Origin of the sequence: Bradyrhizobium sp. SZCCHNRI3052, assembly GCF_032484895.1 — a bacterium.
Lineage (GTDB): Bacteria > Pseudomonadota > Alphaproteobacteria > Rhizobiales > Xanthobacteraceae > Bradyrhizobium.
Genome location: NZ_JAUETW010000009.1, coordinates 56,153 through 112,884, shown reverse-complemented (window position 1 = coordinate 112,884; position 56,732 = coordinate 56,153). Strand labels below are relative to the sequence as shown.

Genomic DNA, 56,732 nt, shown 5'->3' with positions numbered 1-56,732 from the left:
CGGATAGATCAGCCGCGAGATCTTCCGATGCGCGGCGAGGAAGTCGGCCACCTTCGCCGCCGTCTCGGTCTGCGCGCGCACGCGCACCGCCAGGGTCTCCAGGCCCTTGAGCAGGACCCAGGCGTTGAACGGCGAGATCGACGGGCCGGTCTGGCGCATGAAATTGTGGATGTGCTCGGCGATGAACGCCTCCGACGACAGGATCACACCGCCGAGACAGCGACCTTGGCCGTCGATGTGCTTGGTCGCGGAATACACCACGACGTCAGCGCCGAGCGCGAGCGGGCTCTGCCAGATCGGGGTGGCGAACACGTTGTCGACGATCAGCCGCGCGCCATGGGCGTGCGCGATCTCGGCGATGGCGGGGATGTCCATCACGTCGAGCGTCGGATTGGTCGGGCTCTCCAGGAAGAACGACTTGGTGTTGGGTCTGACCGCCTTCTGCCACTGGGCGAGGTCGAGCCCATCGACCAGGGTCGACTCGATGCCGTAGCGCGGCAAGAGATCCTCGACCACGTAGCGGCACGAGCCGAACAGCGCCTTGGCCGCGACGACGTGGTCGCCGGCACGGAGGGGAGCCAGGATTGCCGTGGTGACCGCGGCCATTCCGGTTGCGGCCGAGCGGCAGGCCTCGGCGCCCTCGAGCTCGATCATGCGGCGCTCGAACATCGCCGTGGTGGGATTGGAGAAGCGCGAATAGATGAAGCCGGGATCCTCGCCCTTGAAGCGCGCCTCGCATTCCTCGGCGGTGGCGTAGACGAACCCTTGGGTGAGATAGAGCGCCTCGGCGGTCTCGCCGAATTCGGAGCGCAAGGTGCCAGAATGCACCAGCCTCGTTTCGGGACGATAGTGGGCGAACGACGCCGGCGCCTTCGCGGGGGACTTCGACATGTGACCTCCATCGTGGCCACCGCCTTGAGCGATGGGCACAAAAAAACCGGCCTGGGACAAAACCTCAAGGCCGGGATCACATTCGTCCCCGGCCTGTTTAGCGACTTATTTAACGTGGCTGCAAGCCGGCCGGCTCAAATCACCACGGGATAAGTCGTGCTCATAGTCGCAACCGGCCTTTCCGTCAAGCCAGCCATCGGATAACCGGTCAAAAGACCCTATATTGGCTCCATAAGCCGCCGTTCCGGCGCCTGCAAAGGATCAGGTCTTGCCGTTTTCGCTCAGCCCCGACGCCCACGGCATCCTCCCCGATCGCATGATCGTGGCGATGACGGAGGCTGGCCTGATCATCCCCGAATATGATTTCGTCGAGAGCCAGATCCAGCCGGCGAGCCTCGATCTGCGGCTCGGCGACATCGCCTATCGCGTGCGTGCGAGCTTCCTGCCCGGGCCGGGCGCGACGGTCGCCGAGCGCATCGACGAGCTCAAGCTGCACGAATTCGCACTTGCCGACGGCGCGGTGCTGGAGACCAACTGCGTCTACATCGTGCCGCTGTTGGAGAGCTTGGCGCTGCCGAAGGACATCGTCGCGGCCGCCAATCCGAAAAGCTCGACCGGGCGGCTCGACGTGTTCACCCGCGTGATCGCCGACGGCACGCGACGCTTCGACATGATCGGCGCGGGCTATCACGGCCCGCTCTATGCCGAGATCAGCCCGAAGACGTTCCCGGTCCTGCTGCGCGAGGGCTCGCGCCTGTCCCAGGTTCGCTTCCGCTATCGCGACGCGGTCCTGTCGGAGGACGAACTGATCGCGCTGCACCAGGCCGAGCGACTGGTGGATCGCGACGATGCCGATCTCACCGGCGGCGTCGCGCTTTCCGTCGACCTGTCCGGCAGCAATGCGAACGGCAATGTCGGCTATCGCGCCAAGCGCCACACCGGCGTCGTCGACGTCGACCGCCGCGCCGGCTATCCGGTCGAGGAGTTCTGGGAGCCGATCAAGGCACGTCCCGACGGCAGCCTCATTCTCGATCCCGGCGAGTTCTACATCCTGGCCTCCAAGGAGGCCGTGCAGGTGCCGCCGGACTACGCCGCGGAGATGGTGCCGTTCGATCCGCTGGTCGGCGAATTCCGCGTCCACTATGCCGGCTTCTTCGATCCCGGCTTCGGCTATGCCGGCGCCGGCGGGCAGGGCTCGCGCGCGGTGCTCGAGGTGCGCTCGCGCGAGGTGCCGTTCATCCTCGAGCACGGCCAGATCGTCGGCCGTCTCGTCTACGAGAAGATGCTGGCGCGGCCGAATGCGATGTATGGCAGCCGCATCGGCTCCAACTACCAGGCCCAGGGCCTGAAGCTCTCCAAGCATTTCCGTCTCTGAGCGCGGCTGCGTCTGCCGCGCACCCCCAATGCGCCTGCCGCACAGGGCGCGCGCCAGCGCCGTGCTAGGAAAGCGAGAGCAACCGAACGATAACACGGCCGCGGCCTGCGCGGCCGAGCGGGGAGCTGAAATGTCCGAGATCGGCCTGGCCGACAATCCGGTCGGCGAGGGGCGTGCATTGCCGCCCCCCGAGAAGCCGATCCGGAATAAGCTCGTCGACGGCCCCATCCTGCGCACCCTGCTGTCGCTGGCCTGGCCCAACATCATCGCGAACACGGCCGGCACCTGCGTCGTCATCGCCGAGACCTCCTATATCGGCCGGCTCGGTATCGAGGCGCTGGCGGCGATGGCGCTGGTGTTTCCGCTGGTGATCCTGACCATGACGATGTCCGGCGGCGCGATGGGCGGCGGCGTGGCCTCGGCGATCGCGCGCGCGCTCGGCGCCGGCGACGCCGAGCGGGCCTCGACGCTCGCCACGCACGCGCTGCTGATCGCGCTATTGTTCGGCGCGACCTTCATGATCGGCATGCTGGCGTTCGGCCCTGCCTTGCTGGAGGTGCTCGGCGGCCGCGGCGCGGTGCTGAGCCATGCCACGGCCTATCTGCAGATCTTCTTCGGCGGCGCGATCCTGCCCTGGCTGATGAACTCGATGGCTGGCATCCTGCGCGGCACCGGCAACATGAAGCTGCCGTCGTTCATGATCCTCAGCTCGGCGCTGCTGCAGATCGTATTGGGCGGCACGCTCAGCCTGGTCCTCGGGCTCGGCATGCGCGGCGTCGCCGCCGGCGCGCTGCTGGCGTTCTGCGTCAGCATCTCGGTGATGGGCTGGTACCTGTTCTCCGGCCGCGCGCGCGTGCGGCCGAAGCTGCGGGGCCTGAAGATCAGCGGCGCGATGTTCGCCGACATTCTCAAGGTCGGCGCCGTCGCCTGCTTCTCGCCGCTGCAATCCGTGCTGTCGATCGCGATCTTCACGCATATGCTGGCGTCGTTCGGCACCGCCGTGCTCGCCGGCTACGGCATCGGCGCGCGGCTCGAGTTCATGATGACCACGGTCGCATTCTCCGTCGGCATGGCCTCGGTGCCGATGGTCGGCATGGCGATCGGTGCGGGGAGAATCGCGCGCGCCCGCCGCATCGCCTGGACGGCGGGACTGGTGTCGTTCGCGTCGGTGGGCGCGCTGTCGACGCTGATCGCGATCGTCCCGCAATTGTGGGTCGACATCTTCACCCAGGACGAGAGCGCGCGCAGCGCGGGCCGGCACTATCTCCAGGTCGCGGCGCCGATGTATGCCTTCATCGGCCTGGCGATCTCGATGTATTTCTCCTCGCAGGGCGCCGCCAGGGTGCTCGGTCCGGTGCTGGCACAGACGGTGCGGCTGGTGTTCATCGCTGCGGGTGGCAGCTATCTGCTGAGCCGTGCCGCGACCGAGGGCGACTTCTTCATGCTGGCGGCGTCCTCGATGGTCCTGCTCGGGGTGCTGACGCTCGCCAGCGTCATGCTCACCCGCTGGGGCCCGAAGCCGGCCGCAGCGCTGGAGCTGCGCCCGGCCGTGCTGACGGCCGGACGCGGCCTTGACTCGCGCGGGCCGCCGCCGGCGCGTATCGGCTGAGCCGCTATCCGCGCAGCCTGCCCAACGTGTCCTGCATCGCGCGCGCGCCGAGCTCCATCTGCTGATCGATATAGGGCGCGATCTCGTGCGGCAGCACGTCGGTGGTCCAGATCACCCGGCAGCGCTCCTCTCCTTCCGGGATGATCTGAAACGACGCACTGTGCTGGCTGATGCGTTCGTTCTTGATGGCATAGACGAGGCGCCGGCGTTGATCGTTGCAGTCGACCAGCTGCTCGCGCACCACGCTGCCGTTGGCGAAGCTGACAATGCGGACGTCGCCGTCGAGCGTGGTGCCGGTGACGAAGCCGGGCGCCACCCTGGTATGAACAGCGCCGAAATCCCGCACTGCGTCCCACACTGCACCCGCCGGGGCTGCGATCGGAATGTCCTTCTGGATGGATGCCATGGCGCCGACCTCACGGACACACGGCTTCGATGTTGTTGCCGTCGGGATCGATCAGGAAGGCGGCGTAGTAGGTCGGACTGTAGTCCGCGCGCGGCCCGGCGCCGCCATTGTCGCTGCCGCCGGCCTTCAGCCCCTCGCTGTGGAATCTGGCGACGGCCGCGTGGTCCTGGGCGCGGAACGCGATATGAGCGGCGCCCTTGCTGGCGCCCTTGTCGACATACAGCCACAGCGCCGGCTCCCCCTTCGGGCCGATGCCCGCCGACGCCTCGTCCTTGGAGCAGAGGATGTGGCCGAGCGGCGCCAGCGCCGATGTGTAGAAGCGGACGCTGGCGTCCAGATTGCCGACCTTGAGGCCGATATGATCGTACATCGATGATCTCCATGCTTCGCATGCGGCTGCCGCACGCGCTGGGATCATCCAATCAATGGCGGCTCAGATGGTCTTGGAGAATCTTGCGCTCGCCGCGCGAGGCCTTGCGAAACTTCGCCGGCGACACGCCGGCAGCGCGCGCGAAGGTGCGGGTGAAATTCGACAGATCGGCAAAGCCCGAATCATAGGCGATGGTGGTGACCGGCGTGTCCTCCTCGCTGAGACGCCGCGCGGCGCGCCGCAAGCGGGAGCGGATCAAATATTGATGCGGCGTCACGCCGATCGTCGCCGCGAACAGCCGCAGGAAATGGAACGGGCTGACGCCGGCTTCGTGCGCCGCAGCCGCCAGGTCGATGTCGCGCTCCGCATTGTCGTCGATCCACAATGCGCTCTCCACCGCGCGCCGGCGATCGCGCAGGCTCGGCGTCGCCGCCCGTTCCTGCCGGCCCGTGGCGGTCGCGACGAAGCGGCTGGCGATGATCTGTCCAACCTCGTCCAGACCGAGGTCCTGCTCGCGCGCGGCGACGGCCTGCGCGAGCTCACCGAGGACCATGAGCTCCGGCAGCGGCGGCATCGCGCCAGCCCGCCAGGCCTGGCTGTCGCAGCCGATCTCGTCGATGAGCGCATCATCGAAGAAGAATGACAGGCATTCGTCGCCGCAGACGTGATCGTGCGTGCACATGAACTCATCGCCGGGGTGGCCCACCAGCAGCGAGCCGGTGACCAGTTCGAAGAAGCGGCCGCGGTGCCGGCAGCCGAAGCTGCCCTTGCGCACATAGGACAGCGAGTAGCCGGCATACTGCTCGACATAGGGACGCTCGCCAGGGACCGCTGCACAGCGGAACTCGGACACGGTGACGTCGCGGCTTTCGAACAGGATGGTGGTGGTCATCCTGTAAATCTAGCGCATTGCGGCGGAAAGAGGAGGGCGTCGTGCGAGATAATATCGCGCGACGCGCGAAGGCGGGCTTACAATGCGCGCGGCCTGTCGATGGCGAGAAACGCGTCGAACAACGTCAGGCCCGCATGAGGCTTTGCGCCTTCGAGCGACAGCAGCCGACGCTTGGAGACGATGCCGCTGTTGGGCGACGGCTTGTCGAGTCCGTTGCCGATGTCACGCACGCGGTGACAGGGAACGATCAGCACGAGGGCATTCCTACTCAGCGCCTGCGCGATCGAATTCAGCGCCTTGGGAACGTGCAGTTGGTCTGCGATCGCGTCGGCGGTGCGCGTCTCGCCGCGCGGAATGGCGCGAATGCAATCATAGACGCGCTGGTTGAAGGGCGTGACGCCGTCGAGGTCGAGCGCAACGTCGGAGAAGTCGACGTCCTGCCCGCGCAGCATGGCCGCGATGCCTTCGATGGCGAGTTCAGTATTCGAACACGGGCGCTGCTCCCGTGCGTCGGGAAACTGGCGAAACAGGCGCCGCCGCGTCTCGATTTCCCGTGCTTCCGGCAATTGTACGCCGGTGATTCCGACATCGCTCCACGCAATGCCGCAACGGCCGAGGGCCGTATCAAAGATCGTATACCCACGCCCCATGACGCCACCCCAACCCCACGCCACATCATATCATCGTCACGATCGCCCGCATCAACTTTGTTTACAAAGTGTTAACAGCGCGGCGTGACCGGGGCGGGTTTGCCCTGATTTGGGTCATGGTTGTCAAGCGTTGCGTTGCGATCCCGCGTCTGCGATCTCTGTCATCGCAACGCGATCGCGGGAGGAGGCGCTGCGCGCGGGCGACGCGCGATCGGCCAAGCCGCTACGGCCGGCTCACCAATGCAGGGCCATCGCCAGCAAAATCAGGATCATGCGCGAGCCACAGTTCGAGCAGGCTCAGGAAGGTCACGGCGATCCCGATGGCGATGCTGACATGCATCGCCGACGTATGCACGAACCCGAGCAGCCAGGGCGCTGCTATCAGCCACACGCCAAGCGCGACCTTCAGCCACTCCTCCCAATCGGCAAACGCAAGAAGGCCGCCGAGCGAGAGCACGATGACGGCAGCCCCCGCCAACTCAGCGTTGATGCGGCCGACGCTGCCGACGAAGCCGAACAGCCAGGGCGCGACGGCTAGGAACAGACCGCAGCCGAGGGTGTAAAGGTCGAGCGCCGACGGACCCGACATCACGGCGAGGGCTTTCGAGGGGGCGGTCTGAGACGCGGGGCTGTGGCTTTGCATGATGTGAGCTCCCAGGACCTTCACGGCGTGGCGAAACAGGGAGAGGCGCCGCTTCCAACGGGCAAAAGCGCGATCGGCCCGATCCGTTCCGGAGCCTGCGGTTGCGGCCGATCACGATCGGGAGATCAGGCCGGTGGTAGAACTCTTGCGTCTGCCCTCCGGGGCCTTGGCGGTCTCGCGGCAACAAGCCGCTTGGCGAAACGCATGGTCTCGGCTAAGCATTGGCGAGCGCGGGCGTAGTTCAATGGTAGAACGGCAGCTTCCCAAGCTGCATACGAGGGTTCGATTCCCTTCGCCCGCTCCAATGCCGCAATGTCCTGCTGCGGTGCCCTGCAAGATCAGCTTTGTACGATAGCCGACGGCCGCGAAGCTGACGGGCGTTTTGCATAGATCGCCTCGATTTCCTTCGCAAAGCTCCGCTCGATCGCCGGACGCTTGTTCTTCAACGTCGGCGTGATCAGGCCTTCCTGCACGGTCCACGGCTCCAAGGTCCAATGCACCGCCTTCGGCGTCGCGTAGGACGGATAGGCCTTCGCGGCTCGCGCAATGTGGCGCAGCAGAGAGGCCGCTTCGGCCTCGGTGCCGCGCTGGCCGTGCGCCGCGAGCCTCGCCTGCTGCTCAGCCCAGCCGTTGGCGTTGAGCACGACGATCGCGGTCAGGAACGGCCGGTTCTCGCCGATCACGATGGCCTGCTCGAACAGCGGATCGGTCAGGATCGCGGTTTCCAGATCGGCGGGCGCAATCTTCTCGCCGGTCGAGGTGACGAGGATGTCCTTGATCCGACCGGTGATGGTGATGCGTCCGCTGTCGATGCGGGCCTGGTCGCCGGTGTGCAGCCAGCCGTCGGCTTCCCTGGTGCGCGCGGTCTCGTCCGGCCGGCGCCAATAGCCGAGCATCACGTTTGGGCCGCGCACCATCAACTCGTCATTGTCGCCGATGCGCACCTCGATGCCCGGCAGGGCGCGGCCGACGGTGCGCGGGTCGTTGTCGTCAGGCGTGTTGACGCTGACGACGGGCGATGTCTCGGTCATGCCGTAGCCCTGCAGCACCTCGAGCCCGAGCGCCAGGAACAGCCGCACCACCGGCTCGGCGATCGGGGCGCCGCCGCTGACGGCGACGTGCAGCCGTCCGCCGAATCGAGCCAGTACCTTGGCGGCGACCAGGCGTTGCAGCAGCGGCCACGCGATACGGTCGAACGCCGAGAGTCTCGTCCCGCGCCCATGCTGCGCATCGAAGCGACGGCCGCCGATCGCGATGGTCAGGTCGAGCAGCACCCGTTCCAGCGGGTTTGCGATCGCGCGGTGATGCATGATGACCGAATAGATGCGCTCATAGATGCGCGGCACGGAGATCAGGATGGTCGGACGGACCTCCACCAGATCTTCGGACAGCTGCTTCACCGAGCGCGCATAGGCGACGCAGGCGCCGATGGCGATCGGGTAGTAGTAGCCCGCGGTGCGCTCGAACGTGTGTGACAGCGGCAGGAACGACAGGAATACGTCGTCGGTATCGGCCGCCAGCCGCTGATGAATGGCCTTGAGGTTGGAAACGACGTTGTCGTGCGACAGCATCACACCCTTGGGCCGGCCCGTCGTGCCCGAGGTGTAGACGATGGCGGCGAGGTCGTGCGGCGCGATGGCGATCCGGGTGCCGGGAGGCGTGGCATCGCCGGGCGCCTTCAACCACGCCTCCAGATCGACGAGGCGCGGATCGCCGGTCGGCGGGGTCGTTTGCCGGTCGGCGCAGACGATCCGTCCCAGGTCGGGCAGGGCCTCGCCGACCGCTGCGATCTCATCCCAGCGTGTGTCCGAATCGACCAGCAGCAGCCGGGCACCGGAATCGGCGAGGATGTAGGCGATGCTGTCGGCATTATCGACGGCATGCATCGGCACCGGCACCAGGCCGAGCGAGAGCGCGGCCTGGTCAATGGCGAGATGCGCGATCCCGTTCGGCATCAGGATGGCGACACGCTCCCCCTGGGCGAAGCCCTCGGCCGCGAGCGCTCGCCGCCATCGCTCGACGACGAGATCGATCTCGCGCCAGCAGAAGCTCGCCCATCGGCCGCTTCCTGCGTCGAAATGTCGGTAGGCCTGCTTGTCCGGGCTCCGTTCGACGCGCCAGCGCCAGAGTTCGGGCAAGGTGGTGATACCGGCCAGCGTGTCGGCCGCCATGGCGTGATCATCGATGGGATTTGAGTGCTGCACGCCCGTCTCCGGCGATCCTGAACTCCGTCGCGAAGCAGAAGCTCTGCAGCGGCGGACCGGGTCCGACGTTGACGTAGCGCAATCACCACGAGACAGATCGTGCGTCTGCGCATGGGAGCCCGGCAATCGCGGCAGGCCGACCCTGCTGTGGGAGGTCGGGCGGATCGGGGCGTCCGTCAGGCGCCCTGCGGGACCTTGTCGAGAAACCCGGTGACGCGCCGGATGCGGCCGTCGGCCAGCTCGACGAAATCCGTGCCCAGGATCGGGGCTTCCGCATTCTCGGGGCCGAGCTCCCAGGAAAAGCGGAGATGATGACCGTGGCCGTCCGCGGAGCCGATCAGGCGAAAGCGGAAGTCGGGAAAGCGCTGCTGCACGCCCGCGACCAGGCCGTCCACGGCATCGCGTCCTTCGCCGCGCATCAGCGGGTCGACATAGAGCGCATCCGCGGTCCAGTGACGTGCGAGCAATGCGCCGCGCTGCGCGGCATCGCGTTCGTTCCACAGCGCGATGTAGCTCTCGGCGATCTCGGTCGGGTTGGTCATTGGTGCTCTCCATGTTGTGAACGATGAGGAGCCCATCATCGCGCCCGGCGCGCAGCGAATCGATTACGTCGAACGTCATCTCATCCGGAATGACAGAACTGTAAGTTGCCGCCCGTTTGCGCGAGGGCTACGCCACGCGCAGAGGCGGTGCGGGGAATGCGTCTCATGATGTCCGACACTTGGGAGTGGATTGCCGTCGCAATCTGTCTTGTGCTGTTCACGGCGGATACCGTGCTCAAGCCGCAGGACAAGCCCAATCGCATGGTGTTCTTCGAGCTGCATCGCGGCGAGAGCCCGACGATGATCGGCATGATGCGCGACGACCTCGTCAAGCTGCCGGGACGCGGCGCCAGCCGCATCCGCGATGCGCTCGCGCGCGGCGAGACGTTAACGGTCTGGCAATATGAATTAAGAAAGATTGAAGACGGCAGCTATCAGGAGGTGCCGGAGCGGCAGATCCAGCTCGGCGCCGCCGATGCGCCGCTCGTCACCTTTGGTGCACGGATTCGGCTGCCCGATAATTAGTTCGGTCCAGACGGCGAAAGCATCGGGAGGCAGATCGTCTCCCCGGCTGCCAGCGCGATATCGGCCCGACCTCGCTCCATCTCCCGATCCAGACGGCGCGGTGCGAGGAGAGACCCTGCCGCGCCCGCTTGCGGCGCGGGGGCTCGGCCGAACGGTCCAACCTTGTGATTGCATCCGTCGCATCTCCGGATTTCGGCCATGCCGTCGGGGCTGGCGGAAGCCCGCACCCGCGATCGTGATCGCACGAGCACCCCTGGGCCGGCGATGAGCGGGCGAGCGTCCCGCCGTCACTGGGCAGCGGGGCGCGTGTCGCGCGGAAGCTCGGCCCCGGGTTTCTCCGGAGTGTCGTTTGTGCCGCCGTGACGCCGCTGCCGCGCCGATGGGCGAATCATGCCGGGCCTCTGCCTTGCTCGTGGCGCCACCGCCATGTTCGGAACCAGCGTTGGTCCATTTTCGGTGGTAGCGACTCATTGGTGCAGCGGGCTTGCAACACTCGCGGTGAATTTGGCTTTCGCAGCTGCGCTCTCCTGGACAAAAACACGATCTCGAAACACGCTGCATTTGCGATTTGGATTTGGCTTTCGCGTTCCGGTTCTGCGGATGGGGTCGTGATTGCAAGGTCCACCGCAGTCCAAGCATCACAAGAAGCGCATCACACGAAGCGTGCCAAAGTCGGTCAGATCGGTTTTCGCCGGGTTGCACTGGGGCTCGACATGAAATTCTGGACGGGATTGCTTGCGGTCGTTCTGTTGCTGTCGGGGGTCGGCGCCAGCCAGGCCGTGGTCCGGATCGCCGATGACCGCGGTGGCCGGATCGGAACCTATGTCGACAAGTACCAGGGCCTGCGATCCTCCGGTGAGTATGTGATCATCGACGGGCTCTGCGCATCGGCCTGCACCATCGTGCTTGGGGCGATCCCGCACGAGAAGATCTGTGTCACCTCGCATGCCAATCTCGGCTTCCACGCCGCCTGGGATTTCGGCGCCAACGGCCGCGCCGTCACCAATCCCGAGGCGACCCAGATGCTGTACTCGATGTACCCTTCGCCGATCCGCCGCTGGATCACCCAGCGCGGCGGCCTGACGCCCCGGATGATCTTCCTGAAGGGCAGGGAGCTGCAGGCAATGTACAAGCCCTGCTATATGGATGCCCAGGCGTCCTCTCCGGCCTCCTCGCACGTCGTGCCCAATGCACCGACCATCTCGCCGGCTGCCGCCAAGGCCTCTGCCTCCCATTGATCACACTGAGGCACTAGTCGCTTCGGGTGATCGCGGCCCGACTGCGGCGCTTGCCTGGACCGGCTGCGGGGCTTATCTGGAGCGAGAGGGGTGGGCCGCTTGGCCGGCTCCGGCCGATGAGTACGCCATCATGCAGCCTCTTTCAGCGCCCCAAGAGATACCGTCCGCATCGCGAGCCCGGCGTCCGGCCTCTGCTCCGGCCCTCGCGGCGGGGATCGCGGCGATCGGGCTCGTCGTCGGCGCCGTGACGATGTGGGTGCAGTACGGGACCGCGGTGTTCTTCGAGACCATCGCGGCCGGCTGGCAGGCCTGCTTCTGAGAGACAGTGAAGGAGCGCGCAATGCCGTCCAATGTCACCCGTCCGCTGGTGATCGTCGGAGCCTTCGCCGCCAGCCTGGTGGTCGGGTTGTCGCTGATGTTCCTTGTCATGGGCGGCGGCCGCAACATCGCGGCGCCGGCCGCGATCGGCGGCCCGTTTCAGTTGACCGACCAGAGCGGTGCCGTCGTCACCGAGAAGAGCCTGGAAGGGCGGCCGACGCTGATCTTCTTCGGCTTTACCCATTGCCCGGACGTCTGTCCGACCTCGCTGTTCGAGATCTCCGAGGTGCTGCGCGCGATGGGCAAGGACGCCGACAGCGTCAACGCCTATTTCGTCTCGGTCGACCCCGAGCGCGACAATCCGGCCGCGATGAAGGACTACCTCTCCAGCTTCGACCCGCATCTCAAGGGCCTAACCGGCGATCCCGAGGTGCTGGCGAAGGTTCTCACCGAGTACCGGGTCTATGCCAAGAAGGTCCCGCTGAAGGACGGCGATTACACCATGGACCACACCGCTTTGGTGTATCTGATGGACCGCAACGGCCGGTTCGTCGCACCGTTCAACCTGAAGCGGACGCCCGAGGAAGCCGCGGCGGATCTCAAGAAATACCTCTGAGCGCGTTAACGCTCCAGCCGGGCGGCCGCCTCCGGGCCGAATCCAGCCTCGAATTTGCGCATGGATGGTCTATAAGGCGCTGACCATCGGGACCGCTGATGCCGACCGTCTTGTCAAAGCCCGTGAAATCCGCGCCTGCGGCCCGCGCCGCCATTGCCGGCGCGCTGCTGTGCTTCGGCCTGGCCGCCGCCGGCTCGGAGGCGCGCGCCCAGGCGCCGGTGAGGCCCGCCGTCGAGGCGGCGCCGCAGGCCGTCCCTGGGTTCTGGGACCCGCGACGCCGGCCGGAGCGGCCCGATCTGTCGCGCCTCACGGTGATTCGGTTCCTGACCGAGACCGACTATCCTCCGTTCAACTTCACCGGCCCGGACGGCAATCCGGCCGGCTTCAACGTCGATCTTGCCAGGGCGATCTGCGACGAGATCAAGGTGACCTGCACCGTCCAGATGCGCCGGTTCGAAACCCTGCTCGACGCGCTGTCCTCGAACCGGGGCGATGCGATCATCGCCTCGATCGCGGTGACGCCGCAGATGCGGGCGCGGGCCGATTTCTCCGATCCGTATTACCGGGCGCCCGCCCGCTTCGTGTCCCGCCGCGACGCCGTCATGACCGAGATCCGCCCCGAATTTCTCGAGGGCAAGAAGATCGGCGCCGTCGCCGGCACCGCGCACGAGGCTTACCTCAAGGCGATGTTCACCGACGCCGAGATCAAGACCTATCCGAACGACGAGGCGCTGCGGCAGGCGCTGCGCCGGGCCGAGGTCGACCTGATCTTCGGCGACGGCATTTCGCTGGCGTTCTGGGTCAATGGCACCGATTCCGGCGATTGCTGCGCCTTTTCCGGTGGACCTTTCGTCGAAAGCCGCTATTTCGGCGAGGGCGTCGGCATCGCCGTGCGCAAGGGCAACGACCTCTTGCGCCAGGCGCTGAACTGGGCGCTGTTCCGGGTCTGGGAAAAAGGCCGCTACACCGACCTGTGGCTGCGCTACTTCTCGATCAGCCCGTTCTAGCGCTTGCCGTCGTTCCGGGGCGCGTCGAAGACGCGAACCCGGAACCTCGAGATTCCAGGTTCGATGCTTCGCATCGCCCCGGAATGACGGGTATCATGACCTCTGTTTTGCACTGACGTCTTCGGAGAAGTCTTTTTCACGATGTCCACGATCGATCTCGTCCCAACCAGCCCGAGCGACCTGCGCGCGCTTGCCGAAAACTCCAACGCCTGGCCGTTCGAGCAGGCGAAGGCGATCGTCAACCGGCTGAAGAAGAATCCGAAGGACGAGGTGCTGTTCGAGACCGGCTACGGTCCGTCCGGCCTGCCGCATATCGGCACCTTCGGCGAGGTCGCGCGCACCACCATGGTGCGCCACGCCTTCCGCGTGCTGACCGAGGACAAGATCAAGACCCGCCTGATCGCCTTCTCCGACGACATGGACGGCCTGCGCAAGGTGCCGGACAACGTGCCGAACAAGGAGATGCTGGCCACCCACCTCGGCAAGCCGCTGTCGCGAATCCCCGACCCGTTCTCCAACGAATATCCCTCGTTCGCCGCGCACAACAATGCGCGGCTGCGCGCCTTCCTCGACCGGTTCGGCTTCGACTACGAGTTTGCCTCGTCGACCGAGTACTACACCTCCGGCAAGTTCGACGCGGCGCTGCTGCGGATGCTGGAGCGGCTCGAGAAGGTGATGGCGATCATGCTGCCGTCCTTGCGCGAGGAGCGCGCGGCGAGCTACTCGCCGTTCCTGCCGATCTGCCCGCGCACCGGCCTCGTGCTGTACGTGCCGATCGTCGAGCACGACGCCAAGGCCGGCACCATCTCCTATGACGATCCCGAAACCAGGGAGCGCATGACCGTTCCGGTCACCGGCGGCCATTGCAAGCTGCAATGGAAGCCGGACTGGGCGATGCGCTGGCATGCGCTGGGCGTCGACTATGAAATGGCCGGCAAGGACCTGATCGACTCGGTGAAGCTGTCGGGCAAGATCTGCGCGGCGCTCGGCGGCACGCCGCCGGAGGGCTTCAACTATGAGCTGTTCCTCGATGAGAAGGGCCAGAAGATCTCGAAGTCGAAGGGCAACGGCCTGACCATCGACGAATGGCTGCACTACGCCTCGCCGGAATCGCTGTCGCTGTTCATGTATCGCGAGCCCAAGGCGGCGAAGCGGCTGTATTTCGACGTCATCCCGCGGATGGTCGACGACTACCAGCAGTTCCTCGAAGGTTTTCCCAAGCAGGACGCCAAGCAGCAGCTCGGCAATCCGGTCTGGCACATCCATTCCGGCAAGCCGCCGAAGGCCGACATGCCCGTCACCTTCCAGCTGCTGCTGACCCTGGTGTCGTCGTCGAACGCGGAGAATGCCGAGACGCTGTGGGGGTTCATCGGCCGCTACCGGCCCGGCGTGACGCCGCAGACCCATCCCAAGCTCGACGCGATGGTCGGCTACGCCATCAACTACTATCGCGACTTCGTGGCGCCGACCAAGACCTTCCGCGAGCCGACCGAGGGTGAGCGCGTGGCGCTGCAGGACCTGCGCGATGCGCTGTCGAACCTGCCGGCTGACGCGACGGCCGAGGACATTCAGAACGTGGTCTACGAGATCGGCCGCCGCGAGCCGTTCCTCGACCACGCCAAGAAGGGCAAGGACGGCCGCCCCGGTGTCTCGCTCGACTGGTTCAACATGCTCTACCAGGTGCTGCTCGGCCAGGAGAAGGGCCCGCGCTTTGGGTCCTTCGTCGCGGTCTACGGCGTCAACAATGCGGTGGCGATGATCGACGGGGCATTGGCACGCAGCGCGTGATTGCCAAGCTCATCGCGCCACCAAAGGTGTCGTCCCGGCCTTGCGCCGGGACCCATAGCCACCGGACACAATTTGGCGGAGGGTCTCCGCCACCTTCCAAAACAATCCAGCTTCCGCGGTATGGGTCCCCGCCTTCGCGGGGACGACAGCGGAGTTTGTGGCGGCCGCTTCAGCTCGAAGCCGCCGGAGCCGAATGAACTACACCCCCTGCAGCACGAAGCGGCGGTCGAGCTTCTGCACCGGGCGCGCGTTCATCGGATACAGCTTGGCGAATTTCGCCACGTCCGCTTCCGCGACCGACACCGGCTCGCTCAACAGCAGCCATTCGACCACCTCCGAGCAGGGCGGCGTCGTCAGCGAGCCGGCATAGCGATAATAGGAGCGGCGTGCCGGCAGCATCATGTTGGGGTTGATGCGCGGATCGGCCTTGACCGCGGGACCCTCCTTGTCCGGCATCGTCGCGACGATCTGCGCGAAGGCGGGGTTGGGACGCCCGGTGGTCATGAGCACACCGACGACGGCGAGGCCGCCGGAGGCGGCGCGGTGCACGAAATGCGCCTCCATCGGATAGTTCTTGCCGCCGATCTGGTGCTCGCTCGGACGATGGAAATGCACCTGCAGCAGCTTGTAGGTGGTGCCCTCGAGCTTCATGGTGCTGCTGCCATCGGCGAAGTTGAGCTGGATGGTGTGGCCGTTGTTGACGATGGTGTCGGCGGTCCTGGCCCAGTTCAGCCTGAAGTCGGGCAGCTGGGCCCGGGTCGAGTGCTCGATGTCGATGGGCGATTGCTGGGTGCCGACGCCGCAGACCTTGTTGGCCGCGTCGAGATCGCCCCATTTGGCCGGCCCGGTCGCGCCCTCATAGCTCCAATGCGGGGCGCCTTCGGCGGCAAAGCCCGGGGTAGCGCAGACGGGGCAGAGAGCGAGCCCCGCAAGGGCCTTCAAGACGTGGCGGCGGTCCATGACAATCTCCAAAGGTTCAAGCGTGGGCATGATCGGTTGCGAATCGCGCGCAACAGGAAAGCCGAATCAGGTTAACTCTTGCTGAGGAACCGGTTGCATCCCCGCGAGCTCGCATCACTCGGATACAATCTGAGCGGGTCGGCCGCCGGACTGTCCTGGGCAAACGATGCTTGAGTTCGCTGCCCCCTGCCGATACGGTCGGCCGCTCCCGAAAACATCAGCAAACTCAAGCTCAAGCCAGGACCGCGCAAAGGTGCCCAAAATCTACAAAATCTGCTCAGCTTCGGCCTGGCGCGAGGCGGAGCGGCTGGGCGTCTACCGTGGCAGCGCGGACGATCTGCGCGACGGGTTCATCCATTTTTCGACCGCCTCCCAGGTGCCGGAGACGGCGCGGAAGCACTTTTCGGGACAGAGCGCGCTGTTCCTGGTCGAGGTCGAGGCGGACGCGCTCGGCGATGCGCTGCGTTGGGAGCGTTCGCGCAATGACGAGCTGTTCCCGCATCTGTATGGCGAGCTCGATCTCGGTGCCGTGACCGGCGTTCACCAGATGCACAGCCGTGCCGATGGCGGCCACGACATTCCGGACCTGAAGCCGTGATTCGCGCCTTCGACCAGCTTTCGCTGCCGCTGCTCCGCTGGCTCGACGCTGAGGACGCGCACCGGCTCGCCATCCAGGGCCTGAAGCTGCTGCCGGCGATCAAGCCGCGACCGGATGATGCCAAGCTCGCGGTGCGCGCCTTCGGCCTGAACTTCCCGAATCCGGTCGGCATGGCCGCCGGCTTCGACAAGAACGCCGAGGTGCCGGACGCGCTGCTGCGGCTCGGCTTTGGCTTCGTCGAGATCGGTTCGGTGACCCCGCGGCCGCAGAGCGGCAATCCGCGCCCGCGGCTGTTCCGGCTGGAGCGCGACGAGGCGGTCATCAACCGCATGGGTTTCAACAATGACGGCGCCGAGATCGTGCTGCGGCGCCTGGCCGGGCGCGCCCACCAGGGCGGCATCGTCGGCGTCAATGTCGGGGCCAACAAGGATTCGGTCGACCGTGTCGCCGACTACGTCCGGCTGATCGAGACCTTCGCGCCGGTGGCGAGCTATTTCACCGTCAACATCTCCTCGCCCAACACGCCGGGCCTGCGCAACCTGCAGCAGGCGTCTCAGCTCGACGAGCTGCTGTCCAAGGTGCTCGAGGCGCGCGACCGCGTGCGGCGGAAAGCCGGCGATACGCCGGTCCTGCTCAAGATCGCACCCGATCTCAGCCTCGCCGAGCTCGACGACGTCGTCCATGTCGCCCGCTCGCGCGGAGTCGACGGCATGATCGTGTCGAACACGACACTCGCCCGGCCCAGCTCGCTGCGCGAGCAGTTGCGCGCCAAGGAGCAGGGCGGCCTGTCCGGGCGGCCGCTGTTCCGGCTGTCGACCCGCATGGTGGCCGAGACCTTCGTGCGCGTCGAAGGTGCGTTCCCGCTGATCGGCGTCGGCGGCATCGACACCGGCGGCGCCGCGCTCACCAAGATCCGCGCCGGCGCCAGCCTGATCCAGCTGTATTCCTCGCTGGTCTACAAGGGCCTCGGCCTGGTCGAGAGCATCAAGGCCGACCTGACCTCGACCCTGCTGCGCACGGGACGCGATTCGCTGTCGGAGATCGTCGGTGCGGACGCCGCGACGATCACCGCCGAGGACTGGCCGGTTTAGATGCGCTTGATCTTCGGCGAAGAGTGTAGGGCGAGCGAGATCGCAAGCGCGCTGCGCGATACAGCGCCCCCTACAAACTCTCTTTGTTGCCGAACGACGCCCGCAGCAGCGCCGGATAGCGTGCTGCCTGGAAGCCGCCGCGCGCCGCGTAGAAGCTGAGCATCGCGATCCACAGGCCCGTATTGCCGAAGCCGCGCAGCGCCAGCCAGGTGCCGAGGAAGACGACCAGCGCCGCCACCATGAGGTTGCGCATGTCGCGCGCCCAGGTGGCGCCGATATAGACGCCGTCGAATGCGAAGGCGAACACCGACAGCAGCGGCGACGCCACCACGAACGGCAGATAGTCGCGCGCCGCGCGGCGCACCGCATCGCTTGCCGTCATCACGTCGATCAGCACCGGCCCGAACAGCGCGAAGATCGCGGCCACCGCGAGCGCGAAGCCGAAGCCCCAGGCGAGCACCAGCCTTGTGGCGCCGGAAAAGGCGCCGCGGTTGCGCGCGCCGAACGCATAGCCGCAGAGCTGCTCGGCGGCGTTGGCGAGGCCGTCGAGGAAGAACGCGGCCACCAGCAGGAAATTGTTCAGCACCGCGTTGGCGGCCAGCGTCGTGTCGCCGGCGCGCGCGCCCTGTGAGGTGAAGAACAGGAAGGCGACGATCATCGCCGCAGTGCGGATCATGATGTCGCGGTTGACGGCCATCATGTGCATCAGCTTGGCGCGGTCGAGCAGCGCCGCGCGCGACATCCGGGCGTCGGCCTTGACCAATCGGCGCGCCAGCACGAGGCCGATCGCGACACCGACCGTCTCCGCGATGACGGCGGCAATCGCCGCGCCGGCGATGCCGGCCTGCAGCACCTGGACGAACAGGATGGTCGCGGCCATGTTGATCAGGTTGATCGCGACCTGAATGGCCAGCGCCAGCCGTGCGCGCGCCAATCCGACGAGCCAGCCGAGCAGCACGTAGTTGGCGAGCGCCAGCGGCGCCGACCAGATCCGGGCCATGAAGTAGGTGCGGGCCGCGCCGAGCACGGCGTCGCTGCCGCCCATGAGGTCGAAGATGATTGCCCCCAGCGGCAGTTGCAGCGCGATCAGGCTGGCGCCGATCAGCGCGGCCAGCGCCAGGCCGCGGATCAGGACCATCAGGATCTCGTCGGTCTCGCCGGCGCCGAGCGATTGCGCGGTGAAGGCGAGCGTGCTGGCGCGCAGGAACGCGAACAGCCAGAACAGGCAGTCGAAGATCACCGAGGCCATGGCGACGCCGCCGAGCATGGCGGCTTCGCCGAGCCGGCCGATCGCCGTGGTCGAGACGATGCCGATCAGCGGCGTCGTCAGGTTGGCGATCATCGCGGGACCCGCGATGTCGAACACCTGCGCGGTCGTGACTTTGGCTGAAGCGGTCAAGAATGGCCCGTCGATTGGCAGAGCGCGCGGCACGCGCGTTCCTGCCGTTCTTAGCGGCCTTTCGCGCCTCCCGGCTAGAGGTCGATGCTCATGCCGTCATGCGCGGCCACATGGCCGATGCGGTCCAGCCGGCCCAGCATGTCGTCGCTCATATGGGTGAGCACCAGCCGCTTCGGCCGGATAGCATCGAGATGCGCCTCCAGCACCGCGAGGCTGAGGTGGTTCTTCACCGCCTTGTCGTAGGTGTAGGCCTCGGCGATCAACAGGTCGGCGTTGCGGCCGAGCGGGATCAGGCTCTCCGTCCATTCGGTGTCCGCGGTGTAGGCGACGACCTTGCCCTCCGCCTCGATCCGGTAGCCGAGAAACGGCCCGCCCGAACTGCCGTGGACGACTGGAAACGGCGTCACGCAGACCTCGCCGAAGCGCGTCGTCTGCTCCGGTTCAAGCTCGATCACGGACAGCTCGAATTTCCGCGGCGTGCGCGACGAATGCTCGAACAGCGCTTCCATCACCTGCGTCAGCCGCGCCGTGATGCCGGCGGGGCCGGCGATCACCAGCGGCAGCGTCCGCTTCGAAAACTGCGCGTCGAGCAGCAGGAAGGGAAGCCCGGCGAAATGATCGCCATGGAAATGCGTGATCAGGATCAGTTCGATGGCGTTGCTGGCGATGCCGAGCCGCTTCAGCGCCGGCAGCGACGAGGCGCCGCAGTCGATCAGAAGGTTCGTCTGCGCGCCGGTCAGATGGAAGCAGGTGTTGGAGTTGCCGCCCGAGCCGAACGCGTCACCGCAGCCGACGAAGCGGAGCTGCATCGGCTGTGGCTCTCTATCGGCCGCGCGGGGCGAACAGCCGCGACAGGAGCCAGACCGGGATCACGATCACCGCGCCGAGCAGGAAGTAGCGCCACAGCCAGTTGAAGGCGTCGAAGCCGAGCTCGTAGAGCCGGATGAACAGCAGCCGGATGCTGTGCAGGATGTTCAGCGGATCGAAGCCGATCGCCGACAGCACGACGCCGACCAGGATCGACAGCAGCACCAGCCGGAACGCCACCGACAGCGGCGAGCCGCCGAGAAAACGGTACAGGCCATCCGAGCTGCGGGCGCGGGCCGGATAGTCCCTGACGTCGTTCGACATGGCATCGTCTCCAGGCGGGTTCGTCGGATTCGCGATCCCGATTATAAGGCACGGCAGGGCAGGTGGGGAACCCGGCTCAGCGCCGCAAGCCTGTTACCGGCAATTAATGTTCCCGGCGCTGTCACGCCGGCGCCTCGCTCTTCAACATCCGCTCCAGGGTCTCCAGCCGGTCGGCCTCGCGCGGCGGCTTGTCCCAGCGCAGCCGGCTGATGCGCGGAAAGCGCATCGCGATGCCGGATTTGTGCCGCGGCGAGCGCTGCAGGCCCTCGAACGCCACTTCGAGCACGAGCCCCTGCTCGGGCTCGTGCACGACATGCCGAACGGGACCGAACTTCTCGGTGGTGTTGCGGCGGACGAAGCGGTCGATCTGCAAGAGCTCCTCGTCGGTGAAGCCGAAATAGGCTTTGCCGACCGGCACGAGCTGATCTCCGCCGTCTCCCGCCGTCCAGACACCGAACGTGTAGTCGGAGTAATAGGAGGAACGCTTGCCGTGGCCGCGCTGAGCATACATCAGCACGGCATCGATGATGTGCGGATCGTGCTTCCACTTCCACCATTGTCCCTTGGGCCGGCCGGGCAGATACAGCGCGTCGCGCCGCTTCAGCATCACGCCTTCCACCGCGTCGGCATCGTCTCCTGCGCCGGCAGATGCGGGATTGGCGCGCGCGGCCTTCAGCTCGTCCCAGGTGGAAAACGCGATGGTCGGCGACAAGTCGACACGCGGTTCGTCGAGTCGCTTGATGAAAGCCTCGAGCCGTTCACGCCGCTCGGCGAACGGCAGCTCACGCAGATCGTTCTCCTCGTCGCCGAGCAGGTCGTAGGCGCGCAGGTGGATCGGGTACTCCTTCATCAGCTTCGGCGACACCGTCTTGCGGTTCAGCCGCTGCTGCAGCACGTTGAAGCTCTGCACGCGGTGATCGCGCACCACCAGCAGCTCGCCGTCGAGCGCGCCGGGCAGGTGCAGCGACGGCAAAAGGTCGGGAAAACCAGCGGTGATGTCCTCGCCGCTGCGCGAATACAGCCGCGTGACGATGCGGCCATCGGTCTCGCGGCCGCTCACCGCCTGCACGCGGATGCCGTCCCACTTCCATTCCGCGATGTAGTCGGCCGCGTTCATGCCGGCGAAGTCGTCGTCCTCGACGGCATGCGCCAGCATCACCGGCCGGAACGGCGCGGGATCGCGATTGACCGGCTTGTCGCCGCGGCCTTCCAGCCAGGCGAACAGGTCGAGATAGGGCGGCGACAGCCCCGGCCATATCAGCTCGACCTCGTGCGGGTCCTTGTCGCCGAGCGCGGCCGCTGCGGTCTTGGCCAGGCGCGCGGAGATGCCGATGCGCAAAGCGCCGGTGACCAGCTTCAGCAGTGCCCAGCGCCCGGTCTCGTCGAGCTCATCCAGCCATTGCGCGAGTTGCCGCGGCATCTCGGTCTTGCCGAGGGTGCGCAAGGTGGTGACAACCTCGGTCAGCGTCGGCGGTGGCGGGTCGTTGTGGCCGGGTGTGGGGTCCCTCGTGAGACCGCCCGTGGGGTGCCCCCCTCCCTGCCCCTCCCCCACAAGGGGGGAGGGAACGGAGAGAGCGGCTGTGGGGGACGAGAGACGTGAAGGGGGAGCGATGCTCGATGCAGACCGAGACAGCAACTCCGAACGCGTCAGCGCTCCCTCCCCCCTTGTGGGGGAGGGGTGGGGAGGGGGGTACCCAGGAACGAGCTGCTGATGATGCGCCCTGTCCTTCGGCCACATCAGCGCGACGGTTTCCGAGAGATCCCCCACATAATCATACGACAGCGCGAACAGCACCGGATCGGTGCGCGCGGCGATCAGGTCGCGGATCAGCGCCGGCTTGGCGTGCTTGAACGACAGCGCGCCGGTGAGCGCGCCCAGTGCGTAGCCGCGATCGGGATCCTCGACCTCGCGGAAGTACGACGTCAGCAGCCGCAGCTTGTTGTTGCGGCCGGGCTCATAGGCGAGGCGGTCGAGCAACTCGGCGAAGCGGTTCATGCCTCGGCGTCCTCCGTGGCCACCACCTCGCTTTCCTCCTCGTCGCCGTAGCCGACCAGATCGAGCGGCCGGGCCGCGAGCCCCTTGGCTTGGCACCAATGCACCAGCGCGTCCTCCTGCCCATGGGTGACCCACACCTCGCTTGCGCCGGTCGCGGCGATGGTGGTGGTGAGCCCGTCCCAGTCGGCATGATCCGAGATCACCAGCGGCAGCTCGATGCCGCGCTGCCGGGCCCGGGCGCGCACCCGCATCCAGCCCGAGGCGAAGGCGGTGACGGGATCGGGAAAGCGGCGGGTCCACAGGTCGGAGGTTGCACTCGGCGGCGCCAGGGTGATGGTGCCGGCAAGCTCGGCCTTCTTGACGCCCTTCACGGGCCGGAGCTCGCCGAGCGCGATTCCCTTGTCTTGATAGTAGCGCGTGATCTTGTCCATCGCGCCGTGCAGGTAGATCGGCCGATCATAGCCGGCCTCGCGGATCAGCGCGATGACACGCTGCGCCTTGCCGAGGGAGTACGCGCCGACCAGGTGCGCGCGCTCGGGAAACAGCACCACCGAGGCCAGCAGCTTGTTCACCTCCAGCGCCGCGGCGCCGTGACGGAACACGGGCAGGCCGAACGTCGCCTCGGTGATGAAGACGTCGCATTGCACCAGCTCGAACGGTGCGCAGGTCGGATCGCGCGCATCCTTGTAGTCGCCGGAGGCGACGATGCAGGTGCCGCCGCAGGACACTTTGATTTGCGCCGAGCCCAGCACATGGCCCGCAGGGTGGAAACTGACGGTGACGTCACCCAGCCTGATCCGCTCGCCATAGCCGATCGCCTGCGTGGAGCCTGCAAAGTTGTCGCCATAGCGCAGCCGCATGATGTCGAGCGTTTCCTGGGTCGCCAGCACCGCGCCGTGGCCGGCGCGGGCGTGGTCGGAATGGCCATGGGTGATCAGCGCCCGCTCGACCGGGCGCACGGGATCGATGTGAAAGCCGCCGGCCTTGCAGCAGAGGCCGGACGGAACGGGCAGCAGAATGTCTTGCGGACGCATGTGGGTCATATAGGTCATGCAAGACGCGTTTTCAGGCCGTGCCAGTTTCCATCTCGTCATGCGCGGGCTTGACCCGCGCATCCATCTCCTCGATGAGAAGTTCGCATTGACGACGATGGTTCCCATGCCCCACCGCCTGTTCCTGTCCTCCGGCGATCTGATCGCCGACCGCCGCTACGAGTTCGCCCGCGACCTGCAATTGAAGGGCGACCTGGTCGCGGCCGCCGAGGTGATGGAGCAGGCCATCGAGGTCGCCCCCAACTTCGCCTCGGCCTGGTTCGAGCTCGGCAAGATTCGTCTCGGTCTGGGCGAAACCGACAAGGCGATCTCCGCCTTCCAGAACGCCTGTGCCGCCGATCCGGATGATCGTCACGGCGCCGCCGTGCATCTGATGCAGCTCGGCGCCGCGCCGCTGTCGGACATGCCCAAGGCCTATGTGCAGTCGCTGTTCGATCAGTATGCGCCGCGCTTCGAGGCCGAGCTGACCGAGCGGCTCAACTACCGCGCGCCGGCGATCCTGTTCAAGGCGGTGCTCGCGGTGCGCGCGGCCGAGCGCAAGCCGGCCTACTTCAAGCGCGCGATCGATCTCGGCTGCGGCACCGGGCTGGGCGCGGCGGCGTTCGCCAAGAACGTCGACAGCATCATCGGCATCGACCTGTCGGCCGGCATGATCGCGGAGGCGCGCGCCACCGGGCTCTATGCCGGGCTAGAGGTCGACGACATGACCGCAGGGCTGCAGCGCCAGGACGATGCGTCTGCGGATCTCATTCTTGCTGCCGATGCGATGGTCTATGTCGGCGACCTCGACCCGGTGTTGCGCGAGGCGCAACGTGTGCTGAGGCCGGGCGGACTGCTGGCCTTGACCGTCGAGACCCATGACGGCGACGGTGTCATCATGGGCAAGGGGTTGCGCTATGCCCATGGCGCGGAATATGTCCGTGGCGTGATCGCAGCCGCGGGATTGAAGCTGGCCCATCTCGCGCCGGCGTCGCCGCGGACCGAGGAGCAGTTGCCGGTGCGCGGGCTGGCCGTGGTCGCGGCCAGGACTTGAGTCTAGACGCTATTGAATGCGCTGCACGCGGCGTCCAATGCGGCAACTTCGCTCTTGCCGCAGCTCTCCCGATGCCAAAAAATGTCGGCAGTCTAGGGAGAGACAAAAATGAAAAAACATCTGACCCGGCGCGATTTCTGCGCCACCGCGCTTGCGACCATCGGCGCCTCGACGATCGCTTCGCCCCATGTCTGGGCCGCCGAGAAGAAATATGATGCCGGCGCCAGCGATACCGAGATCAAGATCGGCCAGACCATTCCGCATTCCGGCCCCGGTTCGCTGTATGGCGTGCTCGGCCGTGTCGGCGAGGCCTATTTCCAGATGCTCAACGAGCAGGGCGGCATCAACGGGCGCAAGGTCAAGTTCCTGACGATGGACGATGCCTATAGCGCGCCGAAATGCGTCGAGGCGACGCGGCGGCTGGTCGAGCAGGACGAGGTGCTGGCGCTGTACGGCTCGCTCGGCACCGCGCCGCAGACCGCCGTGCACAAATACCTCAACTCCAAGGGCGTGCCGCAGCTCCTGCTCAACACCGGCGCCTCGAAGTGGAACGACCCCAAGAACTACAAATGGACCATGGCCGGCCTGCCGCTGTATCCGACGGAGGCGCGCATTCTCGCCAAGCATGTGCTGAGCGTGAAGCCGGAAGCCAAGATCGGCATCCTCTATCAGAACGACGATTTCGGCCGTGACTTCCTGGGGCCGTTCAAGAAGGTGCTGGCCGACGCCGGCGGCAAGGCGCAGGTGATCATGGAGCAGACCTACGATCTCACCGAGCCGACGGTGGACTCGCAGCTGATCAACCTGTCGAAGTCGGGCGCCGACGTGTTCTACAACATCAGCACGGGCAAGGCCTCGTCGCAGTCGATCCGCAAGGTGGCCGAGCTCGGCTGGAAGCCGCTGCAGCTGTTGTCGGCGGGCTCGACCGGCCGTTCGATCCTGTCTGCCGCCGGCCTCGAGAATGCCAAGGACATCGTCGCGATCCGCTATTCCAAGGACGCCGGCGTGCCGCAATGGAAGGACGATCCCGACGTCAAGGGCTTCGAGGCGCTGCGCGCCAAGTACCTGCCCAACATCGATCCCGACAACACCATCGCCTATGCCGGCTACGGCCAGGCGGTGTCGATGGGTGAGATCCTGCGCCGCTGCGGCGACACGCTGACCCGCGAGAACGTGCTCAAGCACGCCACGACACTCGCCGGCTTCCACTCGCCCTTCTTCCTCGATGGCGTCAATTACGCCTACACGCCGGACGACTATACGCCGATGAAGACGCTCTACATCTCGATCTTCGACGGCAAGGACTGGAGCATCTCCGAGAAGCCGATGACGGAGTAGGGATTTTCCCTCCATCGGATGATGACACCGGAGCTGTGGCCGCACTCTCCGGTGTCGTCCCTGCGAACGCAGGGAACCATACCGCGGAATCTATCGGTGAGGCGTCACTGCAAGTCATCGTCCCACAAAAGCCGGTGGCTATGGGTCCCTGCGTTCGCAGGGACGACAACGGAGTTTGCTGAGGCGCCGGTGCGCTCCAACATGGGCTGGGCCGACGGCGGAGGTGGTCGAGGCAGTCGCGTGTTATCGCCCGACCCTCGACGAACCGCGCGTGACTGCCTACCTTCCCCCGGTGCCGCCCCGCGTCTCACCAGTCCCACCCGACGACAGCGCCCCGCTGCCCGACCATTTCACCGAATGGTTCGCGGCGCGCGGCTGGGCGCCGCGCGCGCATCAGCTGGCGCTGCTGGAGAAGGCTCGCGCGCAACGCTCGGCGCTGCTGATCGCCCCGACCGGCGCCGGCAAGACGCTCGCCGGGTTCCTGCCGACCCTGGTGGAGCTCGGCTCCGCCGTCGCGCCGAAGCATCGTTCTGTTCTTGCCAAGCCATCCGCTCTCTCCGCTCCCTCCCCCCTTGTGGGGGAGCGGCGGGGAGGGGGGCCTCCGGCGGCGGTGTCGATGGTGACACCCGGCACTAAGCCGAATGCACTGGCCGAGCTCGCGAACACGGAAAAGAGCAAGCAGACGGCGAACCGCATCCCGCGACCCGCCGGCCTGCACACGCTCTACATCTCCCCGCTCAAGGCGCTCGCGGTCGACATCGCGCGCAATCTCGAGGCGCCGATCTCCGAGATGGGCCTGCCGATCAAGGTCGAGACCCGCACCGGCGACACGCCGGTGTCCCGCCGGCAGCGGCAGCGCCGCTATCCGCCGGATATCCTGCTGACCACGCCGGAGCAGATGGCGCTGCTGCTGTCGTCCGACGATGCGCCGTTCCTGTTTTCCTCGCTGAAGCGCGTCGTGCTCGACGAGCTGCATGCGCTGGTCACCTCCAAGCGCGGCGATCTCTTGTCGCTCGCGCTGGCGCGGCTGTGGCGGCTTGCGCCGGACATGCGCATGATCGGCCTGTCGGCGACCGTCGCCGAGCCGGAGCAACTCGCGCGCTTCCTGGTGCCGCAGCCGTGCGGCGGCATAGCCGCGGCCGACGTCGTGGTCGCCGGCGGCGCCGCGCCGCCGGTGGTCGAGATGCTCGATACACAGGAGCGGCTGCCGTGGGCCGGCCACAGCGCGCGCCATGCGCTGGCCGAGATGTACGAGCTGATCAAGCGAAACAAGACCACGCTCGTGTTCGTCAACACCCGCAGTCAGGCCGAGATGCTGTTCCAGGAGTTCTGGCGCATCAACGACGACAATCTCGCCATCGCCCTGCATCACGGCTCGCTCGACGTCGCGCAGCGCCGCAAGGTCGAGGATGCGATGTCGGCCGGCAGGCTGCGCGGCGTCGTCTGCACCTCCTCGCTCGATCTCGGCGTCGATTGGGGCGACGTCGATCTCGTGATCAATGTCGGCGCGCCCAAGGGCTGCTCGCGGCTGATGCAGCGCATCGGCCGTGCCAATCACCGGCTCGACGAGGCTTCGCGGGCGGTGCTGGTGCCGGCCAACCGCTTCGAGGTGCTGGAATGCTCGGTCGCGATCGATGCCATCGCCGACAATGCGCAGGACACGCCGCCTTTGCGTACTGGCGCGCTCGACGTGCTGGCGCAGCACGTGCTCGGCTGCGCTTGCGCCGAGCCGTTTCTCAGCGACGAGCTCTATGTGGAGGTCATCACGGCGGCCCCCTATGCGTCGCTGTCGCGCGCTGATTTCGACGATGTCGTCGACTTCGTCGCCACCGGCGGCTATGCGCTGAAGACTTATGAGCGGTTTGCCCGCATCAAGCAGGATGCGAGGGGACGCTGGCGCGTCGCCAATCCCAAGGTGCGGCAGAGCTATCGCCTGAACGTTGGCACCATCGTCGAGGAGGCGATGCTGAAGGTGCGGCTGGTGCGCTCGCGCGGCGGGGCCAAGGGCACGACCGGCGCGATCGCGCGCGGCGGACGGCTGCTCGGCGAGATCGAGGAGGCGTTCATCGAAGGCCTCACCCTCGGCGATACGTTCGTGTTCAGCGGCGAGATCGTGCGCTATGAGGCGCTGGCCGAGGACCAGGTCTATGTGTCGCGCGCCAATGATTCCGATCCGAAGGTGCCGTCCTACATGGGCGGCAAGTTTCCGCTGTCGACCTATCTCGCCGAGCGCGTGCGCGGCCTGCTCGACGACCGCACCGCCTGGAGCGCGTTGCCGGAGCAGGTGCGCGACTGGCTGTCCTTGCAGAAGGACGTGTCGCGCATCCCGGCCCGGCGCGAGCTTTTGGTCGAGACCTTCCCGCGCTCCAACAAGCACTACATCGTCTGCTATCCGTTCGAGGGCCGGCTCGCGCATCAGACGCTCGGCATGCTGCTGACGCGCCGGCTCGAGCGGGCGCGCGCCCGGCCGCTCGGCTTCGTCGCCAACGAATATGCGCTTGCGGTGTGGGGGCTCGGCGACATGTCGCTGATGGTCAAACAGGGGCGGCTCGATCTCGCCGCGTTGTTCGACCCGGATATGCTTGGCGACGATCTCGAGGCGTGGCTCGCCGAATCCGCGCTGATGAAGCGCACGTTCCGCTCGTGCGCCATCATCTCCGGCCTGATCGCGCGGCGGTCGACGACCGAGGAGAAGACGCGCCGCCAGGTGCTGTTCTCGACCGATCTGGTCTATGACGTCCTGCGCCGGCATCAGCCCGATCACATGCTGTTGCGCGCGGCGCGCGCCGATGCCGCCACCGGCCTGCTCGATCTGAAGCGGCTCGGTGATATGCTCCAGCGCATCGAGGGACGAATCACCCATCGGGAACTCGATCGCGTCTCGCCGCTGGCGGTGCCGGTGATGCTGGAAATCGGCCGCGAATCCGTCTATGGCGAGGCCGCCGACGAGCTCCTGGCCGAGGCTGCCGAGGAACTCGTGAAGGAAGCGATGGGGTAGATCGAGAAGCGAGGCGGACTTGCGGGGGACTTTCTGCGCATCGGGCATGATGGACGTCGCCGGCACCGCGCTGCGCGTCGATCTCTCCGGCGCGCTGGTGTGGGACGAGCAGCGTCTGCTCGTCGTCTCCGATCTGCATCTGGAAAAGGGCTCGAGCTACGCGTCGCGCGGCACCCTGCTGCCGCCGTTCGATACCGTGGCGACTCTCAATCGCCTCACAGCCGTGATCGCCCACTACAATCCGCGCGTCGTGATCGCGCTTGGCGACAGCTTTCACGATCGCGATGCGCATACGCGTCTCACCGGCGACGACCGCGCCTGCATCGCCAACCTGCAGGTCGGCCGCGACTGGGTCTGGATCACGGGCAACCACGATCCGGCCCCGCGCGGCATCGGCGGCGAACTGGCCGACGCGGTCACGCTCGGCGCGGTGACGTTCCGTCACGAGCCCTCCGGCGCGCGCGGCGAGATCGCCGGCCATCTGCATCCGAAGGCGCGCGTCGCGACACGAGCGCGCACGCTGGAGCGGCGCTGCTTCGTCTGCGATGGCGAGCGCGCCGTGATGCCGGCGTTCGGCGCCTATGCCGGGGGCCTGAGCGTGCGCGACGCGGCCTTCGCCAAGCTGTTTCCGAAGCGCGCCTTCATCGCGCATGTGCTGGGAGATAGACGCCTGCACAGCATCGCCGCGGCGCGGTGCTATTAGTTGGATGATGGAAATTCATTAGTTGGATGAGTGATCAGAGGTCGAACGGATCATTCGAAGTTGGACTGATCATGCCCGCCGCGCGCATCGCTGTGCTCTCTCCCTCGCTTGCGGGGGAGAGTTGGAGAGGGGGCGCCAAGCGCAGCGCCGTCGGAACGGCCCCTCCCTAGCCCTCCCCCGCAAGCGGGAGAGGGAACGCAGCGTCCTCGTGGCGTCATGGTCGCCGGAGCCGCGGACGAATGCCCGTCAGGCCGCCTTCGCCTGCACCTTCTCGCAGAACTCGGCCAGCCGGTCGGCCAGGCGCAGCGTCGCCGGGCTGGCGTCGGGCGAGGCGACCAGCGCGACCTCGGTGCGCTCGATCGGCGCAAAGCCCTCGCGGGCGGTCAGCACGCGGTGCTCCGACTGCACCGACATCTCGGACAGGATGCTCAGCCCCATGCCGGCGGCGACCGCGGCCTGGATGCCGGCGAGGCTCGACGAGGTGTAGGCCATGTGCCAGGCGCGTCCCTCGCTCTCCAGCGCATGGATCGCGCGGGTGCGATAGATGCAGCCGAGCGGGAAGCCGATCAGCGGCAGCGAGCGGGCCTCGAGGTTGACCGGATGGCTCTTGCTGGTCACCCAATAGACCTGCTCCGGCCATGCCGCGATCGCTGCGTGTGCGTCGTCGGCACCGCGCTTGAGCAGCGCAAGATCGAGATCGCCGCGCTCGATGTCGCGCTTGAGGTTGAGGCTCTGGTCGGCGCGCACGTCGAGCCGCAGATCGGGGTGGGCGCGCGAGAACGCGGCGAGCAGCTTGGCGAGCCGGTAGGCCGCGAAATCCTCGGGGATGCCGAGCTTCACCGCGCCGTCGGGTCCGGGCCGCGCCACGACGTCGCGGGCCTCCTCGGCGAGCGCGAGCAGGCGGCGGGCATAGGACAACAGCCGTTCGCCGGCCTCGGTCGGCGTGACCTCGCGGCCGTCGCGGTTGAGCAGCGTCTGGCCGAGGTCGTCCTCCAGCCGGCGAATCTGCTGGCTGATCGTCGACTGCGTGCGGTGGACGCGCTCGCCCGCGCGGGTGAAGCCGCCGGCCTCGACCACCGAGACGAAGCTGCGCAACAGGTCCAGATCGAGCACGCGGGACCTCCATTCGGAAAACCACTGAGTGTCAGTCTATCATTTAATTTCCAAATGGGAAAGAACAGCCCTACACCGGCGGCGAAGGAGACCTCCGATGTCGTCCGTATCCTCCGTTGCCGTGAGCCCCGAGAAGTCCAACCTGCTGCCGCTCGAAATCGGCCTGTTCTGCCTGTTGTGGAGCTTTGCCTTCGTTGCCGGCAAGATCGGGGTGACTTATTGTCCGCCGCTGCTGCTGCTCGCGGCGCGGTTCTCGCTCGCTGGTGTCCTCATTCTTGTGGTGCCGGCGGTCCGGGGCGAGCTGCGCATGAGCTGGCGCGATGCGGCCGTGTTCGCGATCATCGGCATCGCCAACAACGCGCTGTATCTCGGTCTCGGCTACACCGGGCTGCAGACCGTGTCGGCGGGGCTCGGCGGCCTGATCGTCTCGGCCAATCCGGTGTTCACCGCGGTGTTCGCGGCGCTGCTGCTGGGCGAGCCGCTGACCCTGCGCAAAATCTCAGGCCTCGCGCTTGGCACCATCGGCGTCGCCATGATCGTCTGGCACCGTATGTCCGTCGGCACCGACCAGCTCGAAGGCATTCTCTATACGCTGGCGGCGCTGGCCTCGATCGTGACCGGCACCATTCTGTTCAAGCAGCTCGCCCCGCAGGGCAGCCTGTGGGTCGGCAACGGCATCCAGAACCTCTCAGCCGGGCTGGTGTTATGGCCGGTCGCGCTCGGCGTGTCGCACGTGGGCGAGATCGTGCCGAATGCGCAATTGATCGGCGCGTTCGCCTTCCTCGTGCTCGGTGGCTCGATCCTGGCCTATGTGCTCTGGTTCCATCTCTTGAAAGTATGCGGCGCGACCGCGGCCAGCGCCTATCATTTCGTGATGCCGCCGCTCGCGATGATCTTCGCCTTCCTGGTGCTCGGCGAGCACGTGGCGCTGCAGGACCTGCTCGGCGTCGTTCCCGTCGCGCTCGGGATCTATCTGGTCACGCGGGCGCCGGCCCGTACCATTGGAGCATCGTCATGAGTGTTGCGATCACCCTGATCGGCGGCCCGACCGCCCTTATCGAAATCGATGGCTTCCGCCTGCTGACCGATCCCACATTCGATGCTCCCGGCCGCTATGAATTGCCGCATGTCGTACTGGAGAAGCTCACTGGACCAGCGATGACCGCTGAGGCGATCGGGGAGGTCGATGCGGTGCTGCTGAGCCATGATCAGCACTCCGACAATCTCGACCATGGCGGCCGCGCCTTCTTGAGACGCGCACCGCGCGTGCTCACGACGGAAGTCGGCGCAAGCAGGCTCGGTGCGCTGGCGGAAGGATTGGCGCCGTGGCAGACGACGCAGCTCAGCAAAGGCGGCAGGACATTCACGGTCGCGGCGACGCCGGCGCGCCATGGTCCCGCCGGCATCGAGCCGCTCGCGGGCGATGTGATCGGCTTCGTCCTGATCCCGCAGCACGGCGCGCCCGTCTATGTCAGTGGCGACACGGTGTTCTATGACGGCGTGGCGGAGGTGGCGCGGCGTTTCAAGCCTGGTGTCGTGATGCCCTTTGCCGGAGCGGCGCAGACACGCGGGCCGTTCCACCTCACCATGGACACCAACGACACGATCGAGACCGCGCGCGTGTTTGCCGAGGCCGCCATCGTTCCGGTTCACACGGATGGCTGGGCGCATTTCCGCCAGAGCGCGCAGGACCTGCGCAAGACCTTCGATGCGCTCGGGTTCGGTGCGCGGCTGAAGCTTCTGGAGCCCGGTGTGCGGACGGTGATCGCCTCGCCACCCAGCTCCTCCCCCTGATGAGAAAAAGATCAATCCCGACGGAACACGATCGACGCCATCCATCCCGTCATCAGCGCCATCGCGGCGGTGACGAGGCCGTAGACGAAGCCGCTCTGCCGCGCCGAGTTCGCGACGAACTGCTCGAAGCCGACCTTGACGATCTCGAACGCGGTCTCCGTCTTGGTGACCAGCGCGCCGTCGGCGAGCAGCTTGATCTCGACCTCGTAGGTGCCGATCGGCACCGCAGCGGGGAGCGGAATGCCGGTGCGGAACAGCGTCGGCGTGAGGAAGGTCACCGCGGACGTATCCTCGCGGTACAGGCCGTGCTGCGATTGCAGCCGCACGAAGGCGCTGCGGAACGCGTCGTTCGGGACCACGTCGGCATAGTCGGGACCGACGCGCTGGGTCAGCAGCACGTTGTTGAGTCCGAGCTGCTGCCGGCGCAGCACCTCGGGCGCGGCCATCGCGTCGAACTGGCGGTTGGCGAACAGCGCCAGATAGCCGGGCACCTTGAGGAACTGGCGCGAGTCGGTGTTGATCCAGATGCCGAACTTGCGCTCCTTGCGCCGCGTCACCATGTCGGCCCGCGGGCCCCGGACGGTGACGACGAGGTCATAGGCGGTGCGACCCGGCGGGGTCTGGGTGTCCTTCTCGACCGAGCCGAACAGCACCAGCTCCTCCCCGGAATAGTTCGGCGTCACCGTCACGCGATGGTTGGAGACCGAGACGATCAGCCGCTCGGCGCGCGCCGATGCGGCGCCGGCAAGCAGCAGCATGAAGGTGAGGCTGGCGAGGCGGAGCGGCGTCATCTGCTGATCTCGGTCTCGCGGATCGTGAACAGGTCGTCGGGCTTGATCACGAGCTCGATCGCGAACCGGATGCCGACGGCGAGGATCAGCAGGCCGAGCAGCAGCCGCAGCTGCTCGCCGCGGATCATCTGGCCGGCGCGGGCCCCGAACTGCGCGCCGGTGACGCCGCCGACCATCAGGATCAGCGCCAGCACGGCGTCGACCAGATGATTGCTCATCGCGTGCAGCATGGTCGCGATCATCATGGTCGCGAGCGTCAGGACCATCGAGGTGCCGATGACGGTCGAGGTCGGCACGCGCAGCAGGTAGATCAGCAGGGGCACCAGAATGAAGCCGCCGCCGATGCCCATCACGGCGCCGAGGAAGCCGATGATGAGGCCGATGGCGATCACCGGAATGACGGAGACATAGATCTTCGAGCGCTTGAAGCGCATCTTCAGCGGCAGGCCATGGATCCAGACATGGCTGCCCGGACGCCGCACGGTCGCGACCGCGCCCTGGCGCGCGCGCATCATCGCCCGCAGACCCTCCCAGAACATCGTGCCGCCGACGCTCGTCAGCAGGACGACATAGGACAGCGCGATCATCAGGTCGAGCTGGCCGAGCGACCGCAACAGGGTGAAGGTGGCGACGCCGAGTCCGGTGCCGAGCGCGCCGCCGATCATCAACACCGCGGCCAGCGAGGGATCGATGGCGCGCCGTCGCCAATAGGACAGCGCCCCGGAGAACGAGGAGGCGGCGATGTGGCTGGAGACCGAGGCGACCGCGACCGCGGGGGTGATGCCGACGAAGATCAGGAGCGGCGTCATCAGGAACCCGCCGCCGATGCCGAACATGCCGGAGACGAAGCCGACGGCCGCGCCCATCGCCAGCAACAGGAAGATGTTGACCGGGATGTCGGCGATCGGAAGATAAATCTGCATCCGCGCGGCCTCTGCGATCCTTCGAGCGAGCATCCCGCGCATGCGACGCAGGATGCCAAGCTCCTGCATAACCGAAAATGGCAGCGAAGGGATCAGTCATTCCCGCCCGAAGTCGACGTCACATCCACCGACGCCGAACGTGGGGGTCTGGGCGCTCCGTCAAAGGGCCTTGAGCGGCGCGGTCACCAGCCTCATGGCCTCGGCATCGCCCGGATCGAGCCAGCGGATGTCGCGGGTCTGCGACATCGCCTCGATGACCTGCGACGATACGCCCATGCGCGTCATGTAGCCGAGGATGGCGCCGGTGACGCGCTGGGTGTCGGCGACCGCGTCGGCGCCACGGGCCTCCGACGTGAAGCGGTGCACGCCGAGCGCCGAACCATCGAGGCCGTAGCGGGTCTGCCCGCCGGCAAAGGCGAACACGCAGGCGCTGGCGCAGAAGCCCGGACGGATGCGGCCGGCATTGTCGGCCACGCCGACGGCGGTAGCGAGTCCATGGGCGCGGATGATCTCGCCCATCAGCACCCCCTGGTCGAGGTTGCCGCCGGGCGAGGACAGCAGGATCACGTCGCCCGGCTTGAGACGGGCCTCGCTGATCCGCTCGCGCAGCCAGCCGGCCGCCGCTGGCCCGATGGGGCCGCTGACGGCGAGCACGGTGCGCCTGCCGCCCAGCCCGGCAAGCGCGGGGTCGGCGACCAGCGCCGCCGACAGACTCGGCGAGATGTACTGATCCTTCCAGAACGACCAGGCGTCGGGTCGCGACAGGTCGCGGTAGGCGCGAATGCCTCCGCCGAGCACGATTGCAACGAAGAAGATGACGGAAGCCAGCCGGCGCCATCGGAACGCCGCAGGATAGCCGTCGGTCACTTGCTGCATTCGTTGGCGAGGAGGCGGAGCAGCGGCGACGTTCGCCGTAGTCCGCGGCGGCACGCGGGGGCCCGTCGGCGACTGCAGGAAGCGCGCGCCGTCCTGTTGGTCGTTCCCCGCTGACACCCGTCGATGCTCCCTCGCGGCGCTCGTGATGATCCGCCGCGACAACCTATATCGATCGACCGCGCGACACTATGGCGGCGCGATCGCAAGCCGGGAGGATTTTTCAGGCTGTGCGCGGACGCTCGTCCATGTCGAAAGAGGGGCGCTATGCCCGTGTCAGCGCGGCGCCGTCGCAGCCGCGCGCTTCGCCAGCGCCGCCTTGGCCGCGGCTGCCTTGGCGATCGCCTGCGTGCCATCCCAGCCGCCGACGGGCGCCGGCACGTTCACGGCGTCGTCGGGCTGCGGTTCGACCGTGAAGGTCTGGATCGCGAGCTTGGCCGCGGCGAGCGACTGGACATCGAGCCGCTTGGCGACATCGTCGCGCTTGCGCCCCGCGTCGACGTCACCCTGCGCTGCGGCCAGGGTGAACCATTTGTAGGATTCGGCGAGGTTCTGTTCGACGCCGATGCCACGGGCATAGAGGATGCCGAGGTTGAACTGGCTATCGGCGACGCCGCGCTCGGCGGCCTTGCGGAACCATTGCGAGGCGCTCTTGTAGTTCGCGCCCTTGCCGCCGCCGTCGGCGTCCAGCACGGCGAGATTGTGCATCGCCTTGGCGTTGCCGCGCTCGGCGGCGACCACGTAGTAGCGGCGGGCGATGTCGGCGTCCTTCTTCACGCCGAGACCCTTCTCGTAGAAGGTGCCGAGACGGAAGACCGCCGGGATCAGCCCCGCCTGCGCGGCGCGGTCATACCACTTCGCGGCTTCCTCATAGTTCGCCGCGACGCCCTTGCCCTCGGCAAAGCGCACGCCGACTTCGTAGGCGGCGGTCGGATCACCCTTCAGGGCGGCATTGCGCAGCGCCAGTCCGCCGATGGCATCGGGCAGCTTCTCGGAGGCGGGCACCTGCACCAAGCCGAGCTTCTGGCCGTTGGCAGCGGTTGGGATCGTGCCGGTGATATCAGTGGGGACGGCAGCAGGTAATGTGGCTGGCTTTTCGACGTCCTGCGGGATCGCGAGCATTGCGATCGTCTCCGCTTCGCTCGGCATGGCCCGATTGTAGGACTGACGGTCGATCGGCGTCGGCGACGTCAACGACGGCACGCTCTGGTCGGGCGTCGTCGGCCGCGGCGACAGGCTCGGCGAGGCCGACGGCATCTGCGCGCGCGGCGCCTCGCCCTGGGTTTCCATCGGCGAGATCGGTGGCGGCGTGCTGCCGCTGTCGAGCAGCGACATCGCGAATTTGAAAGTGCCGAGCACGATCACGACGACGCTGGCCCCGACCAGGAGCGAGCGGATCTTCGACCCAATGGTCGAGACTTCCTCGTCACCCTCGGCGGTGAGAGCGAACGTCGGCTTGTCCTTGGGTTTGGCCTTGGGCTTGACAGCGTCGCTGGCGACGTCCTTGGGGAGGTCTTTCGGCGGTTCCTTGGCCTTCTCCTTCGGCTTGTCCTTCTTCGCCTTCTTGGCGTCCACGGGCTGTGCAGCCGCCGCGGCCTGCGCCGCGCGGCGCGCAGCCGCGATGAAGCTCGACGTCGACACCGGCTCCCGCTTGCCGGCGGGAAGCTCGCTCAGCGCATCCTCGGACGCGGCGATCCGCTCGGCGGGCGATGCGGTCCGGCCAGGCGGACGGGTGCCGGGTTCGAGCGGATGATCCGGCGGCAGCTCGGGGACGATGACGGTCGGGCGGGGCGCCTGTGCTGTGTGCGGCTCGAGGATGTCGGCGATCGCCTTCGGCGGAATCGGCGGCGGCATGGTGGCCGCCGTCGCCTGCGCGGCGTGGAAGTCGCGCGAGGCGGCCGCGAACGCCTGTTGACCCGCGGCCGGAGCGACAATCTGTCCCGCTGGCTGCTCGGCCGCCGGATTGGGCAGCTCAGGCCGGTAGGCGGGCTCTGGCCTGGCCGGCTCGGCAAAGGCCTGGGGCGCCGGCGCGCGTGCGGCCGGCATCGGCGACTCGATTGGCGGTGCCAGCGGCGGCAGCGCGGCCGGCGGGCTCGCGGTGGCGCGCACATTGCGCAGGTCGCCTTCGATCATGGCGAGGCGGTCGACGACGTGCCCCAGCGTGTTGTGGACGGCCTCGAGCGAGTCCTGGGTGTTGCGGTCGGTCTCGGTCTGGCTGAAGCGGATGTCGGACAGCTCGCGCTTGACCATGTCGATCAGGCCGCCGTCCTGCGACGTTTCGCGCTGCGACCGGCTCTCCGCCAGCGCTGCGAAGGTCGCCTGCTGCCGTTCGAGATAGCGCAGGATGTCCTGCAGGCCGTCCTCGACGCGGGTCATGTTGCCGCCGCGCGGGTCGTTGGCGGCCTCGAGCCGCTCCAGCAGATAGCTGATCCGCTGTTCGAGATGGGTGATCGCCGATGAGCCGTCGTTGCCGACCTGCAGGCGGTCGATGCGGTCGGACAGGCCGCGCAGCGCGTCCTCGATCTGGGCAGTGTGGTCGGGCGCGGCCGCCGGCGGCTCGCGGCTTTCCAGGGTCGAGGTCAGCGCGGCAATGCGCTGTTCGAGCGCCGCAAACGACTCGTGGAACGAGTCGTGATTGTCGCGCGCCTGTGTGACCTGGTCGACCTTCGACGACAGCTGGCGGAGATCGTCCGACAGTCGTTCCAGCGCGTCGTTGGAGGCGACATTGGCGACGATCGCACGCAGCGCCGCGATGGCGCTTTCGAGCTGCTGCACGGTGCCAGGGTCGTCATTGGCGCGCAGGATCAGGTCGAGCTTGGCGCCGAGATTGCGGATCGCCTCGTCATAGACGGCGAGCTGCTCGGCAGGCTTCAGCGAGCCGACGACCTCGCGGATGTCGGTCAGCGCGCGCTCGATCCCGGCCAGTGCGTGGCCGTCGACGCCGGTGTTGCGGTTCTCGTCGATACGGCGCGACAGCGAGCGAATCTCGTTCTCGATCGACTCGATCGCCCGGCGCGGCATCGCCTCGGTGATGGCGTGACGAATTTCGGAGAGCTCGTTGCGGAAGCCGGCGATCGACTGCTCGATGCCGTCGTCGGGGCGATGCAGCGCCTCGATCTGGCTCGTGATCTTCAGCAGATGGCGTTCGAGCAGCGAGAAATCGGGAGTGGGGGCTGCCGGTTGCGGCGGCGTCAGCGGCGCGCTGATCGGAGTCATCAGCGGCGCTGCTGCGGATGCCATGGCAGGCGCGGTCGGCGGTGCCTGGTGCGGCGGCAGCGGGCGCGCATTGTCGAGCTCGCTCTGGCGGGCGCTGATCTCGGCCACGGCCACGTCGAACGAACCCGCGCTGAGCGGCTGGGCGGGCCGGTAGAGCTGCGCAGCGGCGCGCTCGACGCCGTCAGGACCACGATAGCGGTCCTCGGTGTCCGGCTTGCGCAGCGGCGTCGAGATCTGCGACAGGCGGGCGTCGAGCCGCGAGATCGCGTCGTTCAGCTGACGCGCGACGCCCTGCTCGTCGCGTGGCCCATCCTTGCGCGCGACGGGGCGCGACATTTGCTCGATCTGCCGTGCGATGGAGTCGAGCCGCTGATGGATGTCGGTCACCTCGCGGGCATCGCGGCTGACGGTCGGCGTGCTGCGTGGCGCGGGGCTGCCGCGGAAATCGGGCGGGGTCGATGCGCCGAGCGTGGAGTTGATCCAGTCGTTCAGCGTCATTCCGGCGCGTTGCGCCGCGGCCTCGGCCCTCTCGCGGACGGACGGGTCGATGCCTTCATTACTCCACGGTACGCGCGAATTCATGTCTCGTCCGGTTCCGCTTCCAGCGCTCCACCAAGCGCCTCCAGCCTCCCCACGCGTCCCGGACATGAACATGAACGGGTCCGCGCAGATCGTCTGCTCCAGGTCCCGACTTTTGACTTTTACGGTAAATAACGCGTTAAGTTTACCGCCGGCGCGGCCAGAAGTTTTGCCCTATCAAACGGCGGGTATCAGCCGGCATTTTCACGTGATGATGGGTCGAGCGGTCGCACGCTGCTCGCGCCGGATATCGTCGACAGCGCGGTGATCGCTTCCTCGCACCATTCCGCCACCATGCGTTCGTGGCGCAGGCCGAGACGCAGGTTGAGGAGCTTGCCCATATCGGCCGGGGCCACGTTGCCGTCCGCATAATGCTTCTTGAGGATGCGATCGTAACGCTCGGCGCGGTCGCGATGATGCTCGAGCCGCGCCATCAGGTCGGCCCGGATCGGCCCGATGTCGGCGGCGCCCAGTGCATAGAGCCGGACGAGAAGATCGTCCTTCGTCGAGGCCGGCGTGCTCGGCCGCGCCGCCCAGCTGCGAAACGCCGCGCGGCCCTCCGCGGTCAATGTGTAGACCAGCTTGTTGGGCTTGCCGGTCTGCACCACCTCGCGCCCCTGGATGTAGCCGCGGTCGCGCAGCCGCGACAGCTCGCGGTAGATCTGCTGGTGGTCCGTCTTCCAGAAGAAGCCGATCGAGGAGTCGAACGTCTTGGCGAGCTCGTAGCCCGTCATCGGATGTTCGGTGAGGCAGGCGAGGATGGCGTCGCCGAGGGCCATGGCCGGAAACTGCTCCCGTTTTTCTGATCGTGTTCTGCCCCGCTCCACGCTTGACATTATGCACACTGGCGCATATGCGTCAATGTGCATATGGGGTGGTTGTGGTGCTGGCCTGTTCCGCCCCGAGGAGACGCCCAATGACAATGACCGGCCTCGATGGATGGTACGGCTACATGAGGTCTCACGATCTCGGCGCTTTGCGGGAGCTGCTGCATCCCGACGCCGTGTTCGAAAGTCCCGTCGTGCACACGCCGCAACGCGGCCGCGACATTACCTTCAAATATCTCGCGAGTGCTGAGAAAGTCTTAGGCGGTCCCGGATTCAAGTATGTCGGGGAGTGGCGTAACGCCACGGGCGCCGTGCTCGAATTCGAGAACGAGATCGAAGGGATCAAGCTCAACGGCGTCGACATCATCAGCTTCGACGACGCCGGTCTGATCACACATTTCAAGGTCATGGTGCGCCCGCTCAAGGCGATCAATTTGCTGCACCGCCTGATGGGCGAACAGCTCGCCGCCATGAGCAAGCCGTCGTGACGCGACCGACAGTCGCAAACTAACGGCTGCCGCAAGCCTTGAGAAATCGCTACAGTCCGCGGCCTGCATTGCCTGCCGCGTCCGTGGAATTCCCCGTCTGAAACTTCAGCCTTCCTGCCGGAGACGCCAATGCCGATCTACAAAGCCCCCGTGGAAGATGTCACCTTCCTGCTCAACGACGTGTTCCAGATCGACCGCTACGACAATCTGCCGGGATTCTCCGATGCTTCGGCGGATGTCCGCGAGGCGATCCTCGGCGAAGCCGCCAAGCTCGCCGAAGAGGTGCTGCATCCGCTGAATCGCGTGGGTGATCTCGAAGGCTGCAAGCGCCATGACGACGGCAGCGTGACCACGCCGAAAGGCTTCAAGGACGCCTACAAGCAGATCGTCGAGGGCGGCTGGCTCGGCCTGTCGGCGCCAACCGAATATGGCGGGCAGGGCCTGCCGGTGACGCTCAGCCAGACCGTCAACGAATTCCAGTGCTCCGCCAACATGGCGTTCTCGATGTATGGCGGCCTCACCATGGGCGCCACCGCCGCACTCATCGTGCATGGCAGCGAGGAGCAGAAGAAGACCTACGTGCCGAAGATGGTCGCCGGCGAGTGGACCGGCACCATGAACCTCACCGAGCCGCATTGCGGCACCGACCTCGGCCTGCTCCGCACCAAGGCGGTGCGCCAGGCCGACGGCAGCTTCAGGATTTCCGGCACCAAGATCTTCATCTCGGCCGGCGAGCATGACTTGGCTCCCAACATCATCCACCTCGTGCTCGCCCGCATCGAGGGCGCGCCGGCCGGCATCAAGGGCGTGTCGCTGTTCGTGGTGCCCAAGTTCATGGTCAATCCCGACGGCACGGTGGGTGCGCGCAACGGCGTCACCTGTGGCTCGATCGAGCACAAGATGGGCATCCACGGCAATTCGACCTGTGTGATGAACTACGACAACGCCACCGGCTGGCTGATCGGCGAAGAGAACAAGGGCATGCAGGGCATGTTCGTGATGATGAACGAGGCCCGGCTCGGCGTCGCCGTGCAGGGTCTCGCGCAGTCCGAGGTGGCCTATCAGAACGCGGTCGCCTATGCGCGCGAGCGCATCCAGGGCCGCTCGCTGACTGGGCCCAAGGCGCCCGACAAGGCCGCCGATCCGATCATCGTGCATCCCGACGTGCGCCGGACCCTGCTGTCGATCCGCGCCTTCAACGAGGCCGCGCGCGCCATGGTGGTGTGGACCTCGCTGAAGAGCGACGTCGCGCACCGCTCGCAGGACCCGAAGGACCGCCAGGCCGCCGACGACCACATGGGCCTGATGACCCCGGTCATGAAGGGCTACATGACCGACATGGGCTTCGCCAACGCGGTCCAGGCGCAGCAGATGTATGGCGGCCACGGCTACATCGCCGAGTGGGGCATGGAGCAGTTCGTGCGCGATGCGCGCATCGCCATGATCTACGAAGGCGCCAACGGCATCCAGGCGCTGGATCTCGTCGGCCGCAAGCTGCCGCGCGACGGCGGCCGCGCCGTGATGGCCTTCTTCAACGAGGTCGGCTCGTTCGCCAAGGAGCAGGGCGGCAACGATGCGATGAAGCCGTTCGTAGCCCCGTTGTCGACCGCGCTCGGCCATCTGCAGCAGGCCACCACGTGGCTGATGCAGAACGCGATGACCAAGCCGGACAATGCCGGCGCCGCCGCGACCGACTACATGCATCTCTTTGCGCTGGTCACCTTCGGCTACATGTGGGCGAAGATGGCGAAGGTGGCGCAGGACAAGATTGCGGCCGGCGACGGCTCGACCTATCTCACCACCAAGCTGGTGACGGGTCGCTTCTTCATGGAGCGCGTGCTGCCCGAAACGGCGGCGCATCTCGCCCGCCTCCAGGCCGGTTGTGCGACCGTGATGGAACTGCCGGCGGAAGCCTTCTGAGGATCAGACGACAGCCGGTGCGCGCCGCGCGCGGGCTCCGTCGTCAATGCGAACAACAAATCTGACCAGATGAGGAGGGCGTGATGCCTGAGGCCTTTATCTACGACCACGTACGGACTCCCCGCGGCCGCGGCAAGGCCGACGGCAGCCTGCATGAGGTGACCGCGCTCGCGCTCGCCACCGTGCCTTTGAAGGCGCTGAAGGACCGCAACAACATCCCCGAGGACGCGGTCGACGACGTCGTGCTCGGCGTGGTCGATCCGGTCGGCGAGGCCGGCTCCGACATCGCGCGCTTCGCCGCGCTGAATGCGGGTCTCGGCGATGCCGTTCCGGGCATTCAGATCAGCCGCTTCTGCGCCTCCGGCCTCGACGCCGTGAACTTCGCCGCGGCGCAGATCATGAGCGGCCAGCATGAGCTGGTCATCGGTGGTGGTGCGGAATCGATGAGCCGCGTCGGCATCGGTGCGTCCGGCGGCGCCTGGCCGATGGATCCGTCGATGGCGGTGCCGTCCTACTTCATGCCGCAGGGCGTCTCGGCGGACCTGATCGCGACCAAATACGGCTTCTCGCGCGACGACGTCGACGCCTATGCGGTGCAGAGCCAGCAGCGCGCGGCGAAGTCCTGGGAGGAAGGCCGCTTCGACAAGTCGGTGGTGCCGGTCAAGGACATCAACGGCCTGACCATCCTCGCCAAGGACGAGCACATGCGTCCCTCGACGACGATGCAGTCGCTGGCGCAGTTGCAGCCGTCGTTCGTGCAGATGGCGCAGATGGGCGGCTTCGACGCGGTGGCGATCCAGTCGCATCCGGAGATCGAGCGCGTCAACTACGTGCATCACGCCGGCAACTCCTCGGGCATCGTCGACGGCGCCGGTGCGGTGCTGCTCGGCAGCAAGGAGGCAGGCGCGAAGTACGGCATGAAGCCGCGCGCGAAAATCCGCGCCTTCGCCAATATCGGCTCGGAGCCCGCGATGATGCTGACGGGCCCGGTCGACGTGACCGAGAAGCTGTTCGAGCGCTCGGGCATGAAGAAATCCGACATCGATCTGTTCGAGCTCAACGAGGCGTTCGCCTCGGTTGTGCTGCGCTACATGCAGGCGTTCGAGATCGACAAGGACAAGATCAACGTCAATGGCGGCGCGATCGCGCTCGGCCATCCGCTCGGCGCCACCGGCGCGATGATCCTCGGCACCGTGCTCGACGAGCTCGAGCGCACCGGCAAGGCGACCGCGCTGGTGACGCTGTGCATCGGCGGCGGCATGGGCACCGCGACCATCATCGAGCGGGTGTGACGGTGCGCTCCCTCCCCCCTTGCGGGGGAGGGTCGGGGAGGGGGGTGCCACGCGCTCCACTGCCCGTGAGGACCCCCACCCCCGACCCCTCCCCGCAAGGGGGAGGGGAGACGAAACATCGGGGCTGACGCAGCACAGACGCGCCCCTGCCAAATCTGGGAGCACCACATGGCCTACAAGAACTTCAAGCTCGAAACCGATGCCGACGGCATTGCGCTGATCACCTGGGACATTCCGGGCCGTTCGATGAACGTGCTCGACGAGACCTCGACCAACGAGCTCGAGGCCCTCGTCAAGGAGACCACTGCGGACGCCGCCATCAAGGGCGTCGTCATCACCTCGGCAAAGGAGGCGTTCTGCGCCGGCGCCGATCTGTCGATGCTCGAGGGCATGAACCGCATCTATCTGGACGTGCTGAAGAGCAAGGGCGAGGAAGCCGCCAACCAGATGCTGTTCGACACCAGCCGGCGGTTCTCGCTCATCAACCGGGCGATGGAAACCTCCGGCAAGCCGTGGGTCGCTGCGATCAACGGTCTTGCGCTCGGCGGCGGCTTCGAGATCACCCTGTCGTGCCACTACCGTGTCGCGGCCGAGAATCCGAAGACCCGGCTCGGCCTGCCCGAGATCAAGGTCGGCCTGTTCCCGGGCGCCGGCGGCACCCAGCGCGTGCCGCGCATCGTGCAGCCGCAGGACGCGATGAACCTGCTGTTGAAGGGCGAGGCGCTGACGCTCGACAAGGCCAAGGCCATGAAGCTGGTCGATGCGATCGTGCCGGCGGCCGACCTCATCAAGGCCGCGAAGGATTGGATCAAGGGCGGTGGCAAGGCCGTCGCACCGTGGGACGAGAAGGGCTTCAAGCTGCCCGGCGGCCCGGTGTTCTCGAAGAACGGCATGATGATGTTCCCGGCCGGCAACGCCATCTATCGCCGCGAGACCTACGACAACTACCCGGCCGCGCGCGCGATCATGAGCTGCGTCTATGAAGGCCTGCAGCTGCCGATCGATGCCGCGCTGCGCGTCGAATCGCGCTACTTCACCAAGATCCTGCGCTCGAAGGAAGCGGCGGCGATGATCCGCAGCCTGTTCCTGTCGATGCAGGAGCTCAACAAGGGTGCGCGCCGCCCGGCGGACGTGCCGGCGACCAAGATCAAGAAGATCGCCGTGATCGGCGCCGGCTTCATGGGCGCCAGCGTCGGCTACGTCTCGGCCCGCGGCGGCCTCGAGGTCGTGCTGATCGACCGCGATCAGGAGAGCGCCGACAAGGGCAAGGCGCATGCGCAGAGCGTGATCGACGGCCTGGTCAAGAAGGGCCGCGCCAAGCCGGGCGAGGCCGAGGCGATCATGGGCCGCATCACTGCGACCGCGGACTACGCGGCGCTGAAGGAATGCGATCTCGTCATCGAGGCCGTGTTCGAGGACCGCAAGGTCAAGGCCGAGACCTACGCCAAGGCGCAGGCCTATCTGAAGGACGGCGCGATCTTCGCGTCGAACACCTCGACCCTGCCGATCACCTCGCTGGCCGAGGAGTTCAAGGACCAGGGCCGCTTCATCGGCATCCACTTCTTCTCGCCGGTCGAGAAGATGATGCTGGTCGAGATCATCATGGGCAAGAACACCGGCGACGTCGCGCTGGCGACCGCGCTCGACTACGTCCGCGCCATCGGCAAGACGCCGATCGTGGTCAACGACTCCCGCGGCTTCTTCGCCAATCGCTGCGTGATGCGCTACATCGCGGAAGGCAACGAGATGTTCCTCGAAGGCGTGCCGCCGGCGATGATCGAGAACGCCGCCAAGATGGCCGGCATGCCGGTCGGCCCGCTGTCGCTGTCGGACGAAGTCGCGCTCGATCTCGGCCTCAAGATCATGAAGGCGACCGAGCATGATCTCGGCCCCAACGCGATCAACCAGGACCACAAGAAGCTGATGGTCGAGCTGGTCGAGAAGCAGGGCCGCTTCGGCCGCAAGAACGCCAAGGGCTTCTACGACTATCCCGAGAAGGGCAAGGGCCAGAAGAGCCTGTGGCCGGAGCTGCCGTCGTTGCAGCCGAAGCATCTCGATCCCGACACGCTCGATGTCGAGGAGCTGAAGCAGCGCTTCCTGGTGGTGCAGGCGGTGGAAGCCGCGCGCACCGTCGAGGACCACGTCATCACCGACGTGCGCGAGGCCGATGTCGGCTCGATCTTAGGGTTCGGCTTCGCGCCGTTCACCGGCGGCACGCTGTCCTACATCGACTTCATGGGGACGAAGAAGTTCGTCGAGCTGTGCCACAAGTTCACGGCGAAGTACGGCTCGCGCTTCGCCCCGCCGAAGCTCTTGGAGGAGATGGCCGCCAAGGGCGAAACCTTCTACGGCCGCTTCCCGCCGAAGAAGGCGGCGGCTTGAGACCGGAATGCTAGGCGGAAGCGAGCCGCGCTTGCTGTCCATTCCCTCCCCCCTTGTGGGGGAGGGTTAGGGAGGGGGGTAGCCACAGGCACCAGCGCTTGTGGCTACCCCCCTCTCTATCTCTCCCCCACAAGGGGGGAGAGAACACACTGCCCGAGAAGCAACAGCGAGTTCTTTCAAGATCTCGCTCACCCCGCCTTCATCAGCCCTTCCTTGGTCAGCGCCTCCTGCACCTTCGGCCGTGCGGCGACGCGGTTCTTGTAGGCCACGAGATTCGGCATCGCCGACAGGTCGAACTTCATCCGGTCCGCCCAGGTCAGGATGGTGAACAAATAGCCGTCGGCCACCGTGAATTGCTGGCCCATCAGGTAGTCGCGGCCGGCGAGCTGGCTGTCGATGTATTTGAACTTGCCCATCACGCGGTCCTTGAAGAACGCCTTGGCGTCGTCGGCGAGCACCGGTGAGAACATCGGGCCGAAATTCTTGTGCAGCTCGGAGGTGATGAAGTTCAGCCACTCCAGCAGCTTGTAGCGCTCGCCGCTGTCGCGCGCCGGGGCGAGGTTCTTGGTCGCCGCCTGGTCGGCGATCATCTGGACGATCACCGGGCCTTCGGTCACGATCTCCCCGCTCGGCAACCCCAGCGCCGGCACCTGGCCCTTCGGATTGATCTTCAGGTAATCGTCACCATTTTCCAGGGTCTTGGCGCGCAGATCGACCTTGACCAGGTCGTAGGGCAGGCCGGCTTCGAGCAGGGCGATATGGGGCGAGAGCGAGCAGGCGCCGGGTGAATAATAAAGCTTCATCTTGTATTCCCTCCGTGAGACCGTTTTGTCCTTGGAACCTATCGAGCGGTCGCACCCGCCCTTACATGCAGGTGCATGGAATAGTCAAGATTGATGCAGCTGCATCGAATGCGCTAGACTGCGCATCCGAGGATACGAGCCGGCCCATGAAACGCAAACCATCGACCGAGGCGACCGCCGCCTGGATCCGCCTGATGCGGGTCCAGAGCCGGGTGCTGGACTGCGTCGAGCAGGAGCTGAAGAAGGCCGGTTTTCCGCCGCTCGCCTGGTATGATGCGCTGCTGGAGCTGTCCCGGGCGCCCGCGGGCGAGCTGCGCCCGGTCGAGCTGGAGCGGCAGATGCTGATCCCGCAATATTCCACCTCCCGGCTGATCGACCGGCTGGTCGACGAAGGTCTGGTCGTCCGGCGCGAATGCAAGATGGACAAGCGCGGCCAGTTCGTCGAGATCACCGAGGCCGGACGCGAACTGCAGAAGCGGATGTGGTCGGCCTATTCCGCCGCGATCGAGAAGCATGTCGGCTCCAAGCTGTCGGATACCGACGCTGCCAAGCTTTGCATGCTGCTGGATCGCCTTGGCTGCTCCTGTGGTCAGGCCGCTCCGTTGGCGGCCGGAGAGGGCGCGGCGACCCGATGAAGCATCCGTTCCCATTCACATCCGCGGCCCCCTGGGGTCCGCGGCCCTTCCTGTCACCACGCGCGACCCTCGAAGCGCTTCTGAACCGAGACTCCCATGGCGCGTGACCAGATCGATATGACCCCGCTGCAGTCGCGCGACGAACTGGTGGCGTGGCTCGCGGCCGGCGTGAAGCCGCCGTCCGCCTTCCGCATCGGGACCGAGCACGAGAAGACGCCGTTCACGCTCGACGGTCATCGCCCCGTGCCCTACGAGGGCGCGCGCGGCATCGGCGCGCTGCTCGAAGGCATGAAGCTCCTGCTCGGCTGGGAGCCGATCATGGAGCGCGGCAACATCATCGGGCTCTATGACGTGACCGGCGGCGGCGCCATCTCGCTGGAGCCGGGCGGCCAGTTCGAGCTGTCCGGCGCGCCGGTCGAGACCGTGCACCAGACGCATGCGGAACTGATGGCGCATCTGGCGCAGGTCCGCGAGATCGCGACTCCGCTCGGCATCGGCTTTCTCGGCCTGGGCATGACGCCGTCCTGGTCGCGCGCCGAAATACCCCTGATGCCCAAGGGCCGTTACAAGATCATGACCAGCTACATGCCGAAGGTCGGCCGCTATGGCCTCGACATGATGTACCGGACCTGCACCGTGCAGACCAATCTCGACTTCTCTTCCGAAGCCGACATGGTCAAGAAGCTCAGGGTCTCGGTGGCGCTGCAGCCGATCGCGACCGCACTGTTCGCCAATTCGCCGTTCACCGAAGGCAAGCCGAACGGCTTCCTGTCGTTCCGCTCCGAGATCTGGCGCGACACGGACAATCAGCGCTCGGGCATGATCCCGTGGGCGTTCGAGGATGGCATGGGTTTCGAGCGCTGGGTGGACTACGCGCTCGATGTTCCCATGTATTTCGTGAAACGCGAGGAGACCTATATCGACGTCTCCGGCACCTCGTTCCGCGACTTCTTCGCAGGCAAGAACCCGGCGATGCCGGGCGAGCGTCCGACGCTGTCGGACTGGGCCAATCACCTCTCGACGATCTTCCCGGAGGTGCGCCTGAAGCGCTACCTGGAAATGCGCGGTGCCGACGGTGTGCCATGGGGCCGGCTGCCGGCGCTGCCGGCGTTCTGGGTCGGCCTGCTCTACGACGACGTCAGCCTCGACGCGGCGTGGGACCTGGTCAAGACCTGGTCCGCGTTCGAGCGCCAGAACCTGCGCGACGACGTGCCGCGCCTCGGCTTCAAGGCGCGTGTTCGCAACCGCTACGTGTTCGAGATCGCCAAGGAATGCCTGACCCTGGCGCATCTCGGTCTCCGCCGGCGCAGTCGCATCGACCATCTCGGCCGCGACGAGAGCCGCTTTCTCGAGCCGCTCGATCAGATCATCGATTGCGGCCGCTCGCCGGCCGAGGAGATGCTGGAGAAGTTCGACGGCCCGTGGGGCGGCTCGGTCGAGCCGGCCTACGACGAATATGCGTTCTGATCGGAACGGCCGAGCCTGCAGCCGTCGCAGGTTCGCTGCGTCGCCTGTTCCGCGTTGAGGCGGTTGGCGGCACGGGTCCGCTGTTTTTTGTTGCGATTTGTGTCCCAGGTTCGATTCAGCGCCTGGGCGCCGCTGCTTTGCCTTCCGCAGCTCCCACCGGTCCGGGCCGTTCATCCGCCATACAGGTTCGTGGCGATCAAATGACTGCCTAAAAACTCGTAAGAAAACTCGAACATTAACAATGGGTCGGATGGTTCAGCGGCGGCGCGTGGGGCGCTTCATCGGGGCATGGCTGAGGGTACTGGCGTGCCTGTTCGCGGCTGCGTGCCTGACGCCGGCTTCAGCCCAGACCTATTCCGATCGTCCCGGCGGCGACTACATGAGCGCGCCGATCGCCTCCGGCGACCCGGCCGATTGCGCGCTGTTGTGCGAGCACGACCGGCGCTGCCGCGCCTGGAGCTTCAACTATCCGACCGTGATGGAAGCGGGCGCGGTGTGCTGGCTGAAGAACAGCGTGCCGGCGCGCGTGCCGGACAATTGCTGCGTTTCCGGCGTGCGCGGCGCGGGCGTCGTCGAGATCCGCAATGATGCGGTCGAGACGTCGATCGACCGTCCCGGCGGCGACTACCGCAGCTTCGACATCAAGACCACCGATCTGAAGGGCGGCGAGAAGGCCGAGAAGGCCGCTGACAAGGGCAGCGACAAGGCCGCGGACAAGAAGGAAGAGAAGGTCGCCGACGCCGAGGACATCTGCAAGGCCGCCTGCACCGGCGACAACAAATGCCGCGCCTGGACCTTTGCGCGGCCCGGCTACGCCGGCAAGGAAGCGCATTGCTTTCTGAAGAAGGAAATCAAGCCGCCGCGCCGGCGGGCGGGGTTCACGTCAGGCGTCGTGCGATAGCGCGGGGCGATGAGTCTCGCTCCTTCTTGTCGATCGTCAGAGCCACCGTTATTGCGAGCTCTCGCAATGATGCCAACTGAAGATGCGATGTCGAAGAAGCATCGTGCACCGGTGGCGCGCCAAACTCAGTCGTCATTCCGGGACGTGACGCGCAGCGGCACGGGCCCGGAATCCATAATCACGATGGTGGTTATGGATTCCGGGCTCGCGCTGCGCGCGCCCCGGAATGACGGATGAGAGAGGGGGCTCCCGATCCTGTCTGGTCGCGCTCAATCCGCCGCGGCTATCACTGTGATCTCCGGCCATAGCGTCTTCCAGCGGTCCGCCTTGGCCGTGTAGTTCGTCGCCGAGAAGTTGGCCGTGTAGTTCGGCCGCACGATCATCTGCGCGATGTCAGCGAGGCCCCTGGGCGCATAGAGCTCATATCCATCGGTAACGGGGCGGAGCCCGACCTGCGTGTTGACGGTGAGAAACCGGTCGATTCCATCGGTTAATCGCGACACGGCGGGGTAGGGACGACCGTGCTTGGTGGGATACCAGAGATGGACGCGGGCCTGGTTGCGCACCTCCACCTTGGCTTCGATGTCATGGAGGTAGGATGCGATGCGCCGGATGACGGCGTCCTCAGCATCCCACGACGTATCCGGATCGAAATAGAAGATGTCGTAGTCGTTGATGCCGTGATCGATCGGACGGCCGGTGCGCACGTTCCAGACGCTCTGAGTCAGGCAGCCGGCGACGACCCAGGCATCGGGCACGGCCGTTTCACGCAGCACGCGCATGATCGCGGTGTTGACGGGGTTGCGCAGTGCGGCTGCGATGAAATCGTCCTTGGTCATGATGGTCGAAGGCATCAGAACATGGGTGCCGTCGACACGTTCAATACACGAGATGGAGGACGGCGTGCAGCCCGTTTCAGCTGCGATCGAACACGGCGAGCGCCTTCTTCGACGCCAGCGCCCGCCACTGCCGGCGCAACAGCGGCTCTGCGTCGGCGCGCCTCGCCTTCGACAGGCGCAGCAGCACGATCGGATAGTCGCGGTAGTGATCGGTGACGTAGAACAGCTTCGGCCGGCTTTCCACCAGCATCGCGCGTTCGTCCGGCGGCACGCCCGGAAGGACGAGACTGTCCCCGTCCTCCTTCAGGCGCGCCAGCATCTCCTTGCGCACCTTCAGCGCGGGTGTCCCATAGGACGTGCCGGCCTCGACTTCCGGCCATGCCAGCGCAAGCGCCCTGACATCGTCGAAGGTCATCGGCGTTCGCTCAGCGCACCGCGGTGAAGAAGCGATCGAGCCGGAAGCCGGACAGCCAGGCCCAAACCGGCTGGTTCTTGAAGCCGAGGTCCCAGGAGCCGACCACGGCATCGGCGCGGCCGACGAGGTTGTCGATCGGCAGCAGGCCGACGCCGCCGTCGCGCAAGGCCACGCGGCTGTCGGCGGAGTTGTCTCTGTTATCGCCGAGCACGAACAGCTTGCCGGGCGGCACCGTCACCTCCGGCGTGTTGTCGAGCCGGCCGTTGTCGCGCATCTTGAAGATCAGGTGCGACACGCCATTCGGCAGCGTCTCGACGTAGCGATAGGCCGGCTCGTTGCGGCCAGTGTCGTCCTCGGCATCGCCGATGCCGTCGGGCTTGAGCGCCGCGGCCTGGCCGTTGATGTAGAGCTGGCCCTGGCGCATCTGGATGCGGTCGCCGGGCAGGCCGACGACGCGCTTGACCCAGGCCTGCGAGTTGTCGCCCGGCCAGCGGAACACGACGACGTCGCCGCGCTTCGGCGTCTCGCCGAACAGGCGTCCCGTCTCCGGCAGCGTAATCTGCATCGGCAGCGACGAGGTGCCGTAGCCGTAGGGGAATTTCGACGCCAGCAGGGCGTCACCGATCATCAGGGTCGGCTCCATCGAGCCCGACGGCACGTAGAACGGCTCGGCGATGGCGCCCTTGGCGACGAACACCACCATGACGACCGCGACGAGCTGCGCGAGCTGGCCGCCCCAGGTGCTTTCCTTGCGGACGCCGCCCGCGCGCGTCGCCTTGGTGGTCTTGTCCGTGGACATCTTCTCAAGGCTCATCGGCCCGTGCCTCCCACCGTAATGCGATCCATGCGAAGCGTCGGCTGACCGACGCCGACCGGCACGCCCTGGCCGTTCTTGCCGCAGGTGCCGATGCCGGTATCGAGCGACAGATCGTTGCCGATCATGCTGATGCGGTTCAAATCCGTCGGGCCGTTGCCGATCAGCATCGCGCCCTTCACCGGCGCACCGATCTTGCCGTTCTCGATCCTGTAGGCCTCGGTGCACTGGAAGACGTATTTGCCCGAGGTGATGTCGACCTGGCCGCCGCCGAAATTGACGGCATAGATGCCGTTCTTGACCGAGGCGATGATCTCGGCCGGATCGCGCTCGCCCGCCAGCATGTAGGTGTTGGTCATGCGCGGCATCGGCACGTGCGCGTAGCCCTGACGGCGGCCGTTGCCGGTCGGCGCCATGTTCATCAGCCGCGCGTTCTGGCGGTCCTGCATGTAGCCGACCAGGATGCCGTCCTCGATCAGCACGGTCCGGCTGGTCGGCGTGCCCTCGTCGTCGATCGACAGCGAGCCGCGGCGCGAGGCCATGGTGCCGTCATCGACCACGGTGACGCCTTTGGCGGCGACCGGCTTGCCCATCAGCCCGGCGAAGGCCGAGGTCTTCTTGCGGTTGAAGTCGCCCTCGAGGCCGTGACCGACGGCTTCATGCAGCATCACGCCGGGCCAGCCGGCGCCGAGCACGACGTCCATCTCGCCGGCGGGAGCGGGGACCGATTCCAGATTGACCAGGGCCTCGCGCAGCGCGCCGTCGGCGGCCTCGCGCCACGCCTTGGTCTCGATGAAGCGGGCATAGGCCTCGCGGCCGCCATAACCCTTGCTGCCGGTCTCCTGGCGATCACCCTGGCCGGCGACCACCGAGACGTTCACGCGCACCAGCGGGCGGATGTCGCGATAGCTCTCGCCGTCGGGCCGCAGGATCTCCACGACCTGCCAGGTTGCGCCGAGGCTCACGGTCACCTGGCGCACGCGCGGATCCTTGTCGCGCAAGTAAGCGTCGATCTCGCCGAGCAGCTTGACCTTGCTTTCGAATCCGGGAGCGTCCAGCGGATTATCGTCGCCATAGAGCCGGACGTTGGTGTGCGGCGGCGGGCTCGCGAACGTGCCGGAATAGCCGCCGCGCACGGCGCTGACGGCATCGGCGGCGCGCATCAGCGCCGGCAGCGAGACGTCGGAGGAATGGGCATAGCCGACTGCATCGTCCTTCACCGCGCGCAGGCCGAATCCCTGGCTGGTGTCATAGGTCGCCTGCTTCAGCCGGCCATTGTCGAAGGTCAGCGCTTCGGTCTGGCTGTATTCGAAGAACAATTCGCCGTCATCGGCGCCAGCCAGGCCACGCGCGACCTCGCTCCGGACCGTATCACGGTCCAGATTGGCGCGTTCGAGCAGGGAAGTGGTGGGAGCAGTCATGGGTCAATCCGTTGTCGGAGCGTTCATTCCAAGATAGTTGTTTTGACGCCGGGGCGCGAGGGGCTGGATGATTACCGAACTGACATGGTTGAGATCGTTCCCATCACGTCCGCTCACATCGAGAGCTTCCACCGCACGCTCGATTACGTCGCGCGCGAACGGCGCTATCTGTCGTTCGTGCAGGCGCCGCCGCTGGAGTCGACGCGCGCCTTCATTCTGAACAACATCCACGAGGGATATCCGCAATTCGTTGCTCTCTCGGCCGGGGAGGTGGTCGGCTGGTGCGATGTGACGCCCAAATCGGGGCCAATCGATGCCCGGATCGGGGTGCTCGGCATGGGCCTAATGCCGCAGTTCCGGCACCAGGGCCTGGGCAGACGACTGATGGCGGCGGCGCTCGAGGCGGCGCGGGTGGCCGGCTTCTCGCGTGTCGAGCTCACGGTTTACCGCAGCAACACCAACGCCATCAGGCTGTACCAGAAGGCCGGATTCCTGCTCAAGGCGGTGCAGCCGCGGGAGCCCGGCGATGACGGGTTCGACAAGACCCTGCTGGTGATGGCGCTGGCGCTCGACGGGCGGCGCTGAGGCCGCGGGCGCGCATTCAGACGCGCGAACTCACGGCTCGATCACGGCATCGTGCTGCGAAGAGTCTGTCAATCGCGGCCGACGTCAGGGCAGCTTGTCGAAGCCTTCGGCGAGGCCGTTGAGGCTCAGCGGGAAGCCGATGCCTTCCTCCGGCGTCTCGAAGATGATGAAGGTCGCCGTCTTCGCCGTCTTGAGCTGGCCGAGCAGCTTGTCCTCCAGCACCACCTCGGCGACGCAGCCATTGGGCAGGCAGCGCACGAAGCCGGCGCGGCCGACGTCCTGGTTGTCGAGCTTCAGGCCGAGGCCGGACGGCAGCAGCACGCCGAGCGGCGCCACCACGCGCATCAGCCGGCTCTTCTGGTCTGCGGTCTTCAGCATGATCACGGTGAGGCCGGCATTGGAACGGTCCTCGGCCACGACGCTCTGGATCAGCGCGCACTGCTCGCTCTGCGCGCCGGGCGGCGTGTCGCAGCGGATCTGCCAGTCGCCATGCACCGAGCGCACCGCGCCCTGCGCCAATGCGGCGTGCGGCAGGCCGATCACCGTCGCAGCGATCATCGCGACCGCGGTCGCCGCGGAGGTCATCGCGGCAACACGCGCGAGTCGCGCACGCACCGCGCTGAATCGGTACAAACGGCGCGAGTCATTCGCAGCTGGGGTCGACATGTCAGCTGTCCTGTCCGTTGAAACCCTGATCCGGGTCGGTGCCATGACAATTTCCTGTGGGTGATCTGCGCGTCCGACGCCATGATACGGCAATGATGGCGTCTTGAGGACAGCGTCACCGGCGTACGGCACGAAACGATACCAAATATGGCCGCACCCTGGTGGGCGCTGCCGCTGCGCCTCGCCGAATCAGCCTCGCAAACGGCCGTGTCCCGTTTGCCTACATCGCGCCGCACGCCTGTCAAGCGCCCGTTGCCCGCGAAATCGCGGCATGCGGCAATCTCCCGGAAAATACGCTTGTCGCGACGAACAGCGCCGCGCGCGATATCCGGCGCAAGACTGCATTGCGATAGATCAAGAATTATGGTTTGAGAAGAAAGATTTCGTCATTCCAGTGAACTGGCCCAGGTGCTTTTCTATGCATCCGCCCGAAGGCCATTTGTCAGGAGAGCGGATCGAACGGCGCGCCGCTGCGTGAAGCGGGCGGTGCGCTGAGGGGGAAAGTTCTGAAGGGAGCGCGACGGCATGAAGATGTCGAAAGGCCAATTGGGCGCCTTGCTGGGGTTGGCCGTAACGGGCATGACGCTCGTGTCGGGTGGAGCGGCGTTTGCTGAAACGGGCCAGCCGGCGCCATGGGAAGTCAAGCTGCAGGAGGCTGCGACGCCGGTGATGGAGAACATCACCTGGTTCCACGGCCTGCTGCTGACGATCATCACCATCATCACGCTGTTCGTGCTGGCGCTGCTGGTCGCCGTGGTGGTCAAGTTCAACGCGCGCGCCAACCCGGTGCCGTCGCGGACGACGCACAACACGCTGATCGAGGTGGCTTGGACGCTGATCCCGGTGCTGATCCTGGTCATGATCGCGGTGCCGTCGTTCCGGCTGCTGTTCCTCGAGCTCGATGTGCCGAAGGCTGATATGACCATCAAGGCCACCGGCAAGCAGTGGTACTGGAGCTACGCCTATCCCGACAACGGCAAGTTCGAGTTCGACTCGCTGCTGGCGCAGGACAAGCAGCCGCGCCTGCTCGCCGTCGACAACGAAATGGTCGTGCCGGTCAACAAGGTGATTCGCGTCCAGACCACCGGCGCCGACGTGATCCACTCCTGGGCGATCCCGTCGTTCGGCGTCAAGATCGACGCCATTCCCGGCCGCCTCAACGAGACCTGGTTCAAGGCGACCAAGGTCGGCATGTATTACGGCCAGTGCTCGGAGCTGTGCGGCAAGGACCACGCCTACATGCCGATCGCGGTGCGCGTCGTGAGCGACCAGGAATTCACCGCCTGGGTCGAGGACGCCAAGAAGAAGTACGCCAGCGCGCCCACGAGCACCTATGCGTCGGCTGCGGGCGTGTCGCAGTAGCCGAGCGGGATGAACGCTGAGATTGAGGGCCGCCTTGGCGGTCCACGGGGACACTGAGGATTGGACAATGGCGACGAACGCGACGACCCTGACCGGCCATGACGATCACGCGCACGACCATCCGACCGGATGGCGGCGCTGGATCTATTCGACCAACCACAAAGACATCGGCACGATGTATCTGATCTTCGCGGTGTGCGCCGGCATCATCGGCCTCGCCATGTCGGTCGCGATCCGCATCGAGCTGATGTATCCGGGTGTGCAGCTGTTCCACGAGAACCACACCTACAACGTGTTCGTGACCTCGCACGGCCTGATCATGATCTTCTTCATGGTCATGCCGGCGATGATCGGCGGCTTCGGCAACTGGATGGTGCCGCTGATGATCGGCGCGCCGGACATGGCGTTCCCGCGCATGAACAACATCTCGTTCTGGCTGCTGCCCGCCTCGTTCGCGCTGCTTTTGACCTCGACCTTCGTCGAGGGCGAGCCCGGCGCCAACGGCGTCGGCGCCGGCTGGACGATGTATGTGCCGCTGTCGACCTCGGGCCATCCCGGACCGGCGGTGGATTTCGCGATCCTGTCGCTGCACCTTGCCGGTGCGTCGTCGATCCTCGGCTCGATCAACTTCATCACCACCATCTTCAACATGCGCGCGCCGGGCATGACCCTGCACAAGATGCCGCTGTTCGTGTGGTCGATCCTGGTGACGGTCTTCCTGCTGCTGCTGTCGCTGCCGGTGCTCGCCGGCGCCATCACGATGATGCTGACCGACCGCAATTTCGGCACCACCTTCTTCGATCCGGCCGGCGGCGGTGACCCGGTGCTGTTCCAGCACCTGTTCTGGTTCTTCGGCCATCCGGAAGTGTATATCCTGATCCTGCCCGGCTTCGGCATGATCAGCCAGATCGTGTCGACCTTCTCGCGCAAGCCGGTGTTCGGCTATCTCGGCATGGCCTACGCCATGGTCGCGATCGGCGGCATCGGCTTCGTGGTGTGGGCGCACCACATGTACACGGTCGGCATGTCCTCGGCGACGCAGGCCTATTTCGTCGCCGCCACCATGGTGATCGCGGTGCCGACCGGCGTGAAGATCTTCTCCTGGATCGCCACGATGTGGGGCGGCTCGATCGAGTTCCGCGCGCCGATGCTGTGGGCCGTGGGCTTCATCTTCCTGTTCACGGTCGGCGGCGTCACCGGCGTCGTGCTGGCGAACGCCGGCGTCGACCGTGTGCTGCAGGACACCTACTACG

General features: G+C 66.5%; 52 protein-coding genes, 1 tRNA gene and 1 riboswitch (2 of these 54 running past the window's edge). Of the genes, 27 read left to right on the top strand and 26 right to left on the bottom strand.

Going from position 1 to position 56,732, the window contains the following annotated elements:
• Positions 1-891, bottom strand: the 5' portion of a protein-coding gene (locus tag QW887_RS23540; protein ID WP_315751242.1) for an O-succinylhomoserine sulfhydrylase. Its footprint begins 318 nt before the window's first position; 891 of the gene's 1,209 nt are visible here — the first part of the coding sequence; its start codon is at positions 889-891; its stop codon lies beyond the left edge, outside the window.
• Positions 892-967: 76 nt separating this feature from the next.
• Positions 968-1,047, bottom strand: a riboswitch (SAM riboswitch).
• A gap of 112 nt (positions 1,048-1,159) precedes the next feature.
• Here QW887_RS23540 and QW887_RS23535 point away from each other — a divergent pair.
• A complete protein-coding gene (locus QW887_RS23535) occupies positions 1,160-2,266 on the top strand; it encodes a 2'-deoxycytidine 5'-triphosphate deaminase (protein WP_315717150.1) in 1,107 nt (368 codons plus the stop codon).
• Positions 2,267-2,396: 130 nt separating this feature from the next.
• A complete protein-coding gene (locus QW887_RS23530) occupies positions 2,397-3,875 on the top strand; it encodes an MATE family efflux transporter (protein ID WP_316195064.1) in 1,479 nt (492 codons plus the stop codon).
• A gap of 4 nt (positions 3,876-3,879) precedes the next feature.
• Here the strand turns inward: QW887_RS23530 and QW887_RS23525 are convergent, their stop codons facing one another.
• From QW887_RS23525 to QW887_RS23505, 5 genes are all read right to left on the bottom strand, one after another.
• Positions 3,880-4,281, bottom strand: a complete 402-nt coding sequence (locus tag QW887_RS23525) for an SRPBCC family protein (RefSeq protein WP_315827963.1) — start codon at positions 4,279-4,281, stop codon at positions 3,880-3,882.
• A 10-nt stretch (positions 4,282-4,291) separates the two neighbouring features.
• Positions 4,292-4,651: a VOC family protein gene (locus tag QW887_RS23520; RefSeq protein ID WP_315751247.1), complete on the bottom strand. Its 360-nt coding sequence runs from the start codon at positions 4,649-4,651 to the stop codon at positions 4,292-4,294.
• A gap of 52 nt (positions 4,652-4,703) precedes the next feature.
• On the bottom strand, positions 4,704-5,543 hold the full coding sequence (locus QW887_RS23515) for an AraC family transcriptional regulator (RefSeq protein ID WP_315827964.1): 840 nt from the start codon (positions 5,541-5,543) through the stop codon (positions 4,704-4,706).
• Between the two features lie 77 nt (positions 5,544-5,620).
• Positions 5,621-6,193: a methylated-DNA--[protein]-cysteine S-methyltransferase gene (locus QW887_RS23510; RefSeq protein ID WP_316195063.1), complete on the bottom strand. Its 573-nt coding sequence runs from the start codon at positions 6,191-6,193 to the stop codon at positions 5,621-5,623.
• Positions 6,194-6,416: 223 nt separating this feature from the next.
• Positions 6,417-6,836: an SPW repeat protein gene (locus QW887_RS23505; RefSeq protein ID WP_315827966.1), complete on the bottom strand. Its 420-nt coding sequence runs from the start codon at positions 6,834-6,836 to the stop codon at positions 6,417-6,419.
• A 230-nt stretch (positions 6,837-7,066) separates the two neighbouring features.
• Here QW887_RS23505 and QW887_RS23500 point away from each other — a divergent pair.
• Positions 7,067-7,140, top strand: a tRNA-Gly gene (locus tag QW887_RS23500).
• Positions 7,141-7,174: 34 nt separating this feature from the next.
• Here the strand turns inward: QW887_RS23500 and QW887_RS23495 are convergent.
• Both QW887_RS23495 and QW887_RS23490 read right to left on the bottom strand, forming a co-directional pair.
• Positions 7,175-9,040, bottom strand: a complete 1,866-nt coding sequence (locus QW887_RS23495; RefSeq protein ID WP_316195061.1) for an AMP-dependent synthetase/ligase — start codon at positions 9,038-9,040, stop codon at positions 7,175-7,177.
• Between the two features lie 176 nt (positions 9,041-9,216).
• On the bottom strand, positions 9,217-9,582 hold the full coding sequence (locus QW887_RS23490; RefSeq protein ID WP_315717158.1) for a nuclear transport factor 2 family protein: 366 nt from the start codon (positions 9,580-9,582) through the stop codon (positions 9,217-9,219).
• Between the two features lie 165 nt (positions 9,583-9,747).
• On the opposite strand from QW887_RS23490, the gene QW887_RS23485 reads away from it, so the two are divergent.
• The 6 genes from QW887_RS23485 (at position 9,748) to QW887_RS23460 (ending at position 15,074) form a co-directional block, all read left to right on the top strand.
• Entirely contained in the window at positions 9,748-10,107 is a 360-nt protein-coding gene (locus QW887_RS23485; protein WP_316195059.1) for a hypothetical protein, read from the top strand.
• Between the two features lie 713 nt (positions 10,108-10,820).
• The gene (locus tag QW887_RS23480; protein WP_315751255.1) at positions 10,821-11,345 is read left to right on the top strand and encodes a hypothetical protein; all 525 of its coding nucleotides are present in this window, start codon (positions 10,821-10,823) and stop codon (positions 11,343-11,345) included.
• A 130-nt stretch (positions 11,346-11,475) separates the two neighbouring features.
• Complete coding sequence (locus QW887_RS23475; protein ID WP_315751257.1) at positions 11,476-11,664, top strand: hypothetical protein; 189 nt, start codon at positions 11,476-11,478, stop codon at positions 11,662-11,664.
• A gap of 21 nt (positions 11,665-11,685) precedes the next feature.
• Positions 11,686-12,279, top strand: coding sequence for an SCO family protein (locus QW887_RS23470; protein ID WP_315717162.1), 594 nt, complete (start codon positions 11,686-11,688; stop codon positions 12,277-12,279).
• Between the two features lie 98 nt (positions 12,280-12,377).
• Positions 12,378-13,286 carry a transporter substrate-binding domain-containing protein gene (locus QW887_RS23465; protein ID WP_315827968.1) on the top strand — a complete coding sequence of 303 codons (909 nt, stop codon included), beginning with the start codon at positions 12,378-12,380 and terminating at the stop codon, positions 13,284-13,286.
• 141 nt (positions 13,287-13,427) lie between these two features.
• The gene (locus tag QW887_RS23460) at positions 13,428-15,074 is read left to right on the top strand and encodes a lysine--tRNA ligase (protein ID WP_315827969.1); all 1,647 of its coding nucleotides are present in this window, start codon (positions 13,428-13,430) and stop codon (positions 15,072-15,074) included.
• Between the two features lie 198 nt (positions 15,075-15,272).
• Here QW887_RS23460 and QW887_RS23455 read toward each other — a convergent pair whose 3' ends face one another.
• Entirely contained in the window at positions 15,273-16,034 is a 762-nt protein-coding gene (locus QW887_RS23455; protein ID WP_315751261.1) for a carbonic anhydrase family protein, read from the bottom strand.
• Between the two features lie 253 nt (positions 16,035-16,287).
• Between QW887_RS23455 and QW887_RS23450 the strand changes: the two genes are divergently transcribed.
• On the top strand, positions 16,288-16,632 hold the full coding sequence (locus QW887_RS23450; protein ID WP_315751262.1) for a DUF952 domain-containing protein: 345 nt from the start codon (positions 16,288-16,290) through the stop codon (positions 16,630-16,632).
• A complete protein-coding gene (locus tag QW887_RS23445; RefSeq protein WP_315717952.1) occupies positions 16,629-17,723 on the top strand; it encodes a quinone-dependent dihydroorotate dehydrogenase in 1,095 nt (364 codons plus the stop codon). Before QW887_RS23450 ends, QW887_RS23445 begins: the two co-directional genes overlap by 4 nt.
• A 70-nt stretch (positions 17,724-17,793) precedes the next feature.
• On the opposite strand, the gene QW887_RS23440 is transcribed toward QW887_RS23445, so the two are convergent.
• The 5 genes from QW887_RS23440 to QW887_RS23420 all read right to left on the bottom strand — a co-directional run bounded on the left by QW887_RS23440 (position 17,794) and on the right by QW887_RS23420 (position 23,292).
• On the bottom strand, positions 17,794-19,089 hold the full coding sequence (locus QW887_RS23440) for an MATE family efflux transporter (protein ID WP_316195162.1): 1,296 nt from the start codon (positions 19,087-19,089) through the stop codon (positions 17,794-17,796).
• A 107-nt stretch (positions 19,090-19,196) separates the two neighbouring features.
• A complete protein-coding gene (locus QW887_RS23435) occupies positions 19,197-19,931 on the bottom strand; it encodes an MBL fold metallo-hydrolase (RefSeq protein ID WP_315751264.1) in 735 nt (244 codons plus the stop codon).
• Positions 19,932-19,944: 13 nt separating this feature from the next.
• Entirely contained in the window at positions 19,945-20,253 is a 309-nt protein-coding gene (locus QW887_RS23430; RefSeq protein WP_315717950.1) for a DUF6460 domain-containing protein, read from the bottom strand.
• 121 nt (positions 20,254-20,374) lie between these two features.
• On the bottom strand, positions 20,375-22,249 hold the full coding sequence (locus QW887_RS23425; RefSeq protein ID WP_315751266.1) for an ATP-dependent DNA ligase: 1,875 nt from the start codon (positions 22,247-22,249) through the stop codon (positions 20,375-20,377).
• Positions 22,246-23,292: a ligase-associated DNA damage response exonuclease gene (locus QW887_RS23420; RefSeq protein WP_316195160.1), complete on the bottom strand. Its 1,047-nt coding sequence runs from the start codon at positions 23,290-23,292 to the stop codon at positions 22,246-22,248. Before QW887_RS23420 ends, QW887_RS23425 begins: the two co-directional genes overlap by 4 nt.
• A gap of 115 nt (positions 23,293-23,407) precedes the next feature.
• On the opposite strand from QW887_RS23420, the gene QW887_RS23415 reads away from it, so the two are divergent.
• From QW887_RS23415 to pdeM, 4 genes are all read left to right on the top strand, one after another.
• Entirely contained in the window at positions 23,408-24,334 is a 927-nt protein-coding gene (locus QW887_RS23415) for a class I SAM-dependent DNA methyltransferase (protein WP_316195056.1), read from the top strand.
• Between the two features lie 108 nt (positions 24,335-24,442).
• Positions 24,443-25,672 carry an ABC transporter substrate-binding protein gene (locus tag QW887_RS23410; RefSeq protein ID WP_316165587.1) on the top strand — a complete coding sequence of 410 codons (1,230 nt, stop codon included), beginning with the start codon at positions 24,443-24,445 and terminating at the stop codon, positions 25,670-25,672.
• 292 nt (positions 25,673-25,964) lie between these two features.
• On the top strand, positions 25,965-28,670 hold the full coding sequence (locus tag QW887_RS23405; protein WP_315717963.1) for a ligase-associated DNA damage response DEXH box helicase: 2,706 nt from the start codon (positions 25,965-25,967) through the stop codon (positions 28,668-28,670).
• Between the two features lie 49 nt (positions 28,671-28,719).
• Complete coding sequence (gene pdeM, locus QW887_RS23400) at positions 28,720-29,373, top strand: ligase-associated DNA damage response endonuclease PdeM (RefSeq protein WP_315769738.1); 654 nt, start codon at positions 28,720-28,722, stop codon at positions 29,371-29,373.
• 246 nt (positions 29,374-29,619) lie between these two features.
• On the opposite strand, the gene QW887_RS23395 is transcribed toward pdeM, so the two are convergent.
• On the bottom strand, positions 29,620-30,486 hold the full coding sequence (locus QW887_RS23395) for a LysR family transcriptional regulator (protein WP_315717945.1): 867 nt from the start codon (positions 30,484-30,486) through the stop codon (positions 29,620-29,622).
• Positions 30,487-30,583: 97 nt separating this feature from the next.
• Between QW887_RS23395 and QW887_RS23390 the strand changes: the two genes are divergently transcribed.
• Positions 30,584-31,504 carry a DMT family transporter gene (locus tag QW887_RS23390; protein WP_315717944.1) on the top strand — a complete coding sequence of 307 codons (921 nt, stop codon included), beginning with the start codon at positions 30,584-30,586 and terminating at the stop codon, positions 31,502-31,504.
• Positions 31,501-32,280: an MBL fold metallo-hydrolase gene (locus tag QW887_RS23385; protein ID WP_316175640.1), complete on the top strand. Its 780-nt coding sequence runs from the start codon at positions 31,501-31,503 to the stop codon at positions 32,278-32,280. Before QW887_RS23390 ends, QW887_RS23385 begins: the two co-directional genes overlap by 4 nt.
• Positions 32,281-32,291: 11 nt before the next feature.
• On the opposite strand, the gene QW887_RS23380 is transcribed toward QW887_RS23385, so the two are convergent.
• The 5 genes from QW887_RS23380 to QW887_RS23360 all read right to left on the bottom strand — a co-directional run bounded on the left by QW887_RS23380 (position 32,292) and on the right by QW887_RS23360 (position 39,441).
• Positions 32,292-33,071, bottom strand: a complete 780-nt coding sequence (locus tag QW887_RS23380; RefSeq protein ID WP_315717942.1) for a TIGR02186 family protein — start codon at positions 33,069-33,071, stop codon at positions 32,292-32,294.
• Positions 33,068-33,994: a sulfite exporter TauE/SafE family protein gene (locus QW887_RS23375; protein WP_315717941.1), complete on the bottom strand. Its 927-nt coding sequence runs from the start codon at positions 33,992-33,994 to the stop codon at positions 33,068-33,070. The genes QW887_RS23380 and QW887_RS23375 overlap by 4 nt, the downstream gene beginning before the upstream one ends.
• A 159-nt stretch (positions 33,995-34,153) precedes the next feature.
• Entirely contained in the window at positions 34,154-34,987 is an 834-nt protein-coding gene (locus tag QW887_RS23370) for a hypothetical protein (protein ID WP_315717940.1), read from the bottom strand.
• Positions 34,988-35,143: 156 nt separating this feature from the next.
• The gene (locus QW887_RS23365) at positions 35,144-38,665 is read right to left on the bottom strand and encodes a hypothetical protein (protein WP_315717939.1); all 3,522 of its coding nucleotides are present in this window, start codon (positions 38,663-38,665) and stop codon (positions 35,144-35,146) included.
• A 188-nt stretch (positions 38,666-38,853) separates the two neighbouring features.
• Positions 38,854-39,441 (bottom strand): PadR family transcriptional regulator, encoded by a 588-nt coding sequence (locus tag QW887_RS23360; RefSeq protein WP_315717938.1) that lies wholly within the window; start codon positions 39,439-39,441, stop codon positions 38,854-38,856.
• 137 nt (positions 39,442-39,578) lie between these two features.
• Here QW887_RS23360 and QW887_RS23355 point away from each other — a divergent pair, with 137 nt between their 5' ends.
• The 4 genes from QW887_RS23355 (at position 39,579) to QW887_RS23340 (ending at position 45,571) form a co-directional block, all read left to right on the top strand.
• Positions 39,579-39,977 carry a nuclear transport factor 2 family protein gene (locus QW887_RS23355; protein ID WP_315717936.1) on the top strand — a complete coding sequence of 133 codons (399 nt, stop codon included), beginning with the start codon at positions 39,579-39,581 and terminating at the stop codon, positions 39,975-39,977.
• 129 nt (positions 39,978-40,106) lie between these two features.
• The gene (locus tag QW887_RS23350; protein WP_315717935.1) at positions 40,107-41,897 is read left to right on the top strand and encodes an acyl-CoA dehydrogenase C-terminal domain-containing protein; all 1,791 of its coding nucleotides are present in this window, start codon (positions 40,107-40,109) and stop codon (positions 41,895-41,897) included.
• Between the two features lie 83 nt (positions 41,898-41,980).
• The gene (locus QW887_RS23345) at positions 41,981-43,189 is read left to right on the top strand and encodes an acetyl-CoA C-acetyltransferase (RefSeq protein ID WP_315717934.1); all 1,209 of its coding nucleotides are present in this window, start codon (positions 41,981-41,983) and stop codon (positions 43,187-43,189) included.
• A gap of 168 nt (positions 43,190-43,357) precedes the next feature.
• A complete protein-coding gene (locus QW887_RS23340; RefSeq protein WP_315717933.1) occupies positions 43,358-45,571 on the top strand; it encodes a 3-hydroxyacyl-CoA dehydrogenase NAD-binding domain-containing protein in 2,214 nt (737 codons plus the stop codon).
• Between the two features lie 188 nt (positions 45,572-45,759).
• Here the strand turns inward: QW887_RS23340 and gstA are convergent, their stop codons facing one another.
• Complete coding sequence (gstA, locus tag QW887_RS23335; RefSeq protein WP_315717932.1) at positions 45,760-46,374, bottom strand: glutathione transferase GstA; 615 nt, start codon at positions 46,372-46,374, stop codon at positions 45,760-45,762.
• Positions 46,375-46,520: 146 nt separating this feature from the next.
• On the opposite strand from gstA, the gene QW887_RS23330 reads away from it, so the two are divergent.
• The 3 genes from QW887_RS23330 (at position 46,521) to QW887_RS23320 (ending at position 49,377) form a co-directional block, all read left to right on the top strand.
• Entirely contained in the window at positions 46,521-47,009 is a 489-nt protein-coding gene (locus QW887_RS23330) for a helix-turn-helix domain-containing protein (RefSeq protein WP_315717931.1), read from the top strand.
• Positions 47,010-47,105: 96 nt separating this feature from the next.
• The gene (locus tag QW887_RS23325) at positions 47,106-48,476 is read left to right on the top strand and encodes a glutamate--cysteine ligase (RefSeq protein WP_316165580.1); all 1,371 of its coding nucleotides are present in this window, start codon (positions 47,106-47,108) and stop codon (positions 48,474-48,476) included.
• 250 nt (positions 48,477-48,726) lie between these two features.
• Positions 48,727-49,377, top strand: a complete 651-nt coding sequence (locus QW887_RS23320) for a PAN domain-containing protein (protein ID WP_316195158.1) — start codon at positions 48,727-48,729, stop codon at positions 49,375-49,377.
• 269 nt (positions 49,378-49,646) lie between these two features.
• On the opposite strand, the gene QW887_RS23315 is transcribed toward QW887_RS23320, so the two are convergent.
• From QW887_RS23315 to tldD, 4 genes are all read right to left on the bottom strand, one after another.
• The gene (locus QW887_RS23315) at positions 49,647-50,216 is read right to left on the bottom strand and encodes a nucleotidyltransferase family protein (RefSeq protein ID WP_316195156.1); all 570 of its coding nucleotides are present in this window, start codon (positions 50,214-50,216) and stop codon (positions 49,647-49,649) included.
• A 76-nt stretch (positions 50,217-50,292) separates the two neighbouring features.
• Positions 50,293-50,631, bottom strand: coding sequence for an MmcQ/YjbR family DNA-binding protein (locus tag QW887_RS23310; protein WP_316165579.1), 339 nt, complete (start codon positions 50,629-50,631; stop codon positions 50,293-50,295).
• Between the two features lie 10 nt (positions 50,632-50,641).
• Positions 50,642-51,430, bottom strand: coding sequence for a signal peptidase I (gene lepB, locus QW887_RS23305; RefSeq protein WP_409977988.1), 789 nt, complete (start codon positions 51,428-51,430; stop codon positions 50,642-50,644).
• Between the two features lie 11 nt (positions 51,431-51,441).
• Positions 51,442-52,866, bottom strand: a complete 1,425-nt coding sequence (gene tldD, locus QW887_RS23300; RefSeq protein WP_316195052.1) for a metalloprotease TldD — start codon at positions 52,864-52,866, stop codon at positions 51,442-51,444.
• 84 nt (positions 52,867-52,950) lie between these two features.
• Between tldD and QW887_RS23295 the strand changes: the two genes are divergently transcribed.
• Positions 52,951-53,451 carry a GNAT family N-acetyltransferase gene (locus tag QW887_RS23295; protein ID WP_315751517.1) on the top strand — a complete coding sequence of 167 codons (501 nt, stop codon included), beginning with the start codon at positions 52,951-52,953 and terminating at the stop codon, positions 53,449-53,451.
• Positions 53,452-53,535: 84 nt separating this feature from the next.
• Here QW887_RS23295 and QW887_RS23290 read toward each other — a convergent pair whose 3' ends face one another.
• Entirely contained in the window at positions 53,536-54,117 is a 582-nt protein-coding gene (locus QW887_RS23290; RefSeq protein ID WP_409999275.1) for an invasion associated locus B family protein, read from the bottom strand.
• Between the two features lie 525 nt (positions 54,118-54,642).
• Here QW887_RS23290 and coxB point away from each other — a divergent pair.
• Together coxB and ctaD are read left to right on the top strand one after the other, a co-directional pair.
• A complete protein-coding gene (gene coxB / locus QW887_RS23285) occupies positions 54,643-55,479 on the top strand; it encodes a cytochrome c oxidase subunit II (RefSeq protein WP_316170722.1) in 837 nt (278 codons plus the stop codon).
• A gap of 67 nt (positions 55,480-55,546) precedes the next feature.
• Positions 55,547-56,732, top strand: the 5' portion of a protein-coding gene (ctaD, locus tag QW887_RS23280; protein ID WP_315717924.1) for a cytochrome c oxidase subunit I. It continues 428 nt past the right edge of the window; only the first 1,186 of its 1,614 coding nucleotides appear in the window; its start codon is at positions 55,547-55,549; its stop codon lies beyond the right edge, outside the window.

Coding starts and splice junctions, on each gene's coding strand:
- lepB (WP_409977988.1), bottom strand. CDS start 51,430: ATGTCCACGGACAAGACCACCAAGGCGACGCGCGCGGGCGGCGTCCGC.
- QW887_RS23290 (WP_409999275.1), bottom strand. CDS start 54,117: ATGTCGACCCCAGCTGCGAATGACTCGCGCCGTTTGTACCGATTCAGC.
- QW887_RS23430 (WP_315717950.1), bottom strand. CDS start 20,253: ATGTCGAACGACGTCAGGGACTATCCGGCCCGCGCCCGCAGCTCGGAT.
- QW887_RS23515 (WP_315827964.1), bottom strand. CDS start 5,543: ATGACCACCACCATCCTGTTCGAAAGCCGCGACGTCACCGTGTCCGAG.
- QW887_RS23480 (WP_315751255.1), top strand. CDS start 10,821: ATGAAATTCTGGACGGGATTGCTTGCGGTCGTTCTGTTGCTGTCGGGG.
- QW887_RS23320 (WP_316195158.1), top strand. CDS start 48,727: ATGGTTCAGCGGCGGCGCGTGGGGCGCTTCATCGGGGCATGGCTGAGG.
- QW887_RS23375 (WP_315717941.1), bottom strand. CDS start 33,994: ATGCAGATTTATCTTCCGATCGCCGACATCCCGGTCAACATCTTCCTG.
- QW887_RS23510 (WP_316195063.1), bottom strand. CDS start 6,193: ATGGGGCGTGGGTATACGATCTTTGATACGGCCCTCGGCCGTTGCGGC.
- QW887_RS23470 (WP_315717162.1), top strand. CDS start 11,686: ATGCCGTCCAATGTCACCCGTCCGCTGGTGATCGTCGGAGCCTTCGCC.
- QW887_RS23325 (WP_316165580.1), top strand. CDS start 47,106: ATGGCGCGTGACCAGATCGATATGACCCCGCTGCAGTCGCGCGACGAA.
- QW887_RS23350 (WP_315717935.1), top strand. CDS start 40,107: ATGCCGATCTACAAAGCCCCCGTGGAAGATGTCACCTTCCTGCTCAAC.
- QW887_RS23340 (WP_315717933.1), top strand. CDS start 43,358: ATGGCCTACAAGAACTTCAAGCTCGAAACCGATGCCGACGGCATTGCG.
- QW887_RS23530 (WP_316195064.1), top strand. CDS start 2,397: ATGTCCGAGATCGGCCTGGCCGACAATCCGGTCGGCGAGGGGCGTGCA.
- QW887_RS23355 (WP_315717936.1), top strand. CDS start 39,579: ATGACAATGACCGGCCTCGATGGATGGTACGGCTACATGAGGTCTCAC.
- tldD (WP_316195052.1), bottom strand. CDS start 52,866: ATGACTGCTCCCACCACTTCCCTGCTCGAACGCGCCAATCTGGACCGT.
- QW887_RS23410 (WP_316165587.1), top strand. CDS start 24,443: ATGAAAAAACATCTGACCCGGCGCGATTTCTGCGCCACCGCGCTTGCG.
- QW887_RS23310 (WP_316165579.1), bottom strand. CDS start 50,631: ATGACCTTCGACGATGTCAGGGCGCTTGCGCTGGCATGGCCGGAAGTC.
- QW887_RS23365 (WP_315717939.1), bottom strand. CDS start 38,665: ATGAATTCGCGCGTACCGTGGAGTAATGAAGGCATCGACCCGTCCGTC.
- QW887_RS23525 (WP_315827963.1), bottom strand. CDS start 4,281: ATGGCATCCATCCAGAAGGACATTCCGATCGCAGCCCCGGCGGGTGCA.
- QW887_RS23520 (WP_315751247.1), bottom strand. CDS start 4,651: ATGTACGATCATATCGGCCTCAAGGTCGGCAATCTGGACGCCAGCGTC.
- QW887_RS23315 (WP_316195156.1), bottom strand. CDS start 50,216: ATGACCAAGGACGATTTCATCGCAGCCGCACTGCGCAACCCCGTCAAC.
- QW887_RS23435 (WP_315751264.1), bottom strand. CDS start 19,931: ATGCAGCTCCGCTTCGTCGGCTGCGGTGACGCGTTCGGCTCGGGCGGC.
- QW887_RS23425 (WP_315751266.1), bottom strand. CDS start 22,249: ATGAACCGCTTCGCCGAGTTGCTCGACCGCCTCGCCTATGAGCCCGGC.
- QW887_RS23390 (WP_315717944.1), top strand. CDS start 30,584: ATGTCGTCCGTATCCTCCGTTGCCGTGAGCCCCGAGAAGTCCAACCTG.
- pdeM (WP_315769738.1), top strand. CDS start 28,720: ATGGACGTCGCCGGCACCGCGCTGCGCGTCGATCTCTCCGGCGCGCTG.
- QW887_RS23465 (WP_315827968.1), top strand. CDS start 12,378: ATGCCGACCGTCTTGTCAAAGCCCGTGAAATCCGCGCCTGCGGCCCGC.
- QW887_RS23360 (WP_315717938.1), bottom strand. CDS start 39,441: ATGGCCCTCGGCGACGCCATCCTCGCCTGCCTCACCGAACATCCGATG.
- QW887_RS23490 (WP_315717158.1), bottom strand. CDS start 9,582: ATGACCAACCCGACCGAGATCGCCGAGAGCTACATCGCGCTGTGGAAC.
- QW887_RS23475 (WP_315751257.1), top strand. CDS start 11,476: ATGCAGCCTCTTTCAGCGCCCCAAGAGATACCGTCCGCATCGCGAGCC.
- QW887_RS23415 (WP_316195056.1), top strand. CDS start 23,408: ATGCCCCACCGCCTGTTCCTGTCCTCCGGCGATCTGATCGCCGACCGC.
- QW887_RS23485 (WP_316195059.1), top strand. CDS start 9,748: ATGATGTCCGACACTTGGGAGTGGATTGCCGTCGCAATCTGTCTTGTG.
- QW887_RS23455 (WP_315751261.1), bottom strand. CDS start 16,034: ATGGACCGCCGCCACGTCTTGAAGGCCCTTGCGGGGCTCGCTCTCTGC.
- QW887_RS23460 (WP_315827969.1), top strand. CDS start 13,428: ATGTCCACGATCGATCTCGTCCCAACCAGCCCGAGCGACCTGCGCGCG.
- QW887_RS23380 (WP_315717942.1), bottom strand. CDS start 33,071: ATGACGCCGCTCCGCCTCGCCAGCCTCACCTTCATGCTGCTGCTTGCC.
- QW887_RS23330 (WP_315717931.1), top strand. CDS start 46,521: ATGAAACGCAAACCATCGACCGAGGCGACCGCCGCCTGGATCCGCCTG.
- QW887_RS23505 (WP_315827966.1), bottom strand. CDS start 6,836: ATGCAAAGCCACAGCCCCGCGTCTCAGACCGCCCCCTCGAAAGCCCTC.
- QW887_RS23385 (WP_316175640.1), top strand. CDS start 31,501: ATGAGTGTTGCGATCACCCTGATCGGCGGCCCGACCGCCCTTATCGAA.
- QW887_RS23345 (WP_315717934.1), top strand. CDS start 41,981: ATGCCTGAGGCCTTTATCTACGACCACGTACGGACTCCCCGCGGCCGC.
- QW887_RS23295 (WP_315751517.1), top strand. CDS start 52,951: ATGGTTGAGATCGTTCCCATCACGTCCGCTCACATCGAGAGCTTCCAC.
- coxB (WP_316170722.1), top strand. CDS start 54,643: ATGAAGATGTCGAAAGGCCAATTGGGCGCCTTGCTGGGGTTGGCCGTA.
- QW887_RS23420 (WP_316195160.1), bottom strand. CDS start 23,292: ATGACCCACATGCGTCCGCAAGACATTCTGCTGCCCGTTCCGTCCGGC.
- gstA (WP_315717932.1), bottom strand. CDS start 46,374: ATGAAGCTTTATTATTCACCCGGCGCCTGCTCGCTCTCGCCCCATATC.